The 49,673-nt window shown below is 41.7% G+C and carries 29 protein-coding genes and 3 pseudogenes; 14 read left to right on the top strand and 18 right to left on the bottom strand.

The window, feature by feature from the left end:
• Nucleotides 1-76: 76 nt before the first annotated feature.
• Together GNF10_RS10235 and GNF10_RS10230 are read left to right on the top strand one after the other, a co-directional pair.
• Nucleotides 77-559, top strand: a pseudogene (locus GNF10_RS10235) (CHAT domain-containing protein); the annotation flags it as partial.
• A gap of 1,205 nt (nucleotides 560-1,764) precedes the next feature.
• Nucleotides 1,765-2,514: a hypothetical protein gene (locus tag GNF10_RS10230; protein WP_260446092.1), complete on the top strand. Its 750-nt coding sequence runs from the start codon at nucleotides 1,765-1,767 to the stop codon at nucleotides 2,512-2,514.
• Between the two features lie 38 nt (nucleotides 2,515-2,552).
• On the opposite strand, the gene GNF10_RS10225 is transcribed toward GNF10_RS10230, so the two are convergent.
• Nucleotides 2,553-3,584, bottom strand: coding sequence for a molybdopterin-dependent oxidoreductase (locus GNF10_RS10225; protein ID WP_185581257.1), 1,032 nt, complete (start codon nucleotides 3,582-3,584; stop codon nucleotides 2,553-2,555).
• Nucleotides 3,585-3,856: 272 nt separating this feature from the next.
• On the opposite strand from GNF10_RS10225, the gene GNF10_RS10220 reads away from it, so the two are divergent.
• Entirely contained in the window at nucleotides 3,857-9,409 is a 5,553-nt protein-coding gene (locus tag GNF10_RS10220; protein WP_185581256.1) for an ATP-binding sensor histidine kinase, read from the top strand.
• Between the two features lie 178 nt (nucleotides 9,410-9,587).
• Here the strand turns inward: GNF10_RS10220 and GNF10_RS10215 are convergent, their stop codons facing one another.
• The gene (locus tag GNF10_RS10215) at nucleotides 9,588-10,286 is read right to left on the bottom strand and encodes a PEP-CTERM sorting domain-containing protein (protein WP_185592600.1); all 699 of its coding nucleotides are present in this window, start codon (nucleotides 10,284-10,286) and stop codon (nucleotides 9,588-9,590) included.
• Between the two features lie 162 nt (nucleotides 10,287-10,448).
• Between GNF10_RS10215 and GNF10_RS10210 the strand changes: the two genes are divergently transcribed.
• The gene (locus GNF10_RS10210) at nucleotides 10,449-10,607 is read left to right on the top strand and encodes a hypothetical protein (RefSeq protein ID WP_185586363.1); all 159 of its coding nucleotides are present in this window, start codon (nucleotides 10,449-10,451) and stop codon (nucleotides 10,605-10,607) included.
• A 66-nt stretch (nucleotides 10,608-10,673) separates the two neighbouring features.
• Here the strand turns inward: GNF10_RS10210 and GNF10_RS10205 are convergent, their stop codons facing one another.
• From GNF10_RS10205 to GNF10_RS10195, 3 genes are all read right to left on the bottom strand, one after another.
• Entirely contained in the window at nucleotides 10,674-13,013 is a 2,340-nt protein-coding gene (locus tag GNF10_RS10205; protein WP_185586364.1) for a cation:proton antiporter, read from the bottom strand.
• Nucleotides 13,014-13,144: 131 nt separating this feature from the next.
• A complete protein-coding gene (locus GNF10_RS10200; RefSeq protein ID WP_185586365.1) occupies nucleotides 13,145-14,122 on the bottom strand; it encodes an SDR family NAD(P)-dependent oxidoreductase in 978 nt (325 codons plus the stop codon).
• A 265-nt stretch (nucleotides 14,123-14,387) separates the two neighbouring features.
• Nucleotides 14,388-15,329, bottom strand: coding sequence for an N-acetylmuramoyl-L-alanine amidase (locus GNF10_RS10195; protein WP_185586366.1), 942 nt, complete (start codon nucleotides 15,327-15,329; stop codon nucleotides 14,388-14,390).
• An 825-nt stretch (nucleotides 15,330-16,154) separates the two neighbouring features.
• On the opposite strand from GNF10_RS10195, the gene bchH reads away from it, so the two are divergent.
• The 3 genes from bchH (at nucleotide 16,155) to GNF10_RS10180 (ending at nucleotide 27,374) form a co-directional block, all read left to right on the top strand.
• Complete coding sequence (bchH, locus tag GNF10_RS10190; protein ID WP_185584834.1) at nucleotides 16,155-19,934, top strand: magnesium chelatase subunit H; 3,780 nt, start codon at nucleotides 16,155-16,157, stop codon at nucleotides 19,932-19,934.
• Nucleotides 19,935-20,343: 409 nt separating this feature from the next.
• The gene (locus GNF10_RS10185) at nucleotides 20,344-20,550 is read left to right on the top strand and encodes a hypothetical protein (RefSeq protein ID WP_185584833.1); all 207 of its coding nucleotides are present in this window, start codon (nucleotides 20,344-20,346) and stop codon (nucleotides 20,548-20,550) included.
• Between the two features lie 206 nt (nucleotides 20,551-20,756).
• Nucleotides 20,757-27,374: a HAMP domain-containing protein gene (locus tag GNF10_RS10180; RefSeq protein WP_185584832.1), complete on the top strand. Its 6,618-nt coding sequence runs from the start codon at nucleotides 20,757-20,759 to the stop codon at nucleotides 27,372-27,374.
• 213 nt (nucleotides 27,375-27,587) lie between these two features.
• On the opposite strand, the gene GNF10_RS10175 is transcribed toward GNF10_RS10180, so the two are convergent.
• From GNF10_RS10175 to GNF10_RS10130, 10 genes and pseudogenes are all read right to left on the bottom strand, one after another.
• Nucleotides 27,588-27,932 carry a hypothetical protein gene (locus GNF10_RS10175; RefSeq protein ID WP_185584831.1) on the bottom strand — a complete coding sequence of 115 codons (345 nt, stop codon included), beginning with the start codon at nucleotides 27,930-27,932 and terminating at the stop codon, nucleotides 27,588-27,590.
• Between the two features lie 277 nt (nucleotides 27,933-28,209).
• Nucleotides 28,210-28,944, bottom strand: a pseudogene (gene cas1, locus GNF10_RS10170) (CRISPR-associated endonuclease Cas1); the annotation flags it as partial.
• A 189-nt stretch (nucleotides 28,945-29,133) separates the two neighbouring features.
• Complete coding sequence (gene cas4, locus GNF10_RS10165; RefSeq protein ID WP_185584830.1) at nucleotides 29,134-29,763, bottom strand: CRISPR-associated protein Cas4; 630 nt, start codon at nucleotides 29,761-29,763, stop codon at nucleotides 29,134-29,136.
• Between the two features lie 8 nt (nucleotides 29,764-29,771).
• Complete coding sequence (locus GNF10_RS10160; RefSeq protein ID WP_069070565.1) at nucleotides 29,772-30,137, bottom strand: four helix bundle protein; 366 nt, start codon at nucleotides 30,135-30,137, stop codon at nucleotides 29,772-29,774.
• A gap of 80 nt (nucleotides 30,138-30,217) precedes the next feature.
• Nucleotides 30,218-31,066, bottom strand: a complete 849-nt coding sequence (cas6, locus tag GNF10_RS10155; RefSeq protein WP_185584829.1) for a CRISPR-associated endoribonuclease Cas6 — start codon at nucleotides 31,064-31,066, stop codon at nucleotides 30,218-30,220.
• Entirely contained in the window at nucleotides 31,056-31,676 is a 621-nt protein-coding gene (locus GNF10_RS10150) for a 2OG-Fe(II) oxygenase (protein ID WP_185584828.1), read from the bottom strand. The genes cas6 and GNF10_RS10150 overlap by 11 nt, the downstream gene beginning before the upstream one ends.
• Nucleotides 31,677-31,755: 79 nt before the next feature.
• Nucleotides 31,756-34,035 (bottom strand): type I-D CRISPR-associated helicase Cas3', encoded by a 2,280-nt coding sequence (gene cas3 / locus GNF10_RS10145; RefSeq protein ID WP_185584827.1) that lies wholly within the window; start codon nucleotides 34,033-34,035, stop codon nucleotides 31,756-31,758.
• Nucleotides 34,028-34,786, bottom strand: coding sequence for a type I-D CRISPR-associated protein Cas5/Csc1 (gene cas5d, locus GNF10_RS10140; RefSeq protein ID WP_185584826.1), 759 nt, complete (start codon nucleotides 34,784-34,786; stop codon nucleotides 34,028-34,030). The genes cas3 and cas5d overlap by 8 nt, the downstream gene beginning before the upstream one ends.
• Before the next feature lie 3 nt (nucleotides 34,787-34,789).
• A pseudogene (gene cas7d / locus GNF10_RS10135) lies at nucleotides 34,790-35,512 on the bottom strand (type I-D CRISPR-associated protein Cas7/Csc2); the annotation flags it as partial.
• A 47-nt stretch (nucleotides 35,513-35,559) separates the two neighbouring features.
• Entirely contained in the window at nucleotides 35,560-37,560 is a 2,001-nt protein-coding gene (locus GNF10_RS10130; protein WP_260445897.1) for a CRISPR-associated protein Csc3, read from the bottom strand.
• A 31-nt stretch (nucleotides 37,561-37,591) separates the two neighbouring features.
• Here GNF10_RS10130 and GNF10_RS10125 point away from each other — a divergent pair, with 31 nt between their 5' ends.
• From GNF10_RS10125 to GNF10_RS10105, 4 genes are all read left to right on the top strand, one after another.
• Entirely contained in the window at nucleotides 37,592-38,263 is a 672-nt protein-coding gene (locus GNF10_RS10125) for a transcriptional regulator (protein WP_260445896.1), read from the top strand.
• 118 nt (nucleotides 38,264-38,381) lie between these two features.
• Nucleotides 38,382-38,618, top strand: a complete 237-nt coding sequence (locus tag GNF10_RS10120; protein WP_260445895.1) for a DUF2442 domain-containing protein — start codon at nucleotides 38,382-38,384, stop codon at nucleotides 38,616-38,618.
• A 796-nt stretch (nucleotides 38,619-39,414) separates the two neighbouring features.
• Nucleotides 39,415-40,656 (top strand): aminoglycoside phosphotransferase family protein, encoded by a 1,242-nt coding sequence (locus GNF10_RS10110; RefSeq protein ID WP_185584825.1) that lies wholly within the window; start codon nucleotides 39,415-39,417, stop codon nucleotides 40,654-40,656.
• Nucleotides 40,657-40,743: 87 nt separating this feature from the next.
• Complete coding sequence (locus tag GNF10_RS10105) at nucleotides 40,744-41,832, top strand: T3SS effector HopA1 family protein (protein ID WP_185584824.1); 1,089 nt, start codon at nucleotides 40,744-40,746, stop codon at nucleotides 41,830-41,832.
• Nucleotides 41,833-41,954: 122 nt separating this feature from the next.
• On the opposite strand, the gene xth is transcribed toward GNF10_RS10105, so the two are convergent.
• The gene (gene xth, locus GNF10_RS10100; protein WP_185592093.1) at nucleotides 41,955-42,737 is read right to left on the bottom strand and encodes an exodeoxyribonuclease III; all 783 of its coding nucleotides are present in this window, start codon (nucleotides 42,735-42,737) and stop codon (nucleotides 41,955-41,957) included.
• A 456-nt stretch (nucleotides 42,738-43,193) separates the two neighbouring features.
• Between xth and GNF10_RS10095 the strand changes: the two genes are divergently transcribed.
• From GNF10_RS10095 to GNF10_RS10085, 3 genes are all read left to right on the top strand, one after another.
• A complete protein-coding gene (locus GNF10_RS10095) occupies nucleotides 43,194-44,264 on the top strand; it encodes a glycosyltransferase family 4 protein (RefSeq protein ID WP_185584822.1) in 1,071 nt (356 codons plus the stop codon).
• A gap of 56 nt (nucleotides 44,265-44,320) precedes the next feature.
• Nucleotides 44,321-44,506, top strand: coding sequence for a hypothetical protein (locus GNF10_RS10090; protein ID WP_083782393.1), 186 nt, complete (start codon nucleotides 44,321-44,323; stop codon nucleotides 44,504-44,506).
• Between the two features lie 116 nt (nucleotides 44,507-44,622).
• Complete coding sequence (locus tag GNF10_RS10085; RefSeq protein WP_185584835.1) at nucleotides 44,623-45,645, top strand: zinc-binding dehydrogenase; 1,023 nt, start codon at nucleotides 44,623-44,625, stop codon at nucleotides 45,643-45,645.
• A 69-nt stretch (nucleotides 45,646-45,714) separates the two neighbouring features.
• Here GNF10_RS10085 and GNF10_RS10080 read toward each other — a convergent pair whose 3' ends face one another.
• A complete protein-coding gene (locus GNF10_RS10080; RefSeq protein WP_185584821.1) occupies nucleotides 45,715-47,334 on the bottom strand; it encodes a glycosyltransferase family 39 protein in 1,620 nt (539 codons plus the stop codon).
• Between the two features lie 904 nt (nucleotides 47,335-48,238).
• Nucleotides 48,239-49,603 (bottom strand): recombinase family protein, encoded by a 1,365-nt coding sequence (locus tag GNF10_RS10075; protein ID WP_185583170.1) that lies wholly within the window; start codon nucleotides 49,601-49,603, stop codon nucleotides 48,239-48,241.
• Between the last annotated feature and the right edge of the window lie 70 nt (nucleotides 49,604-49,673).

Genomic DNA, 49,673 nt, shown 5'->3' with positions numbered 1-49,673 from the left:
CACTCAACTTGGTGGTCAATCTTTTACTCCTGAGTAGCATTTCTTCTAACTCCCGAAAAAATGGGCGAACCGGGAGTTATTAGATGGAGATTTTAAGAAAAAGAATTTAGAGGGTGAAATTAATGCTGCTTCATTCAACATAGTGCATTTAGCAACTCATGGTCAGTTTAGTTCCCGCCTTGAAGATACTTTTATTTTGGATTTCGATGGTCAGATCAATGTCAAAGATTTTGATACTCTTTTTCGCAGTCAGGGTAAAACTATAGTAGAGTTACTAGTTTTGAGTGCTTGCCAGACAGCAACAGGAGACAGCCGTGCAGCACTTGGTCTTGCAGGAGCAGCTGTCCGGGCTGGCGCACGCAGTACCATCGCCTCACTGTGGCAGATTGATGATGAATCAACGGCAATGTTTGTTAGTGCCTTCTATCAAGAACTCAAGAGTGGCAAAATCACCAAAGCCAAAGCTGTCCACCGTGCCCAGCTACAACTGTTGCAACACCCTAATTACAAAGCACCAAGCTTTTGGTCTGCCTATGTGTTGATTGGCAATTGGTTGTAATTTGGGCACTTGGGCATCAATACTTGTCAGTTAAGGGGTAAAGGGTAAAGGGAAAAGAAAAAACCTTTCCCCTTTACCCTTTAACCTTTTCCCCAAGCCCAATTCCGAGTTAAAAATGCAAAGCCCAGTATCGCATCATATAGGACTCATATTTGATTTTTGAAAAAAATTCGGTACACCTTAATCTTCTGAAATCCTCTTGCCTACCTACGCAAGTGATTTCAGTAGTTTTGTAGGTTGGGTGCAGCGTTAGCATAACCCAACATAAAATTTGGTGGTAATGTTGGGTTGCGTTTCACTCCACCCAACCTACATCAATATATCTTTAAAAAAACTCTATGTTTCAACATAGATGAGGTTTAAAAAATGATCGGTCAATTCACTAATCAAATTGTTGTGGTGACAGGAGCAAATAGCGGTATTGGAAAAATGCTACTGATACATTACTTGCACATGATTTACTGACTTATTTCAAAAGCTCATGAAGGTATGAGAAATACTACAACTTTGGCAAGTATGTATCACATTAGCTCAAAAATAAGGGAATTTTAATAATTATCTGTTGCGACACACCATCGCATACATTTATTATTGTCACAATCACCTAATTCACCACAGAAATATATTTATACTGTGAAACTTTCCATAAGGTTATACTGGTGATTACAGCATTACTGGCATTCTTTTTTTTACAGATATTTAAAGTAAATTTATATACTTAAAACTTTACAGTAATAATTTCCATCTTTACTTCAATAAGTCCAGCTATAAAAACATTCTCTTAAAATTAACTACTGACATTGCAGCAGCTTGGAATAATAAAATTCAAAGAAATAATTTATTTAAGTCGTAATTTTACGGTTTTTAATGACTAATCTTTAAAGTTACGATCTTACCCAAGGGTGGTAAAAGTAACAGTACTTTTGTATGTACTTTATTGCGCCATCAAAACATAGTTTAGTTTGAGTCTCTGTTAGCTATTTACACAAATGTGAGGAGAGTTATCAGAATATTTTCTGCCATAGTTTATGAGGTATATTGTTTATTTTGATAGCGATTACAATCGCTGTGGCAGCATCTTAAGCTAACAAATTTTCTCACTTTCTCAATAAGCACTCTCTCAGGCTTTTGCCTGAGTAGTGCTATAGCTGACTGGATAACCAAGTCGGTTACAAACCCATTTGTCTATCGTTAGGAATATGAAAATGAAAATGAAATCAATTCTTGAGTTGATTGAGCAGAAGAACCAGGAATATGCCAAGTTACCGTTCTTTGAGTATATGAAAGACGAGTCCATTGATCCACGCCAGAGACTGGCATTTGCACCTGTGATTGCTCCACTGGCACTGGAGTTCAGTGAGTTATGCAAACGAGTTCTTAGAGATGAACCAACGACTAATTACATTCAAGAGATGGTAAATCTGCACACGCACGAAGAACATTTTCACTGGCAATGGTTACTAGAAGACATGGAAAAGATGGGGATTGACTATCCTATGCGGTTTAGTGATGCGGTGCGATTCCTTTGGAGCGATCATACCAAGGTTTCGCGTTCGATGTTTCCTATCTTTGAGCGGTATACTCGGGGAGCAGATCCTATCATCAGATTGGTTGCCATTGAGGTATCCGAGGTGACGGCGAATGTTTTTTTCCGTTCAACCATGTCTGCGGCTTTGCAACTACAAGAAATGACTCAAACAGAGTTCCGTTACTTTGGTATGCGTCATAACCATATAGAAAATACCCACACTCTTCATACTCCCTCTTCTTTGCAAATAATGAAAGAAATTGAGGTGTCGGAAGAAATTCGTCAACAAGCACTTGAATTAATTGATGTGGCGTTTGTATATTTCACAGACTTGATCAATGAGTTTTTAGTTTATATTAAGGCTCATTCTTATCAAGAACCATTTTCTAAAGTGTACGAACCAGAGCAAACAGTAGCATCTGCCTAAGCTATCTGCTCAATTTTCATTCGGCGACGATAAAAGAGTCAAAGCCTTTTATCGTCGTTTCTTTGTTTAACAGTGACAACTACTGTATAAACAGCATTGCGCTCTTGCTGAATTGGTTGAATTGCTCCATCATTGTCAGTGGCTCTACTCATCAAACTATATTGTCCTGATGTTGGTGGAGTCCATTGAAACGTGAATCGTTGCCAAGCATATTGCAACCGTGCTTCAACTTCGGCAGCTTGCCAGGTGATACCACCATCTGTACTAACATCCACCGACTGGATACCCTTGGATGCCCAGGCCCAACCCCAATGTGTTTGAGGTTGAAGGTATAATACTTCATTTTGAGAAGGATGAACAATTACAGACTCCGGTGCAACTTCCCAAACGGGTTTTAAAGTCGTATCATCGCCTCCGACTCGATCGTTATAGAAAGTTGTTGTAAATGGCCCTGGCGATCGCTGATCTGTGACATAAATATGTGAAAGCCACTTTACAAAGTTCGTGCCATAGTAGCCTGGAACCACCAGGCGCAAAGGAAAACCCCGCTCTGCTGACAGAAACTCACCGTTCAGCTTGTACGCCAGCAGCACATCATTATCCAATGCTTTTTCGATCGGAATATCTTTTATATATGAATCGCTAGCAACTCCCTCATAAACACCGCGATCAGTTCCGACAAACCAGACATAACGAGCTTCAGGTTTTACTTGCAATTGATTAAGAATTGCTCTGAGCGAAATTCCACCCCATGTCACATTACTAATGAGTCTTGTCGGAACTTTGGGTTGAAGCGGATTGCCTGAACATTGGTGGAAAATAGTTAATTCACGATATTCAAGACTCAGCAAATTCTGATATGACAACTCAAGACTTTGCTCTACTAATCCCGAAATTTTCAACTTCCATTGCTCAATGTCAATGGCTGGGATTCCCAGATGGCTGAGAACGAATAGATGGTTTTCAGGAGTAATAAAAGACTTGAGATCGTGAACACCCAGTGGAAATTTTGCAATCATTCCCACATAGCTCATGCTCTGATCTTCTAAAGTTTGATCGAACTCATTCATTTAAGCAACCTGCCATTAACGATTTTTCAAACATTTTTTATAATAGTAGTTGCACAAAAATACACGCAGTAGACGTAAAGCGGTTACTCTGCAAGAATGCCAAAGGCGAACCTACAGGGTATCGCCCTGAGATGAATAGTATTTAACTATACCGGATTGAGCAAAATAAACCGGGTTTCTCAATTTTTTACCTTCAGAAAATTACATCATGAATTGTGATACTTCGAGTTAATTGGGGAAAACTGAACTCAGGTTATCCAGTCGCAAGTTTTATGGTAGAAAATCGAGTTGATGTTCCCGGTTATGGGATTGGTGAAAGAATTTACACCAGCACTCGCACCCTGGTTTACCGAGGTTGGCGAGAAGCCGATCAAACTCCTGTTGTGATCAAACTTCTGAAAAATTCTTATCCCAGTCTGGTTGAGTTGGCTCAATTCAGGAATCAGTACTCAATTACAAAAATCTTAAATGTTCCTGGGGTTGTTCGGATCTATAGTCTGGAAAGTTGTCAAAATCGACCCGTCCTGATTTTAGAAGACTTTGGCGGAATTTCTTTGAAAGAGTACACTGCTTTTAGAAGGAAAGGACTTGGTGAGACAGGAAATCAAGAAAATTCCTCATCTCTGCATCCTTATTTTTTGACTGAGTTTTTACAGATTGCGATCGCACTTGCCGATATTCTGGCTGATCTCTACCATCACGAAATTATCCACAAGGATATCAAACCCGCCAATATCCTGATAAATCCGACCACAAAGCAGGTCAAACTTATTGACTTTAGCATTGCTTCACTGCTGCCGAGAGTTAACCAACTTTCAACTAGCCCGACTGTTTTAGAAGGAACTCTCGCCTATCTCTCTCCTGAACAAACCGGGCGAATGAATCGGGGGATTGATTATCGCACTGACTTCTATTCTCTCGGAGTCACTTTCTATGAACTCTTAACTGGGCAATTGCCATTTCAATCGGATGATTTGATGGAATTGGTGCATTGTCACATAGCAAAACAACCACCACTTTTAAATGATAGACGAGAGATTCCCCAAATTCTCTGTGATATCGTTATGAAACTGATGGCGAAGAATGCTGAAGACCGCTATCAGAGTGCATTAGGGCTAAAGCAGGATCTGCAAATTTGTTTGGAGCAATTGCAGTCCAGTGGAAATATTATCCCATTTCAGCTAGGGCACAGGGACGTTTGCGATCGCTTCGCGATTCCCGAAAAACTCTATGGGCGGGAAGTAGAAGTGGCCATGCTGCTAGCAACCTTTGAACGAGTGCGCCAGGGAACTTCTGAAATGATGCTGGTGGCAGGTTCCTCTGGTATTGGGAAAACAGCAATTGTCAACGAAGTTCACAAACCAATCACCCGTCAGCGCGGATACTTTATTAAGGGCAAATTCGATCAATTTAATCGGAATATTCCCTTTTTTGCTTTGGTGCAAGCGTTTCGGGACTTAATGGCACAACTGCTGACAGAGAGTGATGCTCAAATTGACCAGTGGAAGACTCAAATTTTATCTACCTTGGGTGAAAGTGGTCAAGTAATTATTGAGGTGATTCCAGAACTCGAACGAATCATTGGAAAACAGCCCTCACTTCCAAGATTATCGAGTACTGCGGTTCAAAGCCGCTTCAATTTGCTGTTTCAGAAATTCATTCAAGTATTTACAACCCAAGAACATCCCCTAGTTATTTTCCTTGATGATTTGCAGTGGGCGGACTCAGCTTCTTTAAAACTGATGCATCTGTTGATGAGTGAAGCCAGCAACTCTTATTTATTAGTGATTGGAGCATATCGGGATAATGAGGTTTCCTCAGCCCATCCCCTGATGTTGACCATTGAGGAAATGCGTCAAGAGGCGATTACAGTTAGTAGTATTGTTCTTTCTGCCCTTACCGAAACAGACCTAAATCAACTGATTGCAGATACCCTCAAATATTCAACAGAACAAGCAACTGCGATCGCCAATTTGGTGTATCAAAGAACTAAAGGTAATCCATTTTTCACTAACCAGTTTCTCAAGTCGCTGTATGAAGATGGGTTAATCGCCTTTGCCAGCAGAACGGGAGATTGGCAGTGCAATCTGGTTCAAATCCGGGCGCTGTCTTTTACAGAAGATATTGTCGAGTTTGTGGCGGTGCAACTCCACAAATTACCACAGCAGACTCAGGATGTTCTCAAACTGGCTGCTTGTGTCGGCAATCAGTTTGATTTAGAAACCCTATCAGTTGTCTATGAAAAATCTCCAGTCCAAACCGCAGCAGATTTGTGGCCAGCCCTCAAGGATGAATTGATCTTACCCAGTGGGGAAGGGTATACATTTTTTCAGGATGAGTCTGTTGTCATGGATGATTTGACAAATGACAACACACCAATAATTATTACCTACAAATTTTTCCACGATCGCATTCAACAAGCCGCTTATTCACTAATTCCAGACGATCAGAAACCAGCAACTCACCTAAAGATTGGTAAATTGCTATTGAGCAATACCCCGGAAACTGAGCAAGAATTGCTGATTTTTGAAATTGTCAATCAATTGAATATTGGCATAGAACTGATCGCATCTCAAACCGATCGCGATCGACTGGCACAACTCAACTTACTAGCAGGGAAAAAAGCCAAGTCTTCCACAGCTTACCAGGTAGCAATTGAGTATTTAACTACTGGGATTCGTTTATTGAGAAGTGACTGTTGGCAAAGTCAGTATGAATTAACTCTGGCATTGCACGAATCAGCCGCCGATGCTGCTTATCTTAGTGGCGCGTATGAACAGATGGAGCAATTGACTCAAACAGTCATCCAGCAAGCCAAAACTCCACTGGATCAAGTCGGCATTTACGAAACCAAAATCCAGGCGTATACAGCTAAAAATGATGTGCTGGGTGCGATCGCGATCGCGCTTCAGGGAATGAGTAAATTTGGCGTGGTTTTCCCAGAAACACCCACCCCGCAAGACATTCAGCAAGCCCTGCAAGAAACTGCTAATCTGATAAACGGTCGTGATATTGCAGAATTACTTGACTTACCTGTGATGGTAGCCGCAGAGAAGCTAGCTGTCACCCGAATTGTGGCAAACGTTGCTCCAGCCGTTTACATTGCCGATCCTAATCTGTTTCCACTACTGGTTTTGTCTCAAGTCCAAGCATCTATTGAGTATGGCAATGCTCCATTTTCTGCCTTTTGTTATGGCTGTTATGGCATTCTGTTGAGCGGAATTCTTCAGGATATTGAAACAGCCGATCGAGTTGGCAATCTTGCCTTGGCACTAACTGAGAAATTTAATATTAGCGACATCAAACCCACAGTATTTTATGTTGTAGGTGCTTTCATCACCTATTTGAAGTCTCCACTGCAAAAATCTTTGCAGTTAATGCTGGATGGTTACAAGATTGCTCTAGAAACTGGAAATGTATACTATGTAGGCTTCAATACCAAAGATATCTGCCAATATTCCTATTTCCTCGGTCGAGAATTGAACTCGTTAGAGGAAGACATCCGGGCTTACTGTCATGTTTTAGAAAATTTTAAGCAAGGCACGACTTTAAACTATTGTCGTATCTTCTGGCAAACAGTTTTGAATCTGCTTGGCAAAGCTGAGAATCCCTGTATTATCACAGGCGAGGTACTCAACGAAGCCGAATTTGTGAATCAACTGGTTCAAGCCAATGAATTAACAGGGCTTCACTATTTCTTTCTCCACAAATTGATTCTCTGTTATCTGTTTGAAAACCTTTCTCAAGCAGTGGAAACAGCCGCTCAAGCCAGAGAATATCTAGTTGCGGGAACAGGCTATGCTACTGTGCCGATGTTTTATTTTTATGATTCCCTGACAGCTTTAGCAGAGTATCGCACAGCTATAGCCTCTCGCCAAGAAACATTACTAGAAAGGGTTACAGAAAACCAGGAAAAAATGCAGACATGGGCGCACCACGCACCGATGAATTATTTGCACAAATTTGAACTAGTGAAAGCCGAAGAGTGCCGAGTGTTGGGACAGATGGCCCAGGCAGTGGATCATTACGATCGCGCGATCGTAGAAGCAAAAGCCAATAGATATATTCAGGAAGAAGCCCTTGCCAATGAACTGGCTGCCCGATTTTATTTAGAATGGAACAAAGAAGCGATCGCGCAAATTTACCTAGAAAATGCCTATTACACTTACCTTAGCTGGGGAGCGATCGCCAAAGTTAACCAGTTGGAACGCCAATATTCTCAATTATTGCTGAAGGTGTTTCAGCAGGATGAAACGACTTCTTCAACCCTCACCACTACAATCGGATTCAACCAAAGTAGTTCCACTGGGACTGAAGCATTAGATTTAGCAACGGTGATGAAAGCCTCTCATACACTGGCTGGAGAAATTGAGTTAGAAAAGCTGTTGACAACCCTAATGCAGGTTGTAATCGAAAATGCCGGGGCTGACAAATCAGTCCTTCTACTGCTTCAAGAGGATAATTGGGTTGTTGTGGCTCAAAAAACTAGCCAAGCGATCTTTGAAGAAGAGCAATTTCTGCCATACCCTACGCCTACTGATGAAAACTTGGGGATCATAAACCTACACTCCCTCCCTCTTTCAGCCAGTCAGGATGTTCCCAAAGCAGTTGTGAATTATGTCTCGCGCACCACTGAAACCCTAGTGTTAGATGATGCCCGCAAGGAAACTACCTTCGCCAACGATCCCTACATCATTCTATGGCAACCCAAAAGCTTGCTATGTACGCCTATTCACAATCGTGGCCAGCTAATTGGCATCCTATACTTAGAAAACAGTTTGACAACTGGAGCCTTTACCCAAAACCGTCTTGAGGTTTTGCGGTTGCTCACAGCACAAGCTGCCATCTCGCTGCAAAATGCCATGTTGTATAACAATCTAGCTGTAGCAAAAGCTCAATTAGAAGATTACAACCATACTTTAGAGCAAAAGGTGGAGCAGAGAACTCTGGAGTTGAATGATAAAAATCAGCATCTCTCGGAAACTTTAGAGGAACTGCAACACACTCAAAGCCAACTGATTCAAACTGAAAAAATGTCTTCATTGGGACAAATGGTCGCAGGTGTTGCCCATGAAATTAACAACCCGATTAACTTTATCTATGGCAACCTCACCTATACCAATGAGTATTGCCAAGATTTGCTGCATCTGGTTGAGCGTTATCAGCACTATTATCCTCAACCGTTTCCTGAGATTCAACAAGAACTAGAGGCAATAGATTTAAACTTTCTCAAACCAGACTTACAAAAATTGCTGCAATCAATGAAAGTGGGGGCAGATCGCATTCGTCAAATTGTCCTTTCTCTCCGCAATTTCTCGCGTTTGGATGAAGCTGAAATGAAAAGTGTCAATCTTCATGAAGGCATTGACAGCACCCTGTTAATTTTACACCACCGTCTAGAAGAGAAAGCACACCGCCCCGGAATCGATGTGATTAAGGAATATGGACAGTTGCCAGAAGTTAGTTGCTACGCCAGTCAGATCAATCAAGTATTCATGAATATTCTGAACAATGCTATTGATGCCTTGGATTCATCGTTCACAAATGAAGATAGACAAACAAAAATTCCCACTATCCAAATTCGTACAAAAATGACTGATCCTGATACAGTAACTATTCAAATTGCAGATAATGGATCTGGGATGTCTGACGAGGTGAAACAGCGCCTATTTGACCCATTTTTTACAACAAAACCTATAGGCACAGGAACAGGTTTAGGATTATCAATTAGCCACTCGATTGTAGAAAAACATCGGGGACGAATAAGTGTAATATCCGAACCGGGAAAAGGAGCGGAGTTTTCTCTTTCTATCCCTTTACATTGAGTATTTTGGTAAAGTTTTTGGTGTGGTAACTGTCGCAGTTCCGCTTCACTACACTAGCCAGAGAGGAAATCCAAAGATCGCTCTTTGGAATCCCCCGCTATATCAAGAGTAACTGATATAGCGGTGAGAGGATGTAAAATTAGAGCCGTATATTTTTTCCAAATTGGGATGCCCCCGTTTAAAATGCCTTCTTTTTGCGTTTCATCCACAATCCCATTGCACCAGCAACAGCTATGCCTCCCATACTAATAGGTTCAGGGACAGAAGTAGCAGTTTGCTCAAAAACAATTTCTGAAATGCTGTAATACTCTGGGAAGTTACCACTTGTCTGAAAATTGGAGAAGGTTACTTTATCAGTTACAACGTTTGCAAATATTGAATTAGAAAAATCAATTAGTTCATTAACTAGTCCATTAACATTATTAGGAGGTATTCCTTCTGGCTCAAACCCTATAGTAGAAAAGTTCTCAGTTATTCCATTGATTGTTATATTTACAGTGTCAATGTTGCCAGGAATACCATTTTCAGTAGGGCCAAATGAAAATAACTTGATGTTTGCAATTGCTGATTTTTGGTCAAGGAAAGTAGTAATTGTCGAGTTATCTGACTTTAAAAAAAGATGAGTGTTAATTACATCAGTTCCTATAAAACTATCATTTAGTGTTCCAGAGCCATCAGAGTAGTTATAGGTTCCATTGCTGTTACTGTTAATTATTCCATTATAATTATGGCTCCAAGAACCAAATCCTGACAGTTGTGTATTAGTAACATCATAGGAAGAAATTCCTACAGCAGTTGCATTTGCTAATTCTGGGAAAATACTTCCTATACCTAAAATTGAAATAGCTCCAAAGGTGGCAATTGTTATTTTTCTCATTTTTTTAATTATAATTATTTGAGGCGAATTATGTTATTTAAAATAATACATGATTATTATATTTTTATTTTTATAATAAAAAAATGTTAATTATACAGATAAAAAGAAAATATATACTAATGTTTAGCGATCAGATAAATTTTTTGTTTTCCAGAAATGAGCATGAGTAATGGGGTCAAAGAAACTGCATTACGTAGGCTAGCAATAACCACAGGCATCATTGATATTTTTCGTTTTTTCGGAGACAGGAACGAAAAGCGATCGCTTCACACTAAAAAATTATTAGAGGAAAAATTGGTAAACAGCGATCGCTACCTGTAGTCGGTAAACTGGTGCTATACAGTATTGGTTTATATCTAATTCAGTGATTGACTCACGCCAGAATAGTTAATCAGTCACACTATCCGCAGGTAGAAACTCTTGGAGTGCTTCTGCCTGAGCAGCCTTCAATACTGGAAGAGATAGGGGTAGTGAATTTGCGATCGCAAATAATTGTTCTAGTTGACTCAGGCCTGTCAAGCTACCACATAATAATACTTGGTCGCTAATTCGCAAATCCATTCCGCCATCAGGATAGCGAATAAATTTACCATCGCGCCGGATTGCCTGTACCTGTACTCCAAATCGCTTGTTGATATCTAAATCTGCAAGGGTTTTACCTAGCGTTGGCGTATCTGCATTAACTGTAACCCACTGGCAAGCACTATTTTCTCCAGGAACAGCAGCTTGTCCCTTGGCGAATTCTGCCAAAGCTGCCAGTTCTTCATCTGCTCCCACTACCAGCAAGCGATCGCCATCTTCCAATTTGGTTTGATTATTGGGATAATCGATTTCATCGCCGTTAGCGCGACGAATTGCCATCAAACTCGCTCCTGTTAAGTAGCGCATATCTGCCTCTTCTATACTCATACCGATTAAGGGCGAATCTGCTGGGAGAGGATACCAGCGCTGATTTAAATCGCGGGTGGCTTGGCGCAAATCACGAGCAACTTCAGTTGCAGAACGCTCTGGCCGCAAATCTAAATAATGATCGTTGCGGATTTGCTGCATTTCCCGTTGGACGACTGCTGGTGACAACAAGCCTAAGCCAGTTAATAAATAGGTTGCCATTTCTAAACTGGCTTCAAACTCTGGCTGTACCACTTCTCTAGCTCCCAATTGATACAGTACCTCAATATTTTTATCCTGGGTAGCACGGACAACTAAATCTAATTCTGGGCGCAATTCCAAGGCGCGTTTCAAGCAAAGACGAGTACTCATCGGGTCTGGAAGTGCGATCGCCATTCCTTTGGCATGATTCACTCCGGCGGTTTCTAAAACGTGTAAACTCACGCAATTGCCATAGACATAAGACACTCCAGCCTCACGCAACTGCTGAATTCTACTTTCTGATTGGTCGATTACCACCACAGGCATGTTGTGTTGCAGCAACAACTTCACTAAATTTTTGCCAACTCGCCCATAACCGCAGACTACTACATGGTCTTTGAATGGTAAATCTTCTGATACATCCAGCGCCTCTTGTTCTTCTAGGTACGGTTTCAACCAAGGCATTGATTCGGCAAAGTTAAATAAAAATGGTACTAACCGCAAGACAAAGGGAGTCAGCATGAGAGTAACTGCGGTGGTTCCCAAAATTAATAAGTATATCTGTCGAGACACTAGCCCCAAAGACTGCCCTTCACTGGCGAGAACAAAGGAAAATTCCCCAATTTGCGCCAATCCCAAACCGGCGATTATGGCTGTTTTTAAAGGGTAGCGGAATAGTTTTACTAAGGGCGTGATAATCAAGAATTTACCTATGAAAACTAATGCTACCAGCCCCAAAATTAATTCCAGGTTGTTCCACAAAAACACTGGATCAATTAACATTCCAATGGCGGCAAAAAATAAACTGGCAAAGATATCTCGCAGTGGTTCGACATAAGTTAGGGTTTGATCGGCGTATTCCACCTCAGAAATCATCAAACCCGCGACAAATGCCCCCATTTCAATGGACAGCCCCAAATGCTCTGTCAACAGGGCAATGCCCAAACATAAAGCTACAACCCCTAATAAAAATAGTTCTCGGCTTTCAGTACGGGCTAACAGTCGCAACAAAGGCGGTATCAGCCACATCCCCGCAGCCACTGCACCAGCTGCAAATAAAGCAATCCATAGTAGGGCTGTTAGCACGGCGATGCCAATGGTTTCTGCTGGTTGGTTTAGGGCTGGTAGAACTGCTAACATCAGTCCTAGTGCCAAGTCTTGGACTACCAAAATCCCCAACATCACCTGTCCGTGAGGCGTTTCTGTTTCATTGCGTTCCATCAAGCACTTAAGGACAACCGCAGTGGAAGACAAGGACAGAATACATCCCAAAAACATCCCCTTAGCGGGTAAGGTTCCCCAGGCCCCGCTTAACCCGGATACCACAACTGTTACCAAAATTGTCAAAGCAATCTGGAGTCCACCTCCACCAAGAGCGATCGCTTTTACCTTCTTGAGTTCCGCAAAGGAAAATTCTACACCCAAGGCGAATAATAAAAAGGCGACACCAAACTGTGCCAGAGTCTCTACTTGAATAACTTCTTTAATCAATCCCAGTCCGGCGGGCCCAATGATCATCCCGCCGATGAGATAGCCTAGCAGCACAGGTTGCCGTAAAAGTGCCGCCAACAATCCACCACAGGCTGCAACGCCCAAAACTAAAACTAAATCAACAATCAGCCTAAAATCTTCTTGCACCAGTTTTAAAAGAACTATTTATTAAGACCTATTAATTCAGGATACAAAGTTTTATGATCTCAAACAGCTTGTTTGGGAATTGGGTATGGGGAATTGGGGCAAGAAGGTTTTTAACTGCTGTCTAATGCCCATTAAATTTTAGGTGAGCTAAGGGCACTCAATAATAACAGTGACCACGGCATTTTAATATCGGGTACGAGCCATGAGTAGTTTCTTAGTATAGGTAATGCAGCCGGTAGCACAAAACGTAAAGAGCGTAGCGATGCGGGACGATCGCCATTTTCATCGACAATTCCATATTTATCAGCTAGTTCGGCAACAATCTGCACACGTCCTGTACGGCGCATTATATTTGATTCACAAGCAAGTGCAGCAATTACCCGTCCAGTTAATAAGGGAGTTTCCCAGTTGTAGCGATCGCTAAGAAATGAGTTTTTTTGCTCGGTAGTATCGGTTTGATTCATCTCAGAAGCAAAACGGGAAAAAAGCTCAGTCCCAACAATACCCGGCCAGATTGAAACAGAAGCGACATTATGGGGTTTTAATTCAACAGCCATATCAGCCGCTAGGCGATCGCAAGCTGCTTTTCCCACACCATAAGCTGTATTAAAGATATAAGACATACTGCCCCACGAGGAAATGGTGCAAATTAGTCCAGAGTTACGTTTGGTCATCATTCGCGCAGCAAAAACACTCGCAACATAGTGGCTACGAAGACCAACGTTGTTGCTTGCATCCCACAGACTTAGTTCACAATCCCAAAAAGGCTGCCCAAAAGCGTTTTTTATTGCCTCAACTCCTGAGTAAGCATTATTCACCAATAGATCGAGTTGTCCATCCTGCTCATCTTGGATGCGCTCAAACAGTAAACGCACCTGCTCATCATCGCTGTGGTCTACTTGGACGGGAATACACGCACCACCGGCTTGTTCTATAGTTGATTGGGTTTCACCAAGACTTCCTGAAACCGCATCACTAGAGGAGTTGCTGAGGCTGCGTCCCGTGACGTATACAGTTGCTCCAGCCTCAGCTAAACCAATAGCAATTCCCCTACCAATTCCCCGCGTAGCACCTGTTACTAATGCCACTCTTCCCTCAAGGTGTTTCACGATCGCTTTTCCCTATGGTTAATTTATTTAAAGCCGGAGAACCCCAGCCTTAAAAAAGGCAAAACCTCTCAAAGTCCCCCTTTGCTTAGGGGGATTTAGGAGGATCTACAACTACAAATAATATCTATCACTCAACCTAAGTAAGTTGGCACGAAAAAAACCAAGTATGTTACAAAACACAAATAGGCTTAAAACCCTCACTAATGACAAATGACGAAGGACAAATGACAGCCCTAGCCAGTTACCTTTAATTGCGCCGACCTACTTAACCAATTAATTTCTGCCAGCTAGCAGGCCCAACAATCCCATCGGCATCTAGACCATTTTGCTTTTGAAAGTTCTTAATTGCAACTTCTGTTTGCGGCCCATAAACACCATCATTCTCAACACCTAAACGGTATTGTAAATATCTAACAACTGCACCACCAGCATGGTTTGGTCTGATAATTCGTTTTGCCAAAATTAGATTTATGGCATTCCATGTAGCTTCGTTGGCAACTCCAGTTGGCTGAACTCCGACAATAGCCTGAAATTTTTCAACGGCAGATTTGGTGTTAGCCCCAGTGAAGCCATCTTCTACTAATGCGTTACCATTTTTATCAGTTATTTTGAGTCGATTTAAGGATTTTTGCAGTCTGAGAATTGTAGCATCTACATTCTCTTCTTCATCTGGTACAGGGTTAACAGGAGTAGTTGGCACTTTACCAGTTAAGCCTTTGACGATCGCATTAGCCATTGCTTCAGGATTAAAAAGATTCATATCCTTTTGCGAATCGATGAAGCAACATTCTACCAAGATAGCAGGCATATCTGTATTTTTCAGAACATACAAGTGGGAACCACTCTTAACACCGCGATTAAAAAATCCCAACTTGACAATTTCATCTAATACAGGTTTAGCGATTCTTCTACCAGTCTCACTAGTGGCAAATACTTCCGTACCATTAGCTTGGTTATTAAAAGCATTAAAATGAATTGAGACGTAAATATCTACTTTACTTCCATTAGCTGTAGAACATCTTTTTGAGAGTGAGTCACGGACTGTACTAGCACTACTCGGTCTACATACTACAACATCATTACCTAAAGCTCTTAACTTGGCTATAACTCTATTACCTACATCTAGAGTTAAATTATCCTCAAACTTAATTCCTCTGGCTCCTGTGTCTGGTGGACAATTGTGTCCGCTATCAATTCCAAATTTCATGATTTTATCCTCAAATTACTTATTTTTACACTAGTTCAAAACTCTTCAAATTTTAGAGAAAAAGTTTTGTTAATAAATTTGTTGAAGTACTTGTTCGCAATGTCCGCATTGTTTTAAGCATTAATACGCTAGCAGACAAAATAAGTTTTTCTGCGAACCTGAACAGCAAATTTATATGTTAAAATACCTTAATTACAAGGTATGTTGTCACCAAAAACACAACCATTATAATTTATCAAAATCAAGAATAACAAGGTTAATTTTTGCAATAATTTTGAATGCAGCAATTGCCTTCACTATTCAGATAATAGCGCTTTAGAAAAGTAGGAAGCCATAAAAAACATACCTAGTACAGTTCGGCGTAAATAAGCCATCCATTTGAAATGTCTAAAGCCCTTACGCAATGGTAATTACGAATTACGAATTACGCTTGGCGGTACTAGTTAGATATTCAAATCCCTAAACCGACGCACCTCCTGATATGAAAGTGGGCTTATAGAGTCGTGAACCATTTACAGACTCTACCCTTGGCTTGCTGTTAACCCTGAGCAGCTTAACACATAATACTTTTACGTGATATTTTCTACACACCTGCGGGAGACTTAGATATTATCGAGTCGCATACATTCACAAACCTGTCAGCACAAGAAATTCGTTCGCTGTGTAGAGGTACTAAAGGAATTAAAATATCCCAAAGGCGTTGGTGATGGTGAAGTTCTAGCTACCTCAAGAAATTATTGACCGGAATCTGTGGGTAGATATATGACAATCAACCTGAAAGCACGTTTAAGATTTAAGTAAAGAAATATTTCGTAGCTTACAGGCATGAAACGCATCGTCTTGGTTGCTGGGTTTGAATCATTCAACGCTGACTTGTACAGGAAAGCAGCTTTTTTGGCTAACTCTCGCTGTCCTGAGTTGGATATTCGGGTATTTAGCGATCGCAATATTACTAGTCAACGCGCCGAGGTAGAAGCAGCACTTGATAACGCCGATGTATTTTTCGGTAGTCTACTATTTGATTATGACCAGGTTGTATGGCTGCGCGATCGCATTGCCCAAATTCCCATTCGCCTAGTCTTTGAGTCAGCCTTGGAATTGATGAGTTTAACCAAGTTGGGCGACTTTGCCATTGGCGACAAACCAAAAGGAATGCCCAAACCAGTTAAATTCATCCTCGACAAATTTAGCAACGGCCGAGAAGAAGACAAACTTGCTGGTTACATCAGCTTCTTAAAGATTGGCCCCAAACTACTGAAATATGTCCCAGTGCAAAAAGTCCAAGACTTACGCAACTGGTTAATTATCTATGGTTACTGGAATGCTGGCGGCCCAGAAAACGTCGCTTCATTATTCTGGACACTGGCAGAAAAATACTTAAATTTAAAAGTCGGCGACATTCCCCCGTTAATCGAAACCCCCAACATTGGATTACTCCACCCCGATTATCAAGGGTTTTTTGAATCCCCAAAAGCATACCTAGAATGGTATGAAAAGATCCCCCCTAGCCCCCCTTACAAAGGGAGGAATATTAGCCCCCCTTCTCAAGGGAGGTTGGGGGGATCTAAAGCCACAAAACCTGTTGTCGGTATTCTCCTTTACCGAAAACACGTCATCACAAAACTACCCTACATTCCCCAACTAATTCGCAGTTTTGAAGAAGCCGGCTTAACTCCTTTACCCATCTTCATCAACGGCGTAGAAGGACACGTGGCGGTACGAGATTTGATGACAACCGACTATGAAATTCAGCAACGAAAACTAGGCAATATAGAGACTGCCTCACTATCTAGTGAAGCAGTTAAAGTAGATGCGATCGTTTCGACAATTGGCTTTCCTCTGGTGGGTGGCCCGGCTGGTTCAATGGAAGCAGGCCGCCAAATAGAAGTAGCAAAGCGCATCCTGACTGCCAAGAATGTACCTTATATTGTTGCTGCACCACTATTAATTCAAGATATTCACTCGTGGACGCGCCAGGGTGTTGGCGGATTGCAAAGTGTGGTGTTGTATGCCTTACCAGAATTGGATGGGGCTATTGATACCATTCCTCTCGGTGGGTTGGTGGGCGAAAATATTTATCTAGTCCCTGAACGGGTGCAGCGATTAATTGATAGGGTGAAAAGCTGGGTGTCTTTGCGGCAAAAACCTGCTTCGGAACGCAAAATTGCCATTATTTTATATGGGTTCCCGCCAGGTTATGGTGCTGTGGGGACTGCTGCATTATTAAATGTACCGCGTAGTTTGCTGAAGTTTCTCCATGCACTCAAAGAACAAGGTTACACCGTGGGCGATTTACCGGAAGATGGCGAAGAATTGATTCGCTGGGTAAAAGAAGCAGATGAAGCTAATCCTCTTGTGGGACAGTCGTCTCGCCTGCCCCTAGATAATGGCGCTCATGTTGCCCACCCCACAAGTACTGTAAATTTCCGCACTCTAGAAAAATGGCTGGGATATCTGCAAACTTCTCGCATTGAAAAACAATGGAAATCTCTTACGGGAACTGGTATTAAAACATCCGGCGAGGAATTTCAGATTGGCGGTGTGCAATTAGGAAATGTGTGGATAGGTGTACAACCACCTTTGGGGATACAAGGCGACCCGATGCGCTTAATGTTTGAACGGGATTTAACGCCTCATCCACAATATGCGGCTTATTATAAATGGCTGCAAAATGAGTTTGAAGCTGATGCTTTAGTTCACTTTGGAATGCATGGGACGGTGGAATGGTTGCCTGGTTCTCCGTTGGGGAATACGGGTTATTCTTGGTCGGATATTTTGTTAGGAAATTTGCCTAATCTATATATATATGCGGCAAATAATCCGTCTGAATCGATGTTGGCAAAACGTCGCGGTTATGGTGTGTTGATTTCTCATAATGTGCCACCTTATGGTCGTGCTGGTTTGTATAAGGAGTTGGTGGCGTTGCGAGATTTGATTGCGGAGTATCGGGAAGATCCACAAAAGAATTATGTTTTGAAGGAAGGGATTTGTAAAAAGATTGTGGACTCTGGGTTGGATGCAGATTGTCCGTTTGAAAATGCGAAGAAGTTGGGGATTGCGTTTACTCCAGAGAATGTGCGGATGTTTAGCGGTCATGCTTTTGATGCTTATTTGGTGGAGTTATATGAATATTTGCAGGTTTTAGAGAATCGGTTGTTTTCTTCGGGGTTGCATACTTTGGGGGAAAAGCCGAGTGAGGAGGAGTTGGGATCGTATTTGGAGGCTTATTTTGGGGATGAGGAAGAAGGAAACGAACCGCAGAGGCGCGGAGAACACAGAGAGAAGAGAGAAGAGGAGGAAAGATTAATAAGGGATTTGTTGATGCAGTCTACGGATGAGTTGACGAATTTGTTGAGGGGGTTGAATGGGGAGTATATTCCGCCTGCGCCTGGGGGGGATTTGTTAAGGGATGGGGCTGGTGTTTTGCCGACTGGGAGGAATATTCATGCTTTAGATCCTTATCGGATGCCTTCGCCTGCGGCGTATGAACGGGGACGGGAAATTGGTCAAAAAATTATCGCCCAGCATTTGGATGAATATGGGAAATATCCGGAAACGGTGGCGGTGATGTTATGGGGGTTGGATGCGATTAAAACTAAGGGTGAATCTTTGGGGATTTTGTTGGAGTTGGTGGGGGCTGAACCTGTTAAGGAAGGAACTGGTAGAGTTGTTCGTTATGAGTTGAAGCCGTTGGCGGAGGTTGGACATCCCCGGATTGATGTGTTGGGTAATTTGTCTGGGATTTTCCGGGATAGTTTTGTAAATATTATCGAATTGTTGGATGATTTATTTCAACGGGCGGCTGATGCTGATGAAGCAGAAGATGAGAATTTTGTTAGGAAACACGCTTTGGCTTTAAAAGCCCAAGGGGTGGAAAATGCCTCGGCGAGATTGTTTTCTAATCCGGCAGGTGATTTTGGTTCTTTGGTCAATGATAGGGTGGTTGATGGTAACTGGGAATCTGGTGAGGAGTTGGGAAATACTTGGCAAAGCCGCAATGTATTCAGCTACGGGAGAGAGGATAAAGGTCAAGCTAGACCGGAAGTTTTGAATACGTTGTTAAAAACTAGCGATCGCATTGTTCAAGAAATCGATTCGGTAGAATATGGTTTAACTGATATTCAAGAATATTACGCCAATACGGGCGGTTTGAAAAAGGCAGCAGAAAAACAAAGCGGTAAGAAGGTGACAACTAGCTTTGTGGAAAGTTTCTCGAAGGATACTACACCCCGCAATTTAGATGATTTGCTGCGAATGGAGTACCGCACTAAGTTAGTCAATCCCAAATGGGCGCAAGCGATGGCAAATCAAGGTTCTGGTGGTGCGTTTGAAATTTCTCAACGGATGACGGCGTTGATTGGTTGGGGTGGTACTGCCGATTTTACCGATGATTGGGTTTATGACCAAGCGGCTGATACTTATGCTTTAGATACAGAGATGGCGGATAAGTTACGGAAGGCAAATCCTGAAGCTTTTCGCAATATTTTAGGGAGAATGCTGGAGGCGCATGGGCGCGGTTTCTGGGAAGCTGATGGTGAGAAGTTAGATAAGCTACGTCAGTTATATGAGTTGACAGATGAAGAGTTGGAGGGCATTACAGTTTAGAACTTCAAATTAAGACACTAACCATTAATAAAAATTATTGTAGAGACGGCGATTTATCGCGTCTTTGCTTAACCGAACCTTATTGAAAGCGATGTCTACGACGGGCTACGGCTACGCTATTACGCTTGAGGTTATAAAAGTTTAAACCTTTGCAGCTAAGATTACTTCATGTATAAGAAAGGCTTAAGCTTTTCTTGCAAATGTATAAGCCGTTGCAGCAATTGCTTAATACTTTGCAACAAATGCTCTTTCATATATAAGAAAGGCTTAAGTCTTTCTTGCAAATGTATAAGCCGTTGCAGCAATTGTTTAATACTTTGCAACAAATGCTCTGCCATATATAAGAAAGGCTTAAATCATTGCAGCAATTGCTGTAATGAACTTATGAATTTATCAATCAATTTGGGAGATGCTTCAATGTAACCGTCGCTACTCAAACGGTTGTCCGCCTGCGCCTCAATACGGTTCGGTTAAGGCAAGAGACGTGATAAATCGCCGTCTCTACAAAGGACTGATTATTTCCGATCTAGTACTGTGCGATCGCTTACTCGCCCAAGTTAGGCATAGCCGACAATTGATGCTGCATAACAGAGGCCAACTAGCTATCATTAGCTAAGTGGTATGCCAGATAAATCGACGGCAATACCGTTTAGTTAGCAGCCTTTGTTAACTGCTTACACTCGCACCCATAAAAATTAGTTTGATCCACCTTCTATTCCCTGTTCTCTATTGTGATATGCGTTGGCTGAAAGTACTCTAAATAAGTACGGGGTGCAAAAAAATACAAAAAATTATTCAAGGATTAAGATTAAGGATACGGCTATGGCAACCGAACAGTTAACTAGAGACAGCGATAATCTAGATTTAAATCAGCTGTTAAGAACGCTGAATGCTGTTAAACAGGGTGATTTCTCTGCTCGGATGCCTATAGACCATACTGGTGTGGCAGGGAAAATAGCTGATACGCTCAATGATATTATTGATCAAAATGAGCGGATGGCGGCGGAGCTACAACGGATTGGTAATGTTGTCGGCAAAGAAGGCAAAATTGCTGAACGTGCTTCTCTGGGAGATGTTCGTGGTTCTTGGTCAGATTGTGTTACTTCTGTCAATACTCTAATTACAGATTTAGTTCAACCAACGGCTGAAACTACGCGGGTAATTCGGTCGGTTGCCAATGGTGACTTATCCCAAACGATCGCAACAGAAATTGACGGCAGACCTCTCCAAGGTGAGTTTCTGCAAACTGCTAATATCGTCAACACGATGGTAGATCGGCTTGGTTCTTTTGCGAGTGAAGTAACGCGGGTGGCGCGTGAAGTGGGAACTGAAGGAAAGTTAGGCGTTCAAGCCGAAGTGCAAGGTGTCGCTGGCACTTGGAAAGATTTGACTGATAACGTTAACTTGATGGCGGGTAATCTCACCGGGCAAGTTCGCAACATTGCCGAAGTTGCAACTGCGATCGCAAATGGTGATTTATCCAAAAAAATTACTGTCAATGTCAAAGGCGAAATTCTCGAACTAAAAAACACCGTCAACACGATGGTGGATCAGCTTAATTCCTTTGCATCGGAAGTAACGCGAGTTGCCCGTGAGGTAGGAACTGAAGGGAAGTTGGGCGTACAAGCGGAAGTTAAAGGTGTTGCAGGTACTTGGAAGGATTTAACCGACAACGTTAACTTGATGGCAGGAAATTTAACAGCCCAAGTGCGTAATATTGCGGAAGTGACAACGGCGGTTGCAAATGGCGACCTTTCCAAGAAAATCACTGTTGATGTGAAAGGCGAAATTTTAGAGTTGAAAAACACCGTTAACATCATGGTGGATCAACTTAATTCTTTTGCATCGGAAGTAACAAGGGTTGCGCGTGAGGTGGGTGCTGAAGGAAAATTAGGCGGACAAGCAGAAGTGCGCGGGGTAGCGGGTACGTGGAAAGACCTTACCGATAGCGTAAATTTCATGGCGGGAAGCTTGACTGCACAAGTGCGGAATATTGCGGAAGTAACTACTGCGGTTGCGAATGGCGATTTATCTAAGAAAATTACTGTCGATGTGAAAGGTGAAATTCTGGAGTTGAAAAATACCATCAATACAATGGTGGATCAGCTTAATTCTTTTGCAAGTGAAGTGACGCGAGTTGCGCGTGAGGTGGGAACTGAAGGGAAGTTAGGCGTACAAGCAGAAGTCCGGGGAGTTGCGGGTACTTGGAAAGATTTAACTGACAACGTTAACTTAATGGCGGGTAATCTCACCGGACAGGTGCGAAATATTGCCGAAGTTGCAACTGCGATCGCAAATGGCGATCTATCTAAAAAAATCACCGTCGATGTTAGAGGTGAAATTCTCGAACTCAAGAATACCATCAATATAATGGTGGATCAACTCAGTTCTTTTGCGAGTGAAGTAACGCGGGTTGCCCGTGAAGTGGGAAGTGAAGGTAAGCTGGGTGTGCAAGCAGATGTGCGCGGCGTGGCGGGTACTTGGAAAGATTTAACTGACAGCGTGAACTTCATGGCGGGAAGTTTAACGGCACAGGTGCGAAACATTGCCGAAGTGACTACGGCGGTTGCAACAGGTGACTTATCCAAGAAAATCACCGTCGATGTCAAAGGTGAAATTCTGGAGTTGAAAAATACCATTAACACAATGGTGGATCAACTAAATTCCTTTGCATCAGAAGTAACAAGAGTTGCGCGTGAGGTGGGAAGCGAAGGTAAACTGGGCGTGCAAGCAGAAGTGCGCGGCGTGGCGGGTACGTGGAAGGATCTCACCGACAGCGTGAATTTCATGGCGGGAAGTTTAACGGCACAGGTGCGGAATATTGCCGAAGTAACTACGGCGGTTGCAACTGGCGACTTATCCAAGAAAATCACTGTTGATGTCAAAGGTGAAATTCTGGAGTTGAAAAATACCATTAATACAATGGTGGATCAACTCAGTTCCTTTGCAAGTGAAGTGACGCGAGTCGCCCGTGAGGTGGGAACTGAAGGTAAGCTGGGCGTACAAGCGGAAGTCAAAGACGTTGCTGGAACTTGGAAAGATTTAACCGACAGCGTGAACTTCATGGCGGGAAGCTTGACGGCACAGGTGCGGAACATTGCCGAAGTTACAACTGCGATCGCCAATGGTGACTTATCCAAGAAAATTACTGTTGCTGTCAAAGGCGAAATTCTCGAACTCAAAAATACCATCAATATAATGGTGGATCAACTCAACTCCTTTGCAAGTGAAGTAACACGGGTGGCGCGGGAAGTGGGAAGCGAGGGTAAACTAGGCGTACAAGCAGATGTGCGCGGCGTAGCTGGAACTTGGAAAGATTTAACCGACAGCGTGAACTTCATGGCAGGAAGTTTAACGGCACAGGTGCGAAACATTGCCGCCGTTACCACAGCTGTAGCTAATGGCGATTTATCTAAGAAAATCTCTGTTGATGTCAAAGGTGAAATTTTAGAGTTGAAAAACACCGTTAACACGATGGTGGATCAACTCAATTCCTTTGCAAGTGAAGTAACGCGAGTTGCCCGTGAGGTGGGAACTGAAGGTAAGTTGGGCGTACAAGCAGAAGTTAAAGGTGTAGCCGGCACTTGGAAAGATTTAACTGACAGCGTAAACTTCATGGCGGGAAGTTTGACAGCACAGGTGCGGAACATTGCCGAAGTTACGACAGCCGTAGCAAACGGCGACTTATCCAAGAAAATCACCGTTGATGTGAAAGGTGAAATTCAGGAACTTAAAAACACCATTAATACAATGGTGGATCAGCTAAATTCTTTTGCATCAGAAGTTACCAGGGTTGCCCGTGAGGTGGGAACGGAAGGTAAATTAGGCGTACAAGCTTACGTCAGAGGAGTTGCAGGGACTTGGAAAGATTTAACAGATAACGTTAACTCGATGGCGGGGAACCTCACCGGACAAGTTCGCAACATCGCGGAAGTTACCAAGGCGGTAGCGAATGGCGACTTATCTAAGAAAATTACCGTCGATGCCAAAGGCGAAATTTTAGACTTGAAGAATACTACCAATACAATGGTGGATCAACTTAGTTCCTTTGCAAGTGAAGTAACGCGGGTGGCGCGAGAAGTGGGAACTGAAGGGAAGTTGGGCGGACAAGCGCAAGTCCAAGGTGTCGCGGGTACTTGGAAAGATTTGACAGATAACGTTAACTCGATGGCGGGTAACTTAACGGCACAAGTGCGCGGTATCGCCAGAGTTGTAACGGCAGTTGCTAACGGAGACTTGAAACGGAAACTGATGTTAGATGCCAAGGGAGAAATTGAAACCTTGGCAGAGACAATCAACGAAATGATTGATACTCTAGCGACATTTGCCAATCAGGTAACTACAGTAGCGCGGGAAGTGGGAATTGAAGGAAAGTTAGGCGGACAAGCTAGAGTACCAGGCGCGGCTGGAACTTGGAAAGATTTGACGGATAATGTGAATGAACTGGCTGCTACACTGACAACTCAGTTGCGAGCGATCGCAGAAGTTGCTACAGCTGTAACTAAAGGTGATTTAACTCGTTCAATTGCCGTCGAAGCACTAGGGGAAGTAGCGATACTCAAAGACAACATCAACCAGATGATTGCTAATCTGCGCGAGACAACGCAGAAAAACACCGAGCAAGACTGGTTGAAAACTAACCTAGCCAAGTTTACCCGAATGCTGCAAGGGCAGCGAGACTTGGAAACCGTATCTAAACTAATCCTCTCAGAACTTGCACCCTTAGTAGGAGCGCAACACGGCGTATTCTTCCTGATGGACTCTGGGGAAAATACACCGTTTTTAAAACTAATTAGTAGCTACGCTTACCGCGAACGCAGACATTTGGCTAACCGCTTCCACTTGGGTGAAGGTTTGGTGGGACAATGTGCTTTAGAAAAAGAGCGAATACTGCTAACGGATGTACCAAGTGATTATGTCAGAATTGCCTCTGGTTTAGGAGAAGCGGCTCCACTTAATGCCGTGGTGTTACCTGTACTTTTTGAAGGACAAGTGACAGCAGTCATAGAATTAGCATCCTTCCGCCGCTTTAGCGAAATCCATCTGACATTCTTCGACCAGCTTACCGAAAGTATTGCGATCGTCCTCAACACGATCGCAGCTTCTATGCGAACTGAAGAATTACTCAAGCAATCGCAATCTTTGGCTGAAGAACTCCAAACTCAACAAAATGAACTCCGAGAAACCAACAAACGCTTAGAACAACAAGCCCAATCACTCAAAACTTCAGAAGATTTACTCAAAGGACAACAAGAGGAACTGCAACAAACTAACGCTGAGTTGGAAGAAAAGGCAGAGTTGTTAGCTATGCAAAAGAAAGAAGTCGAGCGCAAAAATCGAGAAATCGAACAAGCAAGAATGTCTTTAGAAGACAAAGCTGAACAACTCGCCCTTTCTTCAAAATACAAATCAGAATTTCTCGCCAATATGTCCCACGAACTGCGGACACCGCTAAACAGCTTGTTAATTTTGGCGAAGTTGTTGGCAGATAATATAGATGACAACCTCACTACCAAGCAAGTCGAATACAGCCAGACAATTTACTCAGCCGGTACTGACTTGTTGGCATTAATCAATGACATTCTGGATCTCGCTAAAATTGAATCTGGAACTATGTCAATTGACATAACCCAAATGCCCTTGGTAGAGTTGGGCGAACAAATTGAGCGCACCTTCCGGCAAATCGCTCAGAGCAAAGGACTTGCATTCACAATTGAATTTACTCCCGACTTACCCACAACCATCTATACAGATGTCAAGCGCTTACAACAAGTGTTAAAAAATCTCCTCTCCAACGCTTTTAAATTTACAGAGCAAGGAGAAGTCCGCTTGCAGATTGCGGTGGCGAAACAGGGATGGAGCAACGACCAGGTAACTTTAAATCGCGCTCAAAATGTCATCGCCTTCTCTGTCAGCGATACAGGGATTGGCATCGCTCCCGACAAGCAAAAAGTTATTTTCGAGGCATTTCAGCAAGCCGATGGCTCTACCAGCCGGAGATATGGCGGTACTGGATTAGGATTATCAATTAGCCGCGAAATCGCCCGTCTCTTTGGTGGCGAAATTAAACTAACAAGTCAACCCGGTCAAGGTAGCACCTTTACATTCTTTTTCCCCCAATTGAATCCTGAACCTACATCAACACAACTCCCTACTCCCTACTCCCTACTCCCCACTCCCCACCCCTCACTCCTCACTCCCCACTCAGCACTCAGCACTCAGCACTCAGCACTGATTAATGACGATCGCGCTACTATTGGCATGGGCGATCGCGTCTTGTTAATCGTCGAGGATGACGTTAATTTTGCCCGCATCCTCATAGATATGGCGCAACAGCATGGATTTAAGGTGATAACAGCCCAAAATGGCAGTACAGGTTTAGCATTAGCGCAGCAATTCCATCCTTCAGCCGTTTTACTAGATATCCGAATGCCAGAAATGGATGGTTGGACAGTATTGGATCGTCTGAAACATGACCCAAATACCCGCCACATTCCCGTACACATTATGACCGTTGAAGAAGGGCAACAACGCAGTTTGCAACTAGGTGCGATCGCATATCTGCAAAAGCCCTTAAGCAGCGAGATAATATCCGAGGCATTGGTGAAAATTAAAGGTTTTGTTGAGCGCCAGGTAAAAAATTTACTGGTAGTCGAAGACGATGATACTCAACGGCATAGCATTGTCGAGTTAATTGGCAACAACGATGTTTATACTACTGCTGTTGCCACAGGTGCAGAAGCCCTAGAAGCCATCCGCAGCCAGCATTTTGATTGCCTCGTCCTCGATTTAGGGCTACCCGACATGACCGGGTTTGAATTGATCGACCAGATTAAGCTTCTACCTCACGGCAAAACATTGCCCATCATTGTCTACACAGGTAGAGACATTAGCAAAGCTCAAGAAACCGAACTGAGACGGATTGCCGAAACAATTATCATTAAAGATGTGCGATCGCCCGAACGTCTCCTCGATGAAACAGCATTATTTTTACACCGAGTCCAGGCAAATTTACCTGCACCCAAACGACAAATACTTGAACAATTGCATTCCATAGATTACTTGCTCGCTGGCAAGAAAGCACTAATTGTAGACGACGATGTGCGTAATATTTTCGCGCTGACAAGTATGCTGGAGCGTTATCAAATACAAGTGTTATACGCTGAAAACGGCAGAGAGGGGATTAACGTGTTACAAAATACACCAGATATTGATGTCGTTTTGATGGATGTAATGATGCCAGAAATGGACGGTTACGAAACAACAAGCTTAATCCGCCAAAACGAGCAATTTAAATCTTTGCCGATTATTGCACTGACAGCTAAAGCCATGCAAGGCGATCGCGAGAAGTGTATTGAAGCTGGTGCATCAGACTACATCACCAAACCCGTAGATACTGAACAACTGCTTTCACTCTTGCGTGTTTGGCTATATCGGTAAGCTAAATTAAAGGGGGCAGGCGCAGGCTTTTACTTTTCAGCTAGGTAATCAAGCTGCTAATTTAAATACTGAAAGAGCAATGGCATTAAATCAGCAAGCTAATGCTGCAAATAACGTTGCTAATTAATTGCAAAGTCTCAGTAATGCTAGGTCTTCAAATGCAAATGCAAATGCAATAAGCAATGCTATGAATACCGTTGCAGGAATGTACCGTTAACGACCCTGGCAAATACTATTAACTGCTTGCCCGTAAACGTCGTTGCCAGCAAAGCTTAATTGCTGATTTTGCGGTTGGTTAAAAGAGTTAATTCCGATCGCACCCTGCACGTTAATAACTGTTCCCAGTTTTGTTTGGCAATCAAAGTCTTTAATCGTTGAAATAATCATGTTGAAGTTAACGCCTTCATTCCATGACTCGGTTAATTGAATTGATAAACGTCCATCAGGCTGAATTTGCGCGGCATTTACTTGTACGGTGCTTCCTGTTCTGTCCAGCGCGATCACGGGGAGGCAGATAGAAGGTAATAGACACAAGGCAAAGAATAGTTTTTTAATCACTACTTTAAGTTACATTTGATGCCTCAATTATCAAGGGCGATCGCTCCTCAAGGCATCGGTAACTCTAGGCAATGTTTGTGAAGACTTAAAAACGGTGGGGGCGATTTTCTACATCACCCCCACCGTAAAAAACCGATTCAACTGCCCACAGTATATCCCACCTTTCAGGTTCGGCAGTTTCAAATCGACGGAAACCACCAAGGCTTGAACTACCTCACTGGAGACAGTTGATCTAAGTATAGATGAGTAATTCCCTCGCTCTTGATGATTGATTATCCATTAAAGGACGAAATTCTTCCATTAAGTCCAAAGCTAGGGAAGGTCTACCATAACGCTCAACGTGTAAGTATCCTAGATAGGGATCAAAGCCAACAATATTTAAAGCACTTTGCACATCATGGCGTAGCAATGAATACCCAAAACTCAGTAGGGCATTAACCGGATCGGTTGGTGGACGGCGGTTTCTGGCTTCAAATCTAAATTCTGAGGTTTTGATTAGCTGTTGAAAACAACCAAAATAGGCTGCACTACCGGCACCTTCTAAGCCTCTGAGAGAATCAATATTGTTAGTGTTTTCGATTAGTGCGATCGCGTTTTCCAATCGAGTGATGTTATTATTCAGGTCAGTATCAGGATGTTCTCGCTGAGTGCGAAGTAAGCTATGGCGGTAATTTTTCAATTTACCCCGCACAAATCCCCTAACTAAATGTATTGCTGGTTCTGATTCTCCCACAGCTTGCCATTGGGCTTTCCGAACAAAAATATTTTTAGTAGCTTCTGGTTCTAAACGTCCTAAATATCGTCCATTTTGTGTGAGAAAAGTTAAACAAATGTGACGTTCTAAAAGTTCACTGACGACGGCGGGAGAAATAGTAGCCCGACCTAATATTACAATTCCTTCTATTTTAACTAAAGGGATATCCAAGATTGTTTTTTGTTCAGCTTTGACAGTCAGACGTTCGTCAACTTTACCGATAAAAGCATCGGTTTGTGTTACCTAAACTGTTCCCATTTTTGATGATTCCTACTAATAATTGGTGCTGAAGTTTGAAAAGTATTAGGCGAATAAATAGAATTCGCTACTACACAAGCAAAGTCCACCTCCCTGGACTAATAATCAAGAGTTTTCTAACCCACGGAGGCGGGTTTTGTCTGTGTAGCCGAGACTTCCAATCGCCAGGGCTAGTAATAAATTGGATGTTTAATTTACTTCTTGATAACTTTTAACTTTATCGGTTGCTTTGGGTAAACATTGCGAATAAAGACTGCATCCTTGGCAACGTTTGCTGTAAACTGGTTTTGGCATTGTTCCTGTTTCTAGGAGATTTGTGACAGATTCAATAGTTGCGATCGCACTTTGCCGTAACTCTGCATTAATCTCTACTAATTGCCGTTGATGGGAGTGGGCATAATAGATATATCCAGTGTTAACTGGTTCTCCTGTCATCTCTTCTAAACATAAGGCTTGGGCACAAACTTGCAACTCATCGTTATCCCATTCGCCTTTACGTCCTCTTTTGTATTCCACTGGATAAACTTGACCTGATTCAGCTTCGATTAAATCAGATTTACCGATGAGTTTATATTGCTCAGACTTTAGCCAAATTGCTCGAACTTGCCAAGTTTCTCCTCGCTGTATATCGCTTTTGGTGTGGACGCGATCGTGTAAAGTTGTGCCTTCAATTGTGTATTGATTATCGGTAAACTCCCCTGTACAAAACATCCGCCAACAGCGATGCAGACAATAGGCATATTGATTCAATGCCGCAATGGAAATATATTCTAATGAAGGGGATAGGTGAGAGGTTACAGGGGACAGAAAATTTTTCATATTTTTACTCATTGCGTATTGATTAGTCGATTACGAAGAGTAGTAAGCATTTTGCTGATTTCTGTAATCAGAAATAAAGTAGAGTTTGCTTGTGATTGAGGTATATAGTTCAACCTTACAGTCAGCATTAAAAAAGTTTCTGTTTCCATTAACGAGCCTTTAGCGATCGCTAAAAAGTTTGCATAATCTTTTTTCGTTCCTCGTGCATGGCCCTCAGCTATATTGGCTGGTACTGATACTGCTGCTCTAGTGATTTGCGAAGTCAATCGATAAGTTTCTGTTGCTGGAAATTTAGCAGTTAATTGATATATCTGCACTACCATATCCATTGATTTTTGCCAAACAATCAAATCTCGATGCGACTCTATTTTCATAGGTGATAGGAAAGAGGTGATAGGGGATAGGTGACAGGTAACAGATTAAGCTAAGTTTTATTTGATACATTATTTATAACCTATCCCCTATTCCCTGTCCCCTGTAACCTACGTGTCATTCCCATACCCATTGTTGTTTTTCTGCCGACACCAGTATATAAAGCAAAGTCAGCTAAAGCGTTAATTTGCTTAATTTGTATTGGTTCAACTGCCCCTAAAATCTTATAGGTTACTTCGCCAAGAACGCCGATAAATTTGCTGCGAGAGTCGGCTAATATTTCTGTGTGAATATTGACAAATGAGGGAAATATTGACTCAATTGCAATCTGAGATAATTCTATGCCACTATATTTATTCCACCGCGAAAGTAGGGAATTAAACACAGATTCTCTGGTAGGAAGGGTAGTATCATACTGTCCTTGACGGAAGGCGGTAGGCGTGGAAAAGGTAAGATTAATGGAAGAATTGCGATCGCTAGCTTCTTCGTATAATTGAGCATAAGTAGTGGCATTTGCCCAAGGTTGAATAGATTGGGGTGTGCCTTGGATGCTGGTAATATACAAGTCAGCCGGGCCAAGATGCCAAGGACGATTGGGATTAAGATTTAGCCAGAGTTGGGTAAGTTTGCCAAATAGAGTGTCATCTAATAAGGAGATACGCCACCAACAAGGAGTTCCGGCGGGAATGGGTTGTTGATGTGAATATTGCAATTTAGATCCCCCCTTACCAGCCTTCAAAAGGGGGGAATTAATTTGTAAGGGAGAGAGGGTGAAAGCTTTATCTGCGGTGGAATCGTGCAAGCGATCGCCTAATGTGCTATCTACAGAACTAACGAGGGTTAAAAATAAGGCGTGGAGATGTCTACCTGTGAGATACTGTGGTGGAATGGGCGATTGAGGTAGCAAATTCAACACTAAACTATGAGGCATATTTTCTCTTTTTGGTCGTAGACTGAGTGCTTCTTGACTCTACAGTGAACTCAGGGATTTCCTGGAGTTCAGCTTCACTCAAACTATACTGTTCACAAACGAGACTGAGACGATTTCCTGGGGTTTTGACAGCGTTAACCGAATGGGTTAAATCACCTTGAAAATAAACTAAAGTATTGAATTGGGGCTTAATTTGCCCAAGTTGGCGTTTGTGCGATCGCAATACCAGTTCTCCTCCTTCCATATCTGCTGGTACTCGCACATAGAGAACACTCACAACCGCAGGCGGTTCAATGGTTTTGGAGTAGGAACGTAAGGAGCGATCGATATGCGGATCGACGCGGGAGCCTTCTTTGAGTTGTAAAGGATTGAGGTAAAAAGCATTACAATTCGGCTGGAGAGCCAAATCTAGGTAAGGTTTGAAGTAGGGAAACTGTTGTTCTACTTTTGATAATCCAGAACGCTGAAATACTACAGAAAATCCTTTAGTGGCGACAAAATCGCGGTTGAGGTTGTTGATAGCAAAGTAAGGACAAGCTTGGATTTCTCCCCACAGGTTGTTTAGGTAGTCGCTGGGGAAGGCGTTGGTTTGTTGTTGATAGTGTTTCACTAGGGATGTGAGAAAAATATACTTATAAATCGATGTTCTACAAATTCTCGCACCAATGGTGTGAGAATTTAATTACTTATCACACAATAAAAACTTCATCATCTGGAAGACGTAGCTGTTTAAACTTCATGGCCATTGTTAAAATTCCTGACAAGCCTGTAAAAAATCTATATTCTTTCTCCATATCATTACAATCAATGATTATTGGATAAGAAATAATTCCTTGTTTGTTTAATTGAAAAATAACAGCAGCATTTGTTCTTGGGCAAATAATTACTCCTGGTAAAAGATGTTTAGTCAAAGCTTGTATTAGAGGTGTGGGTCGTATTGCTCCTCCAGCACTGCGGATAATTTGACAATTTTTAAAAGCTGTTAGCTTGTTCAGTTCTGTACTAATAAATTCTTGCCAGTTATCAGTATAACGCAAGCGAAAACTCAATTGATAAGTTTCAGTAGCACGACTGGTGACTTCAATATAATCACCATTTTGGACAAATTCGTAATAGCGTAATAGGTGAAAAGGATCTAGTCTTGTTTCCTCCGATTCATCTAGAATAAAACCATGAGGGTCACGAATGGATAGACTTTCAAACAGACTAGAGCGAAAACTAAATAAAGGTGCATAGTTTGTACTAAAAACTTCAGCAAATTCTTTTAACTCAGCTAGTGCATCTTCATCTTTTTGAAATAAATCTACGTATTCTTCTAAAGTTGTACGTCCAGCTTGTAAGTCATCCCAATCTTCAGAAAATTTAGCTTTGATAAAATTTTTAACAAATGCTTGACCACCTTTGATATACTTCCAATCTTTTTTGATTTCTTTGGGAGTTTTTTTCGCAATAGTTTCAGCGCCTCGTAAGAGTTTCATTCTATAGCGATAATCATCCCAAGTTCTGTTTCCTTCAAAAATTGATTTGAGAGTATTGAATAACTCCAAAATCAATTTTTCCTCAGCTAAACCTTCAAGCATTTCTTCCAATTCCAACAAGGGACGGGCAATTTCTAGAAATGCTTCTGAACGCCAGTAAGCTTTTAAAAAAGGTTTATCTAAACAGGGAAGTGTCTCAAGTACGTCTTTTAGCGCTGTACGTCCCCCATTAGTATCTAGAGAGGTTAAACCTTCTTCCCAGGCGTTAGCAGGTAAGTAAGCAATAGCTTCTGAATCAATATTAGTTTCAGATTTACCTAAAACACGCCCTACTCTACCAATTCTCTGCCAAAATGCGGCGCGATCGCGTGCTGAAAAAATCAACCAATCTAAATTTTGCCGTTTTGGTTCAGGATGCCTTTCAAAGTTAAATCCTACATCTACAGTGCTAGTAGCCAAAATTATTTGACACTGCATAGCCCTTTGTCTATCCTTTTTGGGTGCAGGGCCAGTTATACGTCCTATATAATCACTAAGTCCTTGCTGTCGCAGTAAATCTGATAGACGATTAATATTATCAAGAGAGTCAAGAATTACAGCGCCATTTTCATCAGGTCTTTCTCGAAAACGTTGGACAACTTCTGCTGCTAACTCTGCTAACCACTCTTCCTTGCTTTCTGGTTTTGGTCTTAATTCTAGATTAACTGCTGTTTGTGAGGGTAAAAGATTAGTATTACTTGCTTCTCCATCAATTCTTGCTATTTTTACACCAGCTTGTTTTAAATTCTGCAATGCTAATTCACAAGCTGGTTCTGGTGTTGCTGTCAGCAATACTACTTTGCGTCCGTTCTCAAAAAAGCGAAAAACCTGAGAATAAGCGAGATAAAACAACATTCCTACTAGCTGTTTAGCATCGTAGAGGTGAAATTCATCAAAAATGACTGTCGAAAATTTGGTGTAAAAACTACTGGCAATATTACCTCTATCTAGGTTGTTATATGCAAAGAAAGTTGCATAGTAAAAGATATCAGGATTTGTGACTAAAATGATGGGTGTATTAGCCCCAACATCAGGAAAGACTGTAGCTGGATTCCGTAATACATTATACAGCTTCTCTCCTGAACGACTGCCAACTTTATCGTTAGACCAGCTTTTAATATCTTTAGCAGAAGCTGATTTGACGATATGAGGTAATTTAGCCTCCTTAACAAACTTTTTTGCGGCTTCTGTTTGCTGTTCAATTAAAGCATTCGTTGGAGCAATGTAAACAGCACTTTTATTTGGCTGATGTTTTAATACTGTTAGTCCTGCGTTAGTTTTACCTGTGCCAGTTGGTGCTAAATCAAGGATAATATCTGCATCCTTAGATTGTTCAAATACATCAACTTGATGCTGAAGTGCATTCCCCATAAAAGAGAGTTTATCTGGCAAAGATGCACAAGCTGAAATACTGCGCGGTTCTAATCTGATAACTAATCTTTGATTACTCATTGTTACTTTCTCTACCGCAAAAATGTAACCCTGCTGGTACAACCATTTCTCCAACTTGCCAAGCAGCACCCCGAAAACGAAGATTTTTAATGATGGGTGCAGGAGGAATAGAAATTAAATCGAATGCTAAAGCCTCTATTTGCTGTGGTAAATCAGCAGCATTTAGATAATGTTGACTTTGATATTCAGCTTCTGGTAATAAAGTTACAGCAAATTCATTAAGCACATTAACCTTGACTTTACTCATGAATTTACCAAGGCGAATATAATTTGGTAATTGGTAATTTCCAAATACCAAAGTTTGAAATTTATTTCTGCGTTCAATCATCCGCAGTCTTCCAGTTTGCGGAAAATTACTTGGTCTAAATGAACTTGGTTTTTTCCCTTGACGTTGTAATGGTAAATCTTCCCGCGCCGTAGCAACACGGTTATTAGTCATTGCATACCAGTAAGAATCAGAAAGAGCATTGAAACGTTCAAATCTGAATGTAACTCTACCTACTGGTGAAGCTGGTAATATATAAAAATCCTGCGCTATGGGTTGGAAATCTTCTTTGTAGGTTGGTCGTCCGGTAGCCTGACCTTGGAGGCGATAGGGGGAATTTACCTTACCTAAAGCATAGGTAAGAGCATAATTCCCAATTACCCCCTCAGTGTAATAGGTATCAGACAACTCCCTAGAGGCAAAAAAGACTGGTTCAAGACAGTATAATTCAACAAGTTTTGCCTGCTGAAAAGGAATTGTTGACATAACCTAAATCTCTACTTCAACTGGTGTATTTTTGCCTTTCGCCTTAGCCTTTTTCTTTTCAGGTGCAACCTGACGGAACGATTCATAGGATTGCGTTAAACGCTTGAGAAAATTATCACGTTCAGCTTCTGACCAATTAGTTTCTACATCAGTCACTAAATTTGCTAATTCTTCTTCAGATAGCTGCACAGAAACCCCTCTCTTATTTTTCCAATTAGCAATTACTTGTTTACTGGCTGTAATTAATTGATTAATATTCAAAGGGTGTTCTAAAGGCTTACCTAAGACATCATAAGTAGCTTGTACAAGTTCCAGAGAACTAGGAAGTTCGGTAATACTACCAAATACACCTAATATCTCGTTTTCCATGCGTCCAACACGACTGGAAACCGCACCGTAACGACTTGTGAAAAGAATGTTACCAATGATATAGCGCAGTTCATCAGCCGTTACATCTTTTAGGGTGACGACATCCAAAAAATGCACGCCTGGTTTGATGTATTCGCTAGTATTTAAAGCTGTTGAGGCGTTACCTTTTTCATCGCGCATTGTACCAGTTTCGTAGATGGCGTTTATGGTGCGATCGCCTACAACATCACTAGCAGGTAAAATACTAAAAGCATCTTCAGTCCAAATCCGACTTTTTTGAGCGCCACCCCCACCAGCCGCGAAGCCGTAGAGGAAACAATCTACACACATTTCACAAGGTGCATTAGTATTTAAAGAACAAAGAGAGCCATCTTTAGGGTTAGTGTATAAAAGCTCATGCGCTCTTAAGCAGCTTCTAAAGTTTTTTGGTCAGATAAAAACTTTTCAGGACGTGCTGAATAAACCTCCTCATAAAGTTTTCGTAATAGCTCGTAATAACGCTTGATTTGTTCATACTTTGTTGCACCTACGCCATGCTCACGGATACGGTCTAAGCGAGTATGATATTGCTGTACTAAAGCGGCAAAAATTACATCTAAACCCAAATAAGGCTTTTGAGAACGAATAGCAGCAATAAAAGCTGTAAACGGTTCTGCTTGAGCAGTTCGTTTAAAAGAACTTCCCCAAATTTTTCCCTCTGCTGCAACTTGAGCAGCTTCTTTGAGATACTTAGTTAATAACGAATTTTCATCTGGCATAAAGCTCTCCAGTAAAGTATTTAACGGCTCACAAATGCGACTCCAAATGATACTCAAGTTTGGTTCGTCTTGTTCTCGCAGAGTCCAACGTAGCAAGACATAATAAAGTTCAATTGGTCTGACACAAGCACGAGCCAAATCATACAAACAATCATCAGCTTTCTGAATACTTGCAACAGATGTTGCTAGTTTGCCAATGCAACGTAGCCGCTCAAGAATTTTTTCTGCATCTTGGCGTTGCTGATATTGTCCATTTCCCAATAAAGTTTGCAGTGCAGAAGGAATTCCCTCTATTCGTCCGTAAACATCACTAGATAACTCAACTTCTAGATTGCTACTCAAGGTAAAAGGAAAGCCAATATCTAAAGACAAGGAAATTTCTAAAGCAAGCCTCAGTGATTTTAGTAAAGCTAAAGAATTATTAACATCTCCCCAAAGTAAAGGAATAATGACAGATGTATGAACAAAATCAGGACGCTTTGGCAAAGCTAAACCAACTACCTTGTTAGCTTTAAATTCAACCTCATTATCTCTATATAATTTCAACTCATCAATAGTGACAGTACCACCTTCACCATTTATCGCTGCAAGTTGTTCTAAAAGTCCACGCCAAATTCTCAAAAGTTCTGGAGCAGAACCTTTAGGTAATGCTAAGTGCAAATAAAGCGGGTCTTGTTTTTTAACAGCAGGAAAGTTTGCCCCAACTGCCATTAATTGGTAAGCTAAAGCTGCAATTGAATCTGCTTGTCTTTTCGGTTCAGCACTGATACCACCCGGTAAGCGATTAGAAAAAGCTTGTACTTTTGTACCAGGAGGCATATTATCTGAAATTAGCTCATCTATATCAGTAGAAGTAGAGCCTAAAGAGCATCTTTGTCTGGGATTTGCTTCTACATAAGCATTTAAATCATCGGCTCCATTTAGCCGAATAGCAAAAGGTAAATTTACCATTCGGCTAACGGCTACAATCATTTCTTCAGATACTTCTGTTTCTTCAGATGTTTGTGTACTTTCTTTTCTTAGTTGGAAAGATTCTTGTAGAGCTTCTTTAATACCCTCAATTCCTTTAACAGCAGCCTTAGCAGCAAATAAAGGTCGCCCATATTGACCATTAAATGGCTCAATTGCAGTACGCTGAAGTTCGGATATACCCGCATGATGAGCGATTTTATCCCAAACTTCTTTAGGACTTAATCCGGCTTCTCTATAACTAAGATAAGCTGCCTTCAAACCTTCAGATATAGCAAATTCTTCTGCACTGCTTACAGGTAATAGCTGAAGTTCAGCCGCTTTTATTAGTGCATCTGCACCAGCCGCTTCACCCCACTTAGTTACATCTTTAGCAATCTTGTCTGATTTATATCCAGCTTTTTTCCTTTCTAAAAGAGCCTCAACATTTACCAATACTTCCTCAATATTTTGTTGGATTGCTTGATAACTAACTTTAATACCATCCTTCGTAGGTCTGACAAGTCTTTCGATATTATTTCCAAAAACTTGGTCAATTTTACTTTGCCAAACAGCAGCTATTTCTTTTGTAAAATCTACATTTGCTAAAGCTTCCCCTTCAAAAAGTTCGCCATCAGGGAAAATTGCTAAAGGATTTAACCCATACTTTTGTAAAACCTCTTCGCAAGCACCCAGCAATAGGGCTGTAATATAGCCTTTATCTTCGGAGATGCTTATTCTAAAAAGGTTACAGCTTCGCCCATCGGGCTTAATAGTGGCGATCGCACAACAATCTGTAGAGGTCGGAAAGCCCTTTACACTTGACTCTAACCAACTTAACGCCTTACAGCAGGCGATTAAAGCCTTAAACGATGCAGGTCATATAGGAGAAGCGCAAACTGTACTTGCACTTTTGCTAGAACGTGGCAATCTCGAAGCACCTCTTCGTCAATTGTTGATGAAAAAACTTAGTCAACCTATCCAAGAGTGGCGAAGTAGGATAGAAGAACTTATTAAAGCAAAACACCCTTTCTATCTGCTATATCAAAACTCTCAAGGTCATGAGCTAGATTATAAAGTCCGTCATGCTGAGGTGCGCTTTTTTGATAAACGCTTTTACCTCATGATTTGGTGCGAAGAGACAGCAGACGTAGAAAACGATATCCCAGAATTACGCGAACTTTGGCACAATCGTTGCTTAAGCTTTGAGCGAATTAAGTCTGTTGTACCTACAAGTGGAGATTGGCGGGGTGAACTTGATTACATAAAAGTGCAATTACACTTCCGGGGTTGGCTAGCTAAAGCCTATCAACCCAAAAAAGATGATATTGAGGATGACATGATTAATGATGTGCGTCAGGTGGTGCGGCGAGTAGCTAATCCTTTCTGGGTGATTCGATAAGTATCACCTTATTGGGAAGATTGCGTGATTGTATCACCAGAGAGTCTGCGCGATCGCCTCAAACAAAAACTCCTCACCCTTTGCCAGTTATACGATATCGAAACCAGGGAATGAAAGAATGCCAGAAATTAGCCGTTTTTTCGGAATTATCATCACGATGCTCAAAGATATCATTGCAGTTCAACCAAAAGAAAACTATCAGCTTCACATCCGCTTTGAAGATGACGTTGAAGGAGTAATTGATATTAGTAAAATCGTTAAATTTACAGGTGTATTTGCGCCTCTGCAAGATAAAGAATACTTTGCTACAGTGTGCGTCAACCCTGAATACGGAACAATTCAATGGCAACCATGAGCCGACTTAGACCCAGATGTTATTTATGCTTTAATTACAAAACAGCCCATTCCACAATATCAACTAAGTTCTATTTCAGCTAATTCTGCTGATTGAAATTACAAAAACCCAACCTTGAATTTTCCTTCACCTTTTTCCCTTTCCGACTCGGAGAGGGATGGTTTTACATAGTAAAACCAAGGAGAGGTCTTTTTTCGCTCAACATACTTGACAAAACTACATTTCCATAAGATGCACTCATGTAACCGTTATGTGCGATCGCCTATAGCCATTTACAATACGTAAGTAAGACAAATGACCTAATAATAAGGCTTCCAGACCTCAATTCTGAAAATTCAAGAAGAAAATAATTACTAATGGCCTAAAAATTCCGGTTTTTTTGGCTTTGGGATGATAAATAAAAATAATAGCGTTGAATGTCATGCTTCCTGCTGCGGAGGATTACTGAAATTCTTCGCCGCCTTCAGGATGACTACTGAACACCAAATAACATCTGCCGCCAATCAGTTTTTTGCTGGAGATGCTGCTACATCAAAAGGCTTTACAACAAAACTTGCTCTAGATGTATCTAAGTAACTATGCTGATAAAGTGTAAAGATGTCACCGTATCTAGGAGTGAATTTTAAAGCAATCGTAAAGGAATTTGTACCATTTTGGCAGGTTTTTATTGGAAAGATGGGATATTAGTAGATTGTACAAATCTTTATTGTTATTCACTATCTACCGACAACTGCTAAGTACAAGCAAATACCGACACAGATAAGTTTAAGTAATTTAATGAAGTAGGAAATAATACATGGTATTATCACTGTCTTCTCATAACGTTATCCAGTATCTGCAAGAAGCGGGGCTGTGTAGCTCAGAAGATGACGCATCAGATAAATCTGAGTTGCCAGGAAGTAGTAAGAACAATTCCGATTTACTCGTGACTCTAGCAGATAATCGTAAACTGCTCGTTAAACAAGAACGTAACGTTAAAAACAATGACGGCGCTCCTCATGAATTGTTTCAGGAGTGGCTATTTCATCAGTTGCTCCAGCAGTTTCCAGTTCTCGGCAATATTTCCGCGATCGCACCCTTGGTAGTCCATTTTGACGAAGAAAATTCTATTCTTGTCCGTAACTACTTAAGTGAATACCGGGAACTTGCGATACTATACCACAACAATGAGATTTGTCCACAAGAAATTGCCACTGCGATCGGCACTACTTTAGCAGGACTCCATCGCGCAACCTACAACCGCCGAGAATATAAGGATTTTATGGCAACTGCTCCCCAAGGAGAGTTTCGCTATGGCTTTTACAATCCGGCGCAAGGGGTAGAGTCAATTGGGCCGGAGATTTTTGGGACGGTTCCCACGGATGCGCTGAAATTTTATCTACTTTACCAGCAATCGGAGAGTTTGGAATCTGCGATCGCAGATTTGGCATACAACTGGAATCCCTGCTGCTTGACTCACAACGACCTGAAATTGAACAACATTTTGGTTCATTCCAGGTGGGAGAAACTAGACAATTGCCTAGTAAGACTAATTAATTGGGAAGCTTGTGCTTGGGGAGATCCAGCTTTTGATTTAGGAACTTTACTAGCAAGCTATTTAGGAATTTGGCTAAATAGCCTCGTCGTAGATCCCACTATAGAGTTACAAGAATCTCTAAATCTGGCTTTGACACCGTTGGAGAGTTTGCAACCTTCAATTATTGCCCTGATTAGGGGTTATCTAAATGCTTTCCCAATGATTTTGGAATACCGCAGTGACTTTATTGTGCGCGTTATCCAGTTTGCAGGACTGGCACTAATTCATCAAATTCAGGATATGATTACCTGCCGAAAATCCTTTAATAATGCTGATATTTGTATGCTCCAAGTGGCTAAAAGTTTACTCACTATGCCACAGCAAGGTGTACTGACTATTTTCGGAATATCAGAGTCAGAAATCCTTAATCCTGTAGTGACAGTTCATAAACTTCCTCAGCCTGTAAAAGAGCCACAGCTACTTCGTCTTTATTACGAAAAAACTCGGCTTCGTGGTTGTTAATAGCAGGGAGCAGAACAATTATAAATTCTGACTCCTGACTCCTGACTCCTGAATTATGTTTTTAAAGTTTGAATTCTAAATGGATTAATGCTAAATTACTCTATCAATCAACCGCTAAATTCTCTATTCGATATTGCTAAGAATATTCAGATTGAACCGAATTTTTGTATTTATCATCCCAATTATCAACCCTTTGCTCTGCCGACTAAAGTAGCCGATAGATTTCAGCAAAATTCTGTAGATTTACAACAGAAATATCTAACTCTACTGCTGCGGAACTTTCTTTATGGGATCTATTACAATGGCTCTCTGCAAAGTACTTTAGCAGTCAATACTGATAGTAGTAATTGCCCATCAAAGCATAATTTAGCAGATAATTCCATCTTAGAAATTGATTGGAACTTTTACGAGCATTTACACGCCAGTAATCACGGCATAGGTTACTTTGACCCTCAATGGCAGGTATTGCGAAAAGAACCTGATGGGACTATGGCTGTGACTAAAGGCGGTTTAACACTTTATGTTGAGCCAGACTGCCACCTCAAATCCAGCAAAAAATCTACCAAAGTAGGTGACATGGTAGCAATCTGGATGCCCAAAAATCGATTGCAAAATGGCTCTTACTTGGCAGTTAGTAATGTCGGACAGGAACGGCAAAGCAACCCCGATGCTGATTTGGGAGCAGGGCGAATTTACTTTAACTTTACGCCATCTGGTGCGATCGCTCTCATGGAAAGCCTGACACTGCAATTGAATGCAGCTTCGATTCCCTTTAGCTTTCAGGTTCTTCACAACCCTTCTGCTTATGGACGCTATGATTCGGGACTACTCTACTTTGAACTCCCCGACTATCCAGCAATCCGCACCATCCTTCAGGCTATTTATCTAGAAAATCAATCCGATTTCCAGCCCGAAATCCCCTTGTTTACAAAATTTCTAGCCCCAGGTTTAGGTTTAGCTGAAGAACCAACCCAAAAATTTGCCGCACAGGAAAGTTTTGGGATGAATCGTTGCCAAATTGTCGCCAATGCTTTGTTGGAAGCTTGGCAGAAAGGTAAGAATGCAATGGAAGAACGGATGAGAGTTATTGACCAACACTTTGCGCGACACCTAATAGATTTGCAGCGTCCTTATCTCAATCCCAGTTCTGAGGATATATATAACCCCTTAAATTGATAGGGAATGGGGAATGGAGCAGGGGGCAGGGGACAAGGGGACACAGAAGTGAGAACTTGAAACAAGTCTTTGCCTTTGTTCCCAATTCTCCTTGTCCTCTTCCCAATTCCCAATTCCCAAATTCAAAATTCCACAATTACCGGCGTATGGTCGCTGGGTTGGGTTAATTTTCTGGGTGCGGTATCAATGATGCAACTTGTAGCACGCTCATATAGCACGGGTGTGAGATAGTGATGGTCAATCCGCCAACCTAAGTTGCGACGAAAGGCGGCGGCGCGATAATCCCACCAGCTATAATTTCCGCCTTCTGTGGTGAATTTGCGGAAAGCATCGGCAAATCCCAGTTGCAGAATCTCCCGTAAGGCTTGGCGCTCGGTTTCTGTTGCCATAATGTGATTTTCTGTACTCACTTGCTCGTGAATATCCTTATCTTCTAGGGCGATGTTGAAGTCACCGCACACACAAATTGCACGTTCTGACAGTACGAGCAATCGCAAATACTCGTGTAGCGCTGCTAACCAGCGCAGTTTGTATTCATATTTTTCAGTTCCTACTGCTGCACCATTGGGAACGTATAAGTTAACAATCCGAACACCATCAATTACACCTGTAATGACCCGCTTTTGCTCATCCCATTCGTGATGTAAATCTGGCAAAATCGCCCTAAACCCGCTACTTACGTTTAAAAGTGGCTGCCGGCTAATCAGGGCTACGCCGTTATAAGATTTCTGTCCTGATATATAAAGGTTATAGCCCAACTGCTCAAAAGGCGATCGCGGAAACTCGGCATCCGCAACTTTGGTTTCTTGTAAGCAGAGAACATCAACGGGATTGTTAGTTAACCAATCAGTAACCTGTTCGAGGCGAGTGCGAATTGAGTTGACGTTCCAAGTAGCGATTTTCATTAGTTATCAGAATTTTTTGAAATTTAATAATTACAAATTGTGTAATTATTGTACAATTACTTAATATTTATAATTTCTTTTGCATTTCCCAATTACCTTTAAACAAACCTTTAATCATTTGATCCCATTGAATATTTTAGTATTGTCAGCTACCAAATATTCAATTTTGTAAGTTCTGCTACAAAATATTCTACTTCATTATGATCCCCAAGACAGATGCAACAACTAATTGATTAGTTATACGTTAGAAATATAACTCAGGGCTGAATTTTACCGAATAGTCTTTTAGATTTATCGATAGAAAATTTACGGGACGGTTAATCGGTATTGCACTTTTGATAGCCTGTTAGGTAAATTTAAATGTCAAAATAGTAAGTACAAATGCTCTTGTCTCATACAATAATGATGCAACTCATTATATTGAGGACAATTTCATAGACTGAACCAAAAAAACTTATGAAAATCGCTCAAGTTGCCCCCTTATGGGAAAGGGTTCCACCTCCTAGTTATGGAGGAATAGAACTGGTAGTGAGTCGCTTGACTGATGAACTTGTTCATCGCGGTCATGAGGTAACATTATTTGCCTCTGGCGATTCTCAAACTTTGGCTCATTTAGAAGCAGTTTATCCACGTGCATTGCGCTTAGACCCGAATGTTAAAGAGTATGCAGTGTACGAAATGCTAGAACTGAGCCAAGTTTACCAACGTGCTAAAGAATTCGATCTTATCCATTCTCATGTAGGGATTTCGGCATTACCTTTAGCGAGTTTTATAACAGCAACTTCTACGGTGCATACCCTGCACAATAATTTTACCAACGACACCCGGCACGCATTTAGCTACTACCAGAAGCAACCATACGTCAGCATTAGTAACTCGCAGCGTCAAGTCGATCTAAATTATGTTGGCACTGTTTATAACGGAATTGAGCTAGCAGATTATCCTTTCGTAGCCCAACCGTCAGAACCTCTATATTTGGCATTTTTAGGTCGTTTTTCGCCAGAAAAAGGGCCACATCATGCGATCGCTATTGCAAAGCAGAGTGGTTGGCGCTTAAAGATGGCAGGAAAGGTTGATGTCGGCGACTCTGAGTTTTTTGAACAAGAGATTGCCCCCCACATTGATGGTCAGCAAATTGAATATCTTGGCGAAATTAACCACGCCGAAAAAACTGAACTTTTGGGCAATGCTGCCATAACTCTTTTTCCCATTAACTGGCAAGAACCTTTTGGATTAGTAATGATTGAATCAATGGCAACTGGTACACCAGTAATTGCCATGAATTTCGGTTCAGTACCTGAAGTAATTGCCCACGGGAAAACAGGCTTTATCTGCAAAAGCTATGCAGAAATGACCGCAATGATTCCCCTAGCTTTGGAACTCAATCGTCAAACCTGTCGAAAACATGTAGAAAGCAACTTTAGTGTTAACCAAATGGTTAACGGATATGAAGCTATTTACAGACAAATTATTAAAGACCGCATAGAATCGAATGGTCGCGTTTATGCTGCCAAAATACGTTTTTAATTAACTGCTTTTTTTACTGAGTTTAAACAACAAATTTTTTTAAGGAGGACATTGGTATGAGTACGAGAGCCAACACTTGCCCATGTTGCGGTGGTTCCCTCCTGCGTCATGCTCGTCATGGTGAACTATATTGGTTTTGCCTGTCGTGCCGACAAGAAGTACCGTTATTAACTGTTATTCGCTTACCTAATGTGGATACCCGTAACACCGGAGTTGTTCCCCAGCCAGTGGTAAATACCTAGTTCTTGCAATTTTTAAATAGATAAAACTTGACTAAAAATCAATACTGATTTGTTTAGACCTATAAATTAGCTCCAACTGATAAAATCGGATGGAGCTAATTGATAGGTTTAAAGCTTTGTTAGCAGCGTTACTTTATGGGCAAGAAGATTTACGGTTAGAGCAAGTTCCTGACCCCACACCGGCGGCTGGCGAAGTTGTGATTCAAGTGGGGGCAGCAACAACTTGTGGTACAGATTTGAAAGTTTGGCGGCGTGGTGGTCATGCCAAGATGTTGAAACCGCCGACGCTATTTGGTCACGAAAGTGCTGGGCGAATTGTTGCCTTGGGTGCAGGCGTTACAAATTGGCAAGTAGGCGATCGCATCGTTGCTAATAATTCTGCCCCCTGCATGAAATGCTTTTTTTGTCAACGCCAAGAGTATTCTTTATGCCCAAATCTGACATGGAATAACGGGACTTTTGCGGAATACTTGAAAATTCCCGCACCCATAGTAGAGCATAATTTGTTGCAGATTCCCGATGAGTTGCCGTGGGAATTAGCAGCGATGACGGAACCCTTAGCTTGTGTTTTGCATGGTGTAGCCCGTTCTAATATCAAGCCCAAAGATCGAGTAGTCGTCTTAGGAGATGGGGCGATTGGGCTGATGTTTGTGGCGGCGTTGAGTGGGAAAGCTGAGGTGTTGCTATGGGGAGGTAATCACCACAGGCTAGAAATTGGTCAGAAATTGGGTGCAACCCAGACTTTTAATTATCATCAAATCCCGGATATTGCCAATGTGGTGAAAGAACTCACCCAAGGACGGGGCGCAGATGTAGTGATTGAAGCCACAGGTGTACCAAGTGTTTGGGAAACTGCGATCGCCTGCGCCCGTCCTGGTGCAACAGTTAACTTATTCGGTGGATGTCCACGAGATACCAGCATTACCGTCAATACAGAACAGCTACACTACAGCGAACTGACAATCAAAGGCGTGTTTCACAATACACCAGAGTATGTGCGGCAGGCGTTGGCACTGATCGCTAGTCGCAAAATACCCTTTGAGTTACTTATTAGTGAACAGCGACCATTAAAAGATTTAGAACAGGTGTTTTGTGAGATGAAGGCGCGACAAGTAATTAAGGTAGCGATGATTCCTTAGATCATGTTAGTGACAGTGTGAGCAAGAATTTAATAACCAATACCCAATGCCCAATGCCCAATACCCTACTTACAGACGATTAATTTCTTTTGTAACTAACTTCCAGCCTTCAGCTTGGTCAATTAACTTCATCGAATCTAGTTGGAGATTGTTCAAAGCAGATGCATGAAGTAGAAAGTAGGGTTGCCCGTTGTAGTGCCAATAATATTCCAGTTCACCAACAGAAGCGGGAATGATGGTGCGATCGCTATAATAATCCAACGAGGGACGATGATAAGCAAAAGATGTGTAAATCTTCCTTGTAGCCGGATTTGCCCGCACAATCATGGCGGCCACTGGTTTAACTGGATAGGCTTCAGATAATTCCCAAACCCAGTAGTTAGATTTCATTAACAGCAGCAGCGAAAGGTAACTTCCCCAAAACAAAATCTTCAGGAATTGCCCGTCGCCTCGCTCTGCCAAAATAGCTGCTAAGGTCATAGTTAAAGCGACTGCGGCAAAAATCAGTTGTAAATCTGTTTGTGATGTTGTACCCCAACTGAAATAAATGCTACCAGCAGAAGCAACTACAGCAAGTATCGCCAAACCAGCAACCCAAGCACGGGGATAGGATGAAAGTAAAGGCGAATTTTCTGTCTCTGATAACTGGATACCAAAAGCTAAAGCTAAACTGGGGTAAATCGGGAATAAATACCAGGGGACTTTGGTAATCATGAAAGAAATTACCAATAGATAAACACCACTCCACGCCATTACTAGTTTTGCCCAGCTAAGGTTGCGATTTTCCCAGGTTAAGCGGACAGTTTGCGGTAAGAATAATAACCACGGCCATGTGTACTTGAGAAGTTCAACCACATAGTACCAAGGCGGTTCAGAATTACCTTCTACAAATGAGCCAATTCGACCTAGTGATGGGTTTACAAGCCCAACTTGGGCGAAAGTGTAACCATAATGAATTAGTTGGGCACTATACCAACCAGCTACAGGCAAAATGCCAATGAAGATTGCTATCCACAGATAGTAGCAGGTGAGCAGTCGTGGCGTATCCCAAAACAGAAATACGATCGCGATCGCACCTAGCAACACACCTAACAGTCCTTGAGTTAGGCAAATTAACCCAAAACTGACACCAACACCAAGGCAATAACGTAAATCTCGGCGCGATCGCAACACGCACAACATCATCACCATCAAAAAACTTACCATCGCCCCATCCAACATTGCCAAGCGCCCATGACGCACCACAGGTAGCATTGTTAGATAAATCAAAGCGCTATAAATAGCAGCCCAACGTTGGCGAAATATCTCTCGAGCAATGCAATACAGTAAAGGTACAGATGTCGCTGTTAAAATTGCTCCAGGTAGACGAGTTGTAAACTCATTTTCGCCTCCTAGAGAATAAGCCCAGGCAATTAGCAAATGTATCAAAGGCGGCTTGTTATGATATGGTTCGCCTCCTAGCGTTGGGAAAAGCCAACGCATTGAACCTGCTGGGGCGTGCCAAATTTCACGAGCAACCTGTGCCACAGTCCCTTCATCCCAATCTCGCAGGGGCAATCCTCCCAGATTGATGCTAAACAGTAATACTGCTGCCAACAGCAATACTATTAGCCATACCCAATCAATCCATCTGCCAACCGTGCGATGCTGTTTTTCTAGATGACTCCAAATAAAGCTTCCTTCTTGCATATTCTATGTTAATCATTTTACTTGCTGGTTTGATTACATAGAGACCAAAGCGAATCTCCAATGTTGCCACCCAGTAGCAACGTATATTCTTAACAATTGCTAGTTTCCAAGATTAACTCAACTTTATCTAATTAGCGCTATTTTTTGAAAAATTTATCTTAACTAATGAAATAACATATAAACCGAAAAATGATAAAAATAATACAGTCAAGAAATTATTTATTACCTGTTGCTTAATCCGTAAATTAACTTGTACTTGCTTTGTTTTGAGCATGACGCTTAGTTTAATTTTTATCTAGCTAAATTCAAAAATATACGCAGAATTTGTTCCAGTGTTTTAATGACGTGCTGAACACTTAAATAAATTAGTTTTAATTTATTTGGATAAGAATAGGACTTACGCAAACAGTAGCCAAAACCCTAATTATTAGGTAAGTAAAATTTATGTAGACGTATACTCCAGGTCGAAGCAAGCTACGCGGAGCATCTATCTGCAATACGTTGCGCGATCGTAGATAAGCGGCTTACCGCAGGATATTGCCCTTAGTGCATATAGTTTTGGGAAAATCCTTAAGTAATTACCAACATTTTTTAAATCTTCCGGTTCGTTAGCATTTTACCTTGGAATTTATTCTAAGACTAATAGCCTCATTTCTAGCCATAGGCTTGAAATGCTCATCATTGTCTCTGCCAAAAGTTAACAGGCAGAGTCTCATGTTAAGCATTCCCACTCGGAAACTGGGAACGAGATAACGAGACACACTAATGAGCAATAAAATTGAAAGTTAGAAACGTTTTATAATCACAATTAGGTAAAATTTAAAATCTATTCGTGGTTGAATAGTGAGTAATTTAGCTATTAATATTGATACAAGTTTCTGTTTTCGTATCCTTAATATTGCTACTAAAAAATGAAAATAACTTGTAATTGCAACTCTTTATTCTGAATAGTAATATCAATTTGTCGGATAAATTCTCGAAAGTAAAATCGTCGCTCTGTTTCCGACAAATCTAACCAAAATTGGGGTATGGAAACAGCTTGAGCAACAGAACGCAAATTAACTGGCGGAAGAGTTGCCAACTTTGCTTCAAGTGCAGAAATTTCTGTGCGGAGTTTGTAAGCCCTTAGCTTTGCTGTTTCAATATCTAAAATCCCAGTTTCGATTAAAGCAGGTAACTGAGCAAGTATTTCTTGCTGACGAGCGATCGCTTGCGCTAAATTATTCTTGACTGCATCCAATTGGGGAAAATTCATCCCCGCGACAGCTAAGGGTAAGTCACGGCAAACGGTTTCAATTGTATGTTCCAACACTTCTTGGTAGGGAATAGCCTTACACTTTGGGCGTTGAGGACAGCTAGTAGAACGTAAATAAAGATACTCCTTATCTTGGTTGCGTTGGGTGACACGAGTAACTGTCAAATGTGACTGACACTCAGCACAGACAACCAACCCAGCTAAAGAACGCCTAGCGCTAGCAGTTCGGGATGGTAAACGGCTGTTACGGCGTAAAAGTCGGTCAACTTGGGCTGCTTCTTCTTTAGAAATTATCGGAATATGTGTATTAGAAATAATTTCACCATTTTGGTAAGCTGTATTACCTCGATAAACTGGATTAGTCAGCCAGCGTCGCCCAGTTGTGACAGAGATTTTCTTGCCGTATTTTTTCGCCAAGTAACGAACCGAACCCCGCAGGGAACCATAGAGTAAAAAGTGTTCAAAAAAATCTTTGACTACTGGTGAAGTACTACGATCAACAGTATATTTTCCTTTACCTCTGCGATAGCCGTATGGAACTTTACCAGGTGGCGGTGCAACCTCAAGACGATTACGGGCGTGTCCTTGACGGATGCGACGGCTACGTTGTTGACGTTGGATTGCATTTAGCAAATTCAGCAAGTCAGCACCCAGAGGGTAATTTTCGGAAGTATAGGGCTGTTCTGTAGCGATTATCGCTACTCCCATCGCTTCGAGTTTATGCAAGCGATCGCTAATTTCCTCTACAGTATCCCCTAATTCTTCCAGTCGCCGAATCAAGAGATAATCTGCTGGTTCAGTTTCGCAATCGGTAAATAATTGTTGTAATTGCGTTCGCGTAGCGTGTCCAAAGGACTCTCGCGTAGCGTGTCTGTAGGACTCTCGCGTAGCCTGTGCAGAAGACTCGGGCTTACCCAAATCTTCATAAACCCGATCCACTTCCCATCCCCAATCAGCTTGATCGGGAGCAGATTCTAATAGCGGATTGGTGTAAGAGTAGGCAATTATTTTCATTTGTCATTAGTCATTGGTCAATAATCAATAAATAGTTCTTCTTCCCCTGCCTCCCCTGCTCCCCCTGCCC

Origin of the sequence: Nostoc sp. UCD121 (assembly GCF_014222285.1) — a bacterium.
Taxonomy (GTDB): Bacteria; Cyanobacteriota; Cyanobacteriia; order Cyanobacteriales; family Nostocaceae; genus Nostoc.
Note: the sequence above shows the minus strand (reverse complement) of the source record. Positions and strands in the feature narration are given on the sequence as shown.

What these genes read in the sequence shown, in the direction of transcription:
- GNF10_RS10125 (WP_260445896.1), top strand. Translation starts at nt 37,592, where the DNA reads ATGCTTATTCTAAAAAGGTTACAGCTTCGCCCATCGGGCTTAATAGTG.
- GNF10_RS10185 (WP_185584833.1), top strand. Translation starts at nt 20,344, where the DNA reads ATGCTTCAATGTAACCGTCGCTACTCAAACGGTTGTCCGCCTGCGCCT.
- GNF10_RS10215 (WP_185592600.1), bottom strand. Translation starts at nt 10,286, where the DNA reads ATGAGAAAAATAACAATTGCCACCTTTGGAGCTATTTCAATTTTAGGT.
- GNF10_RS10120 (WP_260445895.1), top strand. Translation starts at nt 38,382, where the DNA reads ATGCCAGAAATTAGCCGTTTTTTCGGAATTATCATCACGATGCTCAAA.
- GNF10_RS10075 (WP_185583170.1), bottom strand. Translation starts at nt 49,603, where the DNA reads ATGAAAATAATTGCCTACTCTTACACCAATCCGCTATTAGAATCTGCT.
- cas3 (WP_185584827.1), bottom strand. Translation starts at nt 34,035, where the DNA reads ATGAGTAATCAAAGATTAGTTATCAGATTAGAACCGCGCAGTATTTCA.
- GNF10_RS10180 (WP_185584832.1), top strand. Translation starts at nt 20,757, where the DNA reads ATGGCAACCGAACAGTTAACTAGAGACAGCGATAATCTAGATTTAAAT.
- cas6 (WP_185584829.1), bottom strand. Translation starts at nt 31,066, where the DNA reads ATGCCTCATAGTTTAGTGTTGAATTTGCTACCTCAATCGCCCATTCCA.
- GNF10_RS10225 (WP_185581257.1), bottom strand. Translation starts at nt 3,584, where the DNA reads ATGAATGAGTTCGATCAAACTTTAGAAGATCAGAGCATGAGCTATGTG.
- GNF10_RS10090 (WP_083782393.1), top strand. Translation starts at nt 44,321, where the DNA reads ATGAGTACGAGAGCCAACACTTGCCCATGTTGCGGTGGTTCCCTCCTG.
- GNF10_RS10095 (WP_185584822.1), top strand. Translation starts at nt 43,194, where the DNA reads ATGAAAATCGCTCAAGTTGCCCCCTTATGGGAAAGGGTTCCACCTCCT.
- GNF10_RS10210 (WP_185586363.1), top strand. Translation starts at nt 10,449, where the DNA reads ATGAGTAATGGGGTCAAAGAAACTGCATTACGTAGGCTAGCAATAACC.
- GNF10_RS10110 (WP_185584825.1), top strand. Translation starts at nt 39,415, where the DNA reads ATGGTATTATCACTGTCTTCTCATAACGTTATCCAGTATCTGCAAGAA.
- xth (WP_185592093.1), bottom strand. Translation starts at nt 42,737, where the DNA reads ATGAAAATCGCTACTTGGAACGTCAACTCAATTCGCACTCGCCTCGAA.
- GNF10_RS10230 (WP_260446092.1), top strand. Translation starts at nt 1,765, where the DNA reads ATGAAAATGAAATCAATTCTTGAGTTGATTGAGCAGAAGAACCAGGAA.
- GNF10_RS10080 (WP_185584821.1), bottom strand. Translation starts at nt 47,334, where the DNA reads ATGCAAGAAGGAAGCTTTATTTGGAGTCATCTAGAAAAACAGCATCGC.
- GNF10_RS10220 (WP_185581256.1), top strand. Translation starts at nt 3,857, where the DNA reads ATGGTAGAAAATCGAGTTGATGTTCCCGGTTATGGGATTGGTGAAAGA.
- GNF10_RS10195 (WP_185586366.1), bottom strand. Translation starts at nt 15,329, where the DNA reads ATGAAATTTGGAATTGATAGCGGACACAATTGTCCACCAGACACAGGA.
- GNF10_RS10105 (WP_185584824.1), top strand. Translation starts at nt 40,744, where the DNA reads ATGCTAAATTACTCTATCAATCAACCGCTAAATTCTCTATTCGATATT.
- GNF10_RS10160 (WP_069070565.1), bottom strand. Translation starts at nt 30,137, where the DNA reads ATGAAAATAGAGTCGCATCGAGATTTGATTGTTTGGCAAAAATCAATG.
- bchH (WP_185584834.1), top strand. Translation starts at nt 16,155, where the DNA reads ATGAAACGCATCGTCTTGGTTGCTGGGTTTGAATCATTCAACGCTGAC.
- cas4 (WP_185584830.1), bottom strand. Translation starts at nt 29,763, where the DNA reads ATGAAAAATTTTCTGTCCCCTGTAACCTCTCACCTATCCCCTTCATTA.
- cas5d (WP_185584826.1), bottom strand. Translation starts at nt 34,786, where the DNA reads ATGTCAACAATTCCTTTTCAGCAGGCAAAACTTGTTGAATTATACTGT.